Source organism: Yersinia sp. 2545 StPb PI (assembly GCF_052217125.1).
GTDB lineage: Bacteria > Pseudomonadota > Gammaproteobacteria > Enterobacterales > Enterobacteriaceae > Yersinia > Yersinia enterocolitica_E.
This window is the reverse complement of the sequence record NZ_JAZGPY010000001.1, coordinates 3,857,081-3,914,751: the sequence shown is the minus strand read 5'-3', so window position 1 is coordinate 3,914,751 and position 57,671 is coordinate 3,857,081. Positions and strand designations below refer to the sequence as shown.

Sequence of the window (57,671 nt, the reverse complement as noted above, 5' to 3'; positions counted from 1 at the left end):
GGCGAACATGCAACTAACCGGGTGCGTGGCAGATGCTCCAACGCTTCCAGGGCGGTTTTAACCTGTTGCAGTGGCATAGCCTGATTGCTGCCTAACGCGATATAGACCCGGATCATGATGCGAATTATGCCCCTTCTTTACGTGGTGCTGGCTTACGTGGGCGGCGGGGACGAGAGCGTCGTGGTGCCGGATCAGCCCCTAACGTATTCAGCATGGTTTTCTGCTGTAGCGGTGTGGCTTCCTGGAACTCCCCCCACCATTGTGTCAAACGCTGCAACTCATGGTTATTTTCCACTTCAGCCCGCAGCGCTAACAGATCATAAGCAGCACGGAATTTCGGATGTTCCATCAACTTGTGCGCACGTTTACCCTGACGGCGAGACAGGCGCAGTTGCAGCAGCCAGATATCTCGTACCAGTGAGGTAATACGTTTTGGAACGGCCAGCGAACGGCACTCTTCATCCAGCACATCATTCATTGCCAGGGCAAAGGCATCGTAATACGCCAAACCGCTTTCCTGCGTCAGTTTTTGCGCATGTTCAATCAACGGATACCAAAGCATAGCCGCAAATAAGAACGCTGGGTTGACGCGTTGATCATTATGCAAACGATGGTCAGTATTTTTTAGTACCTGAACCAGAATGCGCTCCATCGGAGAGTCATGCTGCTCAGTGAAATTGCGTGCAATCAGTGGAAATAATGGTTGGAACAACTGATATTCACACAGTTTTAAATAGGTTTTATAACCATAACCCGATTGCAACAGTTTGAGTGATTCTTCAAACAGGCGCGCTGGCGGGATCTCGTGCAGTAATGAGGCCAGACGTGGGATCGGCTCAGCGGTTTCCGGGCTGATCGTCATATCCAATTTGGCGGCAAAACGCACTGCACGCAGCATGCGCACGGGATCTTCACGGTAACGAGTTTCAGGATCACCAATCAGCCGGATAATGCCTTCTTTCAGATCACGCAAGCCACCGGTGTAATCACGCAGGGCAAAATCAGAAATACCGTAGTAGAGGCTGTTAATGGTGAAATCACGGCGCTGAGCATCATCTTCGATGGTGCCAAAAATATTGTCACGCAGCAGCATGCCATTTTGCGCTTGCTGGGAAGAGTTCTTGTCGCTATCTTCCGCCGGTTGTTGCTCATGGTGGCCACGGAAAGTGGCAACTTCAATGATCTCAGGGCCAAACATGACATGGGCCAGGCGAAAACGGCGGCCAACCAGACGACAGTTACGGAATAATTTCCGCACTTGTTCTGGTGTCGCGCTGGTGGTGATATCAAAATCTTTCGGTTTTTTGCCCAGTAACAGGTCGCGGACGCCGCCGCCAACCAGATAGGCTTCATAGCCTGATTTATTCAGGCGATAGAGAACCTTCAGCGCATTATCGCTGATTTCTCTACGGGAAATATTGTGCTGATCTCGCGGAATAATCGTCATCGCACTCTGTTGTGAAGCAGGCACCGCATGATTCTTGCGGCCAGTATTTGTTCTGGCAGGCCTTTTCTCTTTGCGGGCCACGCTATCTTCACCGGGCACTTTATCTTTACGGGCACTACCATCACGGGCCGTATCATCACGGACAGCTTTGTTATCGCGTTCTGATTTATCATCGCGAATCAGTACCTTACGGCAGAAATTGGCTACTCGGGTAAAAATGGTACACCTCGATAGTGGCTAATAAATAACAGAACTACAGAAAAACAGCGGCTAATCATAGCTCACCGTGCTTACTTTGAGAATGCCGTTGTGTTTTCAGTGACTGCTATTGTCCCGTGAAGCGGAATTGCTGCCAACGTCCAATTTTCGACTGCAAAACGTAATAATAACGGTAAATCAAGATCTTGCCAGCATTCTGGCAGCGGTTGATGTAAAAACTTCAATGCATCAACCAAAATCGGGCGCGGATCGCCATCCGGTAGCGGTGTTGCATGGTTTTGCTTGGATAACTTATTACCGTCATGATTCAGTGCCAATGGCAAGTGCAAATAGCTCGGAACGGGCTGTTGTAACTGTTGGTAGAGGGCTATTTGGCGCACGGTAGGTTCAATCAAATCAGCCCCACGCACAATTTCTGTCACGCCTTGAAAAGCATCATCAACCACCACAGCTAAATTATAAGCAAACAAGCCATCTCTGCGGCGGATAATAAAATCCTCTTGTGCCAGCGCAGATTCAACATGCAACTCACCCAGTAATTTATCATAAAAGGCATAAATCGGCTGTGTCTGTCGCAAACGAATGGCGGCACTATCAGCAGGTAAATGGCGGTCACGGCAATAACCGTCGTAGAATCCCCCTAGCTGTTGAATGCGGCTGCGTGTACACGTGCAGTAATAACTCAGGCCCTGCTGTTTCAACCAGTCTAATGTGGTGCGATAGGCTTCATGACGCTGGGACTGATAGATAACCTGACTGTCCCAATGGAGGCCATAGTGATCTAATACCGCCAGGATACGGGAAGCAGCTCCGGGAATTTCTCGAGGGGGGTCAATATCTTCAATGCGAACTAGCCAGTTCCCGCGTTGAGCACGGGCTTGCAGGTAACTTCCGAGTGCGGCAATCAGTGAACCAAAATGTAAATCACCAGACGGGGATGGGGCAAAACGGCCCACGTACTTATGTTGCTGAACATAATGTTGCAGCACACTGGGCTGTTGAGTACTGATATCTTCGGACATAAAAAGGGAAGGGAATTCCGCGTAATAGATACGGTGCCGGAGGTGACTCTGGCACCGTGTTATACCCTTCATATTTGGAGTTGTAGGGTTGTTAGCTACGCCTCTCGCCCGAATTACTTACGTTTGTTAGCGCATCGGGATTCGTTCGCTTGCTGCCTATCTACAACGCCAATTTCATTGGGTATGCAGTTAGCCTGCCATCTGCTTTTCGCGGATTTCGGCCAGGGTTTTACAGTCAATGCACAAATCTGCAGTTGGCCGTGCTTCCAGACGACGGATACCAATTTCTACGCCACAAGACTCGCAGAAACCGAAATCGTCATCCTCGACTTTTTTCAGCGTTTTTTCGATCTTTTTAATCAGTTTACGCTCGCGGTCGCGGTTACGAAGTTCAAGACTAAACTCTTCTTCCTGCGCAGCACGGTCTACCGGATCAGGGAAATTAGCGGCTTCGTCTTGCATGTGCGATACAGTACGATCCACTTCATCCCTGAGCTGGTTGCGCCATGCTTCAAGAATCAGCTTGAAATGCGACAGCTGGGCGGCATTCATATACTCTTCGCCTGGCTTCTCTTGGTACGGTTCTACCCCAGCGATGGCGAGAATGCTCAAGGACGAGGTTTTACGTTTTTGCCCTTCTTGCATGATGCTTCTCCTACATTCATACGCACTATCGAAATCCCCAATACGGGGAAAAATCAGGCCGCTATAAATACCAGAAGGAAGGTAGGTTAGCAATTATTCCTGTCGCCTGCTTGACAATGGTGTGAAGGAAGGCGTATTTGGCGAACAACTTTCTCCAATAATCGCTTCTTTATTCAGCGCTTGTTGGTGAGAGCGTTTCAGCCAGTAATAACGGTATGCGGGCGTCCAGCGCAATACCGTCAGGCGATAGTTGAAAACCGTAGCAAATAACCTCCACTCCTGCTTGCTGAGCCTGGGCCAGCAATTCTGCATAGCGATTGTCAATGTGTCGGGCCGCAGCGACTTGCCTGATGCCCGTATGCAATACGGCAAAAAAAAGTACCGCCCGGTGACCGTCGGCAACCATGCTTTGTAACTCCCTGAGATGCTTCTGACCCCGTAGGGTGACGGCATCCGGGAAATACCCACACTGTTGCTGTAATAAGGTAACCGACTTGACTTCAATATAGCAGTTAGACCTATTTTCTGCCTGCAATAACAAGTCTATACGGCTGTTCTCGTCTCCATATTTAATCTCTCTTTTGACAGAAGTGTAACCAGATAATTCAACAATATGGTTTTTATCTATCGCAGAGCTGACTAACTCATTGGCCCGTAAGGTATTTACGCAAATCCAATCACCACTTTGGGTGTGCGTTAACTCCCAACTGTGGGGATACTTACGTTTCGGGTTATCTGAGGTCGAATACCAAACTGTATCACCGGGCGTCGCGCAACCCGTCATTGCCCCAGTATTAGCGCAATGAATGGTTAATGATTCTCCAGCGGGTGTCACAATATCAGCTAAAAAGCGTTTATACCGCAGGATAAGTGTGGCGGGCTGTAACCGTGGGTTAAAAGATAACAATTGAGGGTTAGACGTCATCAAATTTCCTTTCGCCGCCAGCCAGCGGCCAGCTTTGTATCAGGGTATAGCGGGTGCGACCGCGCACCAATACTGACTCATACAGTGAGAAGTGGTCTACGCACAAGCGTTGATTATTGGTTTTGGCCGGTATAGCTACCGGGCGGGTAGCGCCACGCAACAAGGTCACATGGGGGTGGAATGGCAGTGATGTTTGGGCGCAACCACTGCGCGCAGCCTGAGATCGCAGCAACTGCGCCAACTGCAACAGGCCCCGGGGCGGATTTTTACAGCCAAGCCATATCACGCCCGAACCAGGCCAATGGCCGACATCATCTAAGGTTACGCTGAAGCCAGTCTGGCTGATACGCCCGGCTTGCTGCTGCAATACCTGTGCTTTAGCGGCACTTATATCGCCAAGAAATGCCAGTGTCAGGTGCATATTAGCGGCTTCGATAGGGCGACCGGCCTCGGGTGGGAAGCTCGCCGCCCGCCATTGCACAATATCCTGCTGCATGGTTTCAGGCAGTGTCAGGGCAAAGAACATGCGACGGAAACTTGTTTTAGTTTTATCAATGGTATTTATCATCTGGTTGGCATAATCACTCGGCTAAATACGCTCTACGGCCATGATGTTACAATGACTGATGATGAAAGTAGAGCATGGAGACAAATGTGGTGGTGAACCAGAAAGAGCGTGATGCGACAGTGATTGCTTTACCGGTAAGTGAAGTGCTCAGCGAGATACTCTCTGCGTTGCAAACCTCATCGCAAGTCTTACTCCATGCCCCGACCGGCGCGGGAAAATCGACCTGGTTACCGCTGCAAATCCTGCAATACAGTGGGTTGCCAGGGCGGATTATCATGCTGGAACCACGGCGGCTGGCGGCGAAAAATGTGGCTTACCGCCTGGCGCAACAACTGGGGGAACAACCCGGCCAGACGGTAGGCTATCGGATGCGTGCTGAAAGCAAAAGCGGGCCAGATACGCGTTTGGAAGTAGTAACCGAAGGCATTTTGACGCGCATGCTCCAGCAGGATGCTGAGCTAACGGGCGTCTCGCTGGTGATCCTCGATGAATTCCATGAACGCAGTTTGCAAGCTGATTTAGCGCTGGCGCTATTGCTGGATGTACAGCAGGGGCTGCGCGATGACCTAAAACTGTTAATCATGTCCGCGACTCTGGACAACCAGCGTCTTTCCTCGCTACTTCCTTGCGCGCCAGCCATTGTCTCGGCTGGGCGCAGCTTTCCCGTCGATCGTTGCTATCAGCCGCTATCAAGCCATGAGCGGCTTGAAGATGGGGCTGCCAGTCGGGTTAAGCGTTTATTAAATGAGCAAACCGGTTCTTTATTGCTATTTTTACCCGGTGTCGGTGAAATCCATCGCGTGATGGAGCGCTTGCACGGTGCCGTAGCCAACGACACAGATCTTTGCCCGCTGTATGGTGCGCTGCCGCTCAGTGAACAGCAGAAAGCGATTCAACCGGCTCTCGCCGGACGGCGCAAAGTGGTGCTGGCGACTAATATTGCCGAAACCAGTTTGACCATTGAAGGTATTCGGCTGGTGGTGGACAGTGGCCTGGAGCGGGTAGCGTGTTTTGATGTGAAAAATGGCCTGACCCGATTAGTCACCCAGCGTATCAGTCAGGCCTCAATGATTCAGCGTGCCGGGCGTGCCGGGCGGCTGGAACCGGGTATCTGCTGGCATTTGTTTGCTAAAGAGCAAGCCGATCGAGCAGCGGAATACAGTGAGCCGGAAATCCTCAACAGCGATCTATGCAGCTTATGGTTGGAACTGCTGAATTGGGGCTGTCAGGATGTGGCACAACTGAGCTGGCTGGATCAACCGCCGCAGGCGGCACTCATTGTCGCGCGCGAATTATTGATGCGACTCGGGGCCATCAACACCCATGGCCACCTTAGTGCTACGGGGCGCAGTATGGCGAGTTTAGGTTGTGAACCGCGTTTGGCGGCCATGTTGTGCTTTGCCGCTGAACAAAGCCCCGATGCGTTGGCAACGGCGGCATTGCTGGCCGCCATTTTGGAAGAACCACCCCGTTCTGGTCAGATTGATTTACACGATTGGCTTAGTCGGCCGCAACCTCACTGGCAGCGCCGGGCACGGCAATTGACGCAAAGAGTCAACCGCCGTTCAGGCAACGTGGACAGTAATCTCGCCGGCCAATTGCTGGCACTGGCTTACCCTGATCGCATCGCGCAGCAGAGAGGGCTGGATGGTCGCTACCTGTTGGCTAACGGTATGGGGGCTGCAATGGCTCAGGATGAGGCGCTGTCACGTACCCCCTGGCTAGTGGCCGCCAACTTATTACAAAGCAACAGCGGGCCGGATGCGCGTATTTTGCTGGCATTGCCGATTGATGTTGAACAACTGGTAAAACAATTACCCCGGTTAGTCGACGAGCAGACGGTGGTGGAATGGGATGAAGAAAAGGGTACGCTGCGGGCCTGGCGACGCTGGCAAATCGGGCGTTTGACCTTACGGGCGCAACCGTTAGCCAAGCCGAGCGATGAGGCATTGCAATCGGCATTACTTAACTGGATACGCGAGCAAGGGTTGCAGGTACTCAATTGGGATGAGCATGCCGAGCAGTTACGCGTTCGATTACAATGTGCTGCCCGCTGGCTACCTGAGGAGCCTTGGCCTGCGATGGATGATGACAGTTTGCTGAGCAAACTTGAGCTGTGGTTACAGCCGTCGCTGTCCGGCGTGCGGGCTTTCCGCGGATTGCGGCAAGTGAATATTAGCGAGGCATTAACCCGCTTGTTGAGCTGGCAGTTACGTCAACGGCTGGATACTGAGCTGCCAACTCATTACACTGTGCCCACGGGGAGCCGCCTGCCAATCCGTTATTATGTCGAGCGGCCACCGGTACTGGCGGTGCGTTTGCAGGAGGTCTTTGGCGAACAACACAGCCCGATGCTGGCCTGCGGGCGGGTGGCGGTGGTGTTAGAACTGCTCTCCCCGGCACATCGGCCATTACAGATTACGGGTGATCTAGCCGCTTTCTGGCAAGGCGCATATCGGGAGGTACAAAAAGAGATGAAAGGGCGTTATCCCAAACATGTCTGGCCGGATGACCCTGCCAATACCCGGCCAACCCGCAGGACCAAGAAGTATCAGAGCCAATAATTTCAGATGTTTCCCCTTTCTATTCGATAAATTGGGGAACACATTAAGCCGCAATAATCGCCAATGCGCGTGGAGATAAATACATGTCTGGGGATGACCGCGAGCCAATAGGGCGCAAGGGCAAGAAAGCCCTACCCAAAGTCGCATCGAAACGGCCACTGCGCCGGCGGCGTGATGAAGATGAGTTCGAAGAAGAAGACTATTTAGATGACGAAGAGCACGACGATGATGACTACGATGACGAGGAAGAGCCGATGCCAAGAAAGGTAGCATCACGTCCGCCCCGTAAAAAACGCCGCTGGCTCGGCTTATTTATCAAACTGTTTTTAGTCGGTGCCGTGGTGCTGGCTATTTATGGGGTTTACCTCGATTCGCAAATTCGCAGCCGCATCGATGGCAAAGTTTGGCAACTGCCAGCCGCTGTGTATGGCCGCATGGTTAACCTTGAACCGGGGATGTCCTACAGCAAAAAAGAGATGGTCGATTTGCTGGAAGGGATGCAATACCGGCAGGTTACCCGTATGACCCGTCCAGGTGAATTCACGGTTCAGGGCGATAGTATTGATATCTTGCGCCGCCCATTTGATTTCCCTGATGCGAAAGAGGGCCAGATCCGCGCGCGTTTGGTGTTTAAAAACGATCGTCTGGCCCAGATCCAAAATCTGGATAATCAGCGTGATTTCGGTTTCCTGCGCCTTGATCCTAAGTTGATTACCATGCTGCAATCACCTAACGGTGAACAGCGTCTGTTTGTGCCGCGTGCCGGTTTCCCTGATTTGTTAGTCGATACTTTGCTGGCAACCGAAGACCGCCATTTCTATGAGCACGATGGCATCAGCCCGTACTCCATTGGCCGCGCAGTAGTCGCTAACCTGACTGCCGGTAAAGCGGTGCAGGGCGGCAGTACCCTGACGCAGCAATTGGTGAAAAACCTGTTCCTGACCAACGAGCGTTCACTGTGGCGCAAACTTAACGAAGCCTATATGGCTCTGTTGGTGGATTACCGTTACAGCAAAGATCGGATTCTGGAACTGTATCTGAACGAAGTGTATCTCGGTCAAAGTGGTAGCGATCAGATTCGTGGTTTCCCGCTGGCAAGCCTGTATTACTTTGGTCGCCCGGTAAATGAACTGAGCCTTGATCAGCAAGCGATGCTGGTGGGTATGGTGAAGGGGGCGTCGCTGTATAACCCATGGCGTAACCCAACGCTGGCACTTGAACGTCGCAATCTGGTGTTGCGCCTGTTACAGAATCAAGGTGTGATTGACGCAGAGCTTTACACCATGCTTAGTGCCCGCCCGCTGGGGGTACAGCCAAAAGGCGGTGTTATTACTCCCCAGCCAGCCTTTATGCAGATGGTGCGTCAGGAACTGCAACAGAAACTGGGTGACAAGATTAACGATCTATCTGGTGTGAAGATCTTCACCACACTGGATCCAGTTTCACAAGATGCAGCAGAAAAAGCCATTGAAGACGGCATTCCGGCGCTGAAAGCCGCTCGTCATTTGGATGATCTGGAAGCGGCGATGGTGATTGTTGACCGCTTCAGTGGCGAAGTTCGTGCCATGGTGGGCGGCGCACAGCCGCAGTATGCAGGCTTTAACCGTGCAATGCAGGCTCGTCGTTTAGTCGGTTCTCTTGCCAAGCCACCCACTTATCTGACGGCATTGAGTGAGCCAGATAAATACCGCCTTAACACTTGGTTATCTGATCAACCGTTGTCGATCAAATTACCAAACGGTTCATCATGGCAGCCAAAAAACTATGATCGCCAGTTCCGTGGTCAGGTGATGTTGGTTGATGGGCTGGCTAACTCGCTGAACGTGCCGACGGTGAATCTGGGAATGTCGGTTGGGTTGGATCAAATCAGTGCGATGTTGCAGCGATTAGGGATCCCGAAAGCCGCTATTACTCCAGTTCCGGCCATGTTACTGGGGGCGATTGACCTGACTCCGGTTGAAGTGGCACAGGAGTATCAGACTATCGCCAGTGGCGGTAACCGTGCACCGTTATCGGCGGTGCGTTCGGTTATTGCCGAAGATGGCACCGTGCTGTATCAGAGCTTCCCACAGGCGGAACGTATGGTACCTGCTCAGGCGGCCTATTTGACACTTTATGCGATGCAACAAGGGGTGGCCCGTGGTACCTCTCGTTCGCTGTCAGTGAAATTCTCCAAATACACACTGGCGGCCAAAACCGGTACTACCAACGACCTGCGTGATAGCTGGTTTGCCGGTATTGATGGTAAGGAAGTGGCGATTGCCTGGGTTGGTCGTGACAATAACGGCCCGGCAAAACTGACCGGAGCTAATGGTGCGCTAACCTTGTATCGCCGCTATCTGGAGAACCAGACTCCACTGCCGTTGGTGTTGCAACCACCGGAAGGGATTAGCGAGATGAGCATTGATTCGGCGGGTAACTTTGTCTGTGGTGAGGCTGGTGGTATGCGCACCATTCCTGTCTGGACTGAAAACCCACAGGGGTTGTGTAAGGCGGCTCAGCCCGCTTCGCAACCACAAGCCGAAGGCGACGGTGTTGCCGGCTGGATAAAAGATATGTTCGGCCAGTAACAGTTAACCCACTGGCACGGTTATCGCGACCGTGCCAGTCTATTCATGCTCCACAGCTCCACTGTTTTGCCTCCGCACCTTATCCCCTCATTTCTTACTACTCAATCGGCTGGCTTAGCGCTTGCAGTTCGTCGCAGGTTACGCATAAACTACCTGCTTTGATAATTATTTCACTTTGATAATTATTATCGTTTCGATTCACTTTCTCGCTATTTTTCGATAACGTTCGGGTCGCAATAATTGTTAAACCCGTTAACTTTTAATCGCAGGGCACCATCTTGGACCAACAGGCAAGCCAATCCAGCACCTTTATCCTCCGTGAGCTGAGTTTTTCGGTTCCCGGCCGAACCTTATTACAGCCACTGTCACTGACATTCCCACAAGGCAAAGTCTGCGGACTTATCGGCCATAATGGTTCCGGTAAATCAACACTATTAAAAATGCTGGGTCGCCATCAGCCACCATCAAGTGGCGAAGCCTTACTCAATGATGTGCCATTAGCACTGTGGGACAGCAAAGCGTTTGCCCGTGAAGTTGCTTATTTGCCACAACAGTTACCGGCGGCTGAAGGGATGACGGTACGTGAATTGGTGGCGATTGGCCGCTATCCGTGGCATGGCGCGTTAGGCCGTTTTCGTCAGGAAGACCGCCAACAAGTGGAAGAGGCAATTGCACTTGTCAATTTAAAACCCTTGGCTAGCCGGTTGGTTGACAGTTTATCCGGTGGTGAACGGCAGCGTGCCTGGTTGGCCATGCTGGTGGCACAAAATAGCCGCTGCCTATTGCTCGATGAACCGACTTCGGCACTGGATATTGCGCACCAGGTAGAGGTATTAGGGTTAATTCAACATCTCAGTCGTGAACGCGGATTGACGGTCATTGCTGTGTTGCATGATATCAATATGGCCGCCCGTTATTGCGACCACTTAGTGGCATTGCGTGGCGGGGAGATGATTGCACAAGGGCCGGCTGACAGCCTGATGCAGGGAGAGGTATTGGAGCAAATCTACGGTATCCCAATGGGGATATTACCGCATCCGGCCGGTGGTGCGCCGGTAAGCTTCGTGTACTAATGACAACACATTTATCCATGGTTGAATCTCATTGCGCGATGCCAGATCACTCTCGGCGCAGACTGCTTACCGCATTAGCACTATCGCCGTTACTGCTGTCATTGCCCAGTTGGGCGCAGAATAGCGGCAAGATTGATGCTAATCGAGTTGTCACGTTAGAGTGGTTACCCACTGAGTTACTGTTGGCATTGGGGGTTACACCTTATGGTGTGGCTGACACCCATAATTACCGACTATGGGTTGAAGGTCCTGAATTGCCTGCCAGTGTTATTGATGTGGGGCAGCGTACTGAACCTAACCTGGAACTGCTACAGCAAATGGCACCGTCGCTAATCCTGATGTCGCAAGGCTTTGGCCCTTCGCCGGAAAAACTCGCTCCTATCGCTCCCTCGATGAGTTTTGCCTTTAATGAAGAGGGCAGTTCACCGCTGGCAGTTGGCCGGAACTCATTGCGCACGCTGGGCCAACGGCTAGGGCTAGAAACGGTTGCGGAGCAGCATATTGCTGACTTTACCCACTTTATGCAGGTAGCTCGTCAACGTCTTTATCACACCAGCCAGGCACCACTACTGATGTTTACTCTGTTGGACACTCGCCATGCGCTGGTTATCGGCAAAGGCAGCCTATTCCAAGATGTATTGGACCAATTGAAGATTGAAAATGCCTGGCAGGGAGAAACCAATCTCTGGGGTAGCTCGGTTGTGGGTATTGAACGTTTAGCGACCATAAAACAGGGGCGCGCCATCTGCTTCGATCATGGTAATCGTGAAATGTTACAACAGGTTGCTGGCACTCCGTTGTGGCAATCTATGTCGTTTGTGCGTCAAAACCAATTACGAATATTGCCGCCGGTGTGGTTCTACGGCTCAACGTTGTCTGCCATGCGTTTTGTGCGTCTTTTGGAGCAGGCATGGGGTAATGCATCATGATGGCAACCCATCCACGCAAGAGCGGGTTACTGCCCATTGGATTACTTGGGCTGTTATTGATAATTGCCGTGGCACTGACTCTATATAATCTGCGCCAATTATTGCCCGTTTCATTATGGGCTGAAGCGTTATGGCGGCCAGACAACAATGATGTGCGCCAGATGTTATTCCATTACAGCCAGTTACCTAGGTTGGTCGTCGCACTGCTCACCGGTGCTGGGTTAGGGTTAGTCGGTGTTTTATTCCAGCAAGTGCTGCGTAACCCATTGGCCGAACCCGCCACACTCGGTGTCGCGGCGGGTGCCCAACTTGGGCTGACAGTCGCTACCCTATGGATGTTACCCGGTGGCGAATTGACCCGCCAACTGGCAGCAATGGCTGGTGGTATGGTCATCGGTGCGTTGGTATTTGGTGTCGCCTGGGGAAAACGACTCTCGCCTGTCACTCTGATTCTGGCTGGCCTGGTTCTTGGTTTGTACTGTGGTGCAGTTAATGGTCTGTTGGCACTATTTAACTATGACCAGTTGCAGGGGCTGTTCTTATGGAGCAGTGGCGCACTGAATCAGCAGGATTGGAGTACGGTGCAATTTATTCTGCCACGCTTAGTGATTACCTGCATATTGGCAGCTTTACTGATACGCCCATTAACCCTATTGGGGCTAGATGATGGCATTGCTCGTAATCTAGGACTGGGGTTATCACTGGCGCGGTTGAGTGCGCTGGGCGTGGCAATTATTTTCAGTGCGATGTTAGTTAATGCAGTCGGAGTCATTGGGTTTATCGGTCTATTTGCGCCACTGTTGGCGAAAATTTTTGGTGCGCGGCGGTTATCTCAGCGCTTGATCCTGGCACCGGTAGTCGGGGCGTTACTGCTCTGGGTTACCGATCAGAGCATCATCTGGCTGACGCAAGTCTGGCGGGAGATCCCTACCGGTGCGGCGACCGCCTTGATTGGTGCACCACTACTGTTGTGGCTACTACCACGTTTACACAGTGCGACCGCACCCAATATGGATTTTGGCGATAATGTTCCTGCTGAACGACAGCATTTAGGATTATGGATAAGTGTTGGTTTGCTGTTACTGCTGGCTGGGTTGACGGTAGCGCTTATGCTCGGCCGCGACAATCAGGGCTGGAGTTGGATTACCGGTGATGAACTTCAGGCAGTGTTACATTGGCGCTGGCCACGTGTGCTCGCGGCATTATCGGCCGGTATGATGCTGGCGGTGGCGGGGACCTTAATCCAAAAACTGACGGGTAACCCAATGGCTAGCCCCGAAGTTCTGGGTATCAGCTCTGGTGCTTCTTTCGGGGTGGTGGTCATGATGTTTATCGTGCCAGGTAATGCGTTGCTATGGTTGCTACCCGCCGGGAGCTTAGGGGCTGCGGCCACGTTATTGTTGATTCTGGTGGTTGCTGGTCGTGGCGGGTTCTCTCCAGGCAGAATGCTATTAGCAGGGATTGCACTGAGCACCGCCTTTACCACGGTAATCACTATGTTACTGGCCAGTGGCGACCCACGTATGCGCGGCTTGCTGGCGTGGATTTCTGGCTCTACCTACTCGGTTAATGGAACACAGGCAGTAACAACCGGTTTAGTTGCTTTGGTGCTGATTGCATTAGCGCCACTGTGCCGCAGATGGTTAATGATTTTGCCATTGGGCAGTGTCACCGCCAGAGCACTGGGTATGGCGCTTGCACCTAGCCGGTTAGCCATTTTGTTATTGGCTGCCATCTTAACTGCCGCGGCTACCCTGACAGTTGGGCCTTTAAGTTTTGTCGGGCTGATGGCACCACATATGGCGCGTATGATGGGCTTTCGCCGAGCCATTCCACAACTGTTTATCGCGGCTATTTTAGGTGGACTGCTGATGGTATTTGCCGACTGGTGTGGCCGCATGCTGTTGTTCCCGAACCAAATCCCCGCAGGGTTGTTGGCAACATTTATTGGTGCTCCTTACTTTGTTTATTTATTGCGTAAACAAGGGCGGTAAGCGTTTATTATGTCAATAATCTGCTTCGTTTGAATATGGATTCTGAACTGTAGTTAGATTTTTTATCAAATATATCATCGAGCTATTAATTATGAGTCGATGATATGGAGAATATTGGGTTAATTTATAGTAATATTATTTAATGATTGTTGTATTTAAAATTATTATAAATAAAAATACTACATGCATTGTTAATTATATTTAAACTCAGTTAAATTTAATAAGTAATAAAGTATTGTTCATGAGTTTTTATATGATAGTGTGAAAGAATCAGGCAGAAAATCCATCGCGTTACTTAGACGCTAATTGTGATTGTCAATTTGATAGTTACCTGTATGTTATCAAGCTAAATAATGCAATGTAAATTATTTTTAAGTTATTGGTTTGTCTGATTATTCTACTCATTATTTAGTGGTAATTAAATTGGAGAGAAATAAGATGACTGAATTAATTCATGAAAAAAGTAAGTTTTTTCTGCATGGGGTTAATGACAAGGTGTTGATTAATATCTTGTTAATATATGGTCTGATAGTGACAGGCTTTGGTGTGTTACTCATTTCCGATGTATTAACTTTTTCTCTGACGACGCACATTGATACTGTTCAACCAGTAACCCGTAATATAATAGATTATCACCCAGTTGAAGTTAACATGCCTACACTTCCTATGGGGCCAAGTTGGAATGGTAGTAGTGGTGGTGATATTCCACAGTATGTAGAAATATCAGAATTACTTTATACCGTTAATCGGCATTAAATTAATTAAGCGCATTAAACCTCTGGGCTTTAATTTATAACCACCTCCAGCGTTTTGGCGGTGGTTATAGTATCTATAGATATTAAAGTTTGGCAAAGCACCGGCGGGCAGCATCGACGGTTCTCTGGATATCCTCTTTGCTATGTGCGACGGACATAAAACCGGCTTCAAACGCAGAAGGGGCCAGATAGACGCCTTCTGCCAGCATCAAATGGAAGAAACGTTTAAAGCGTTCAACATCACAATTCATGACATCCTGATAGCAGGTGACCGTTGGTGAATTGCTAAAGAAGATACCAAACATGCCACCAACGTGGTTAACCACCAGCGGGATGTTCTCTGCTTGTGCTGCATCGAGCAGGCCAGTTGCCAGTAAATCGGTTAACTCGGTCAGGGTTTCATGAATACCTACCTGTGCCACTTCAGTTAAACAGGCATAACCCGCCGCCATAGCGATAGGGTTCCCGGAGAGAGTACCCGCCTGATAAACTGGTCCAGTCGGCGCCAGTGCCTCCATGACATCACGGCGACCACCGAAAGCACCCACCGGCATACCACCACCGATAATTTTCCCCAGACAGGTTAAGTCAGGAATGACATGGTAGTAATCCTGCGCCCCGGCTAATGCCACCCGGAAACCCGTCATGACCTCATCAATAATCAGCAATGCACCAAATTCATCACATAGATCACGCAGCCCCGGCAGGAATTCTGGCTGCGGTAGTATGCAGTTCATATTGCCAGCGACAGGTTCAACAATGATACAGGCGATTTCTTGTGGGTATTGCTCAAAGGCTTCACGTACAGAGGCGAGATCGTTATAAATACAGGTCAGAGTGTGCTTAGCGAAATCAGCCGGTACCCCCGGAGAGTTTGGCTGACCGAGGGTCAATGCGCCAGAGCCTGCTTTTACTAATAGGCAGTCGGCGTGGCCGTGATAGCAGCCTTCAAACTTGATGATTTTATCGCGCGCAGTGAAACCTCGGGCTAGACGAATGGCGCTCATGGTGGCTTCGGTACCGGAGTTAACCATCCGTACCATATCCATGGTTGGCACTAATTCTGTCACCAACTCAGCCATTTTGACTTCCATCGCTGTCGGTGCGCCAAAGCTTAGGCCGCGCTCGACTGCTTCAATTACGGCCTGACGAATGGCGGGATGATTGTGACCAAGCACCATCGGACCCCAGGAGCCGACATAATCGATGTAAGCTTTACCATCGACATCAAATAGATAAGCGCCGTCAGCACGTTCAATAAACAATGGAACGCCACCGACACCGGTGAATGCACGCACCGGAGAGTTAACCCCGCCTGGGATCACCTGCTGTGCCTGGGCATACAGACTTTCGGACTTACTCATAAACTGGCTCCTGAATTGGGCTTGATGACATTGGCTGAGATGATATTATATTAAATAACAGTGAGTTATATAAAATTAATGTTGTTAACATCAGCTATGACCATAGACAATGGTGCCTATTCTAAAGAACTGGCCGCGGTTATCAAATGATTGGGCATAATTAACTGCTAGCTTGCGCGACGTGCCGCATATTCGAAACTTTCATCGCTAAACTTACATTCTAAGCCAGAGTGTTTCATCGACGTTTAAGCAGGCACATCATGATGATGTAGTCTAAACTCAGACTACTGTTCATTTGTATTACTTATTATTCAATTGATAAATAGACTAATCATGACTGATTCAACGCAACCAATGCCTGCTGAAGGCGTTACTGAACTCAAACGGGGTCGTTTTATCCGAGCATTGGTTAATCGTGATAAAACGCCGTTGGTTATTCTTATTATGGCTGGTGTGGTCGGGGTTGTTACCGGTTTGCTGGCTGTGGCTTTTGATCGCGGCGTCGATTGGATCCAACAACAAAGGTTGGCAACGCTGGCCAAAGTCGCGGATTACGCAATTTTGGTATGGCCGTTGGCTTTCGTTATGTCGGCGTTGCTGGCGATGGTAGGTTATTTTTTGGTGCGTCGTTTTGCTCCTGAGGCTGGTGGTTCAGGTATTCCTGAAATCGAAGGGGCAATGGAGGAGATGCGGCCAGTGCGCTGGTGGCGGGTTATTCCGGTTAAATTTATTGGCGGCCTTGGAACATTAGGGGCGGGCATGGTGTTAGGCCGGGAAGGGCCGATGGTACAGATGGGGGGTAATAGCGGGCGGATGATTGTCGATATCTTTCGTCTGCACAGCCCTGAAGCACGTCACTCATTGCTGGCAACAGGTGCAGCTGCCGGGTTGTCTGCGGCCTTCAATGCCCCGCTGGCGGGGATTTTGTTCGTTATTGAAGAGATGCGCTCTCAGTTCCGCTACAGTCTGGTGTCAATCAAAGCCGTATTTGTCGGGGTGATAACATCTACTATCGTCTACCGCTATTTTAACGGTGAACATGCGGTTATTGATGTCGGTAAAATGAGCGAAGTGCCACTGGACACATTATGGCTTTACCTTGTGCTGGGGATTATTTTCGGTGCCATCGGTGTGATGTTCAATGCGTTAATATTCCGCACGCAGGATATGTTCATGCGTTTCCACGGTGGTGATTGGCGCAAGTTAGTTTTGCTTGGCGGCCTGCTGGGAGGAATGTGTGGTTTATTGGCATTGTTTCATGGCGAGGCTGTGGGGGGTGGTTTTGCATTAATTCCTATTGCGACAGCCGGTAACTTCAGTATCGGCATGTTGCTATTCATTTTTATTGCTCGAGTTATTACGACACTATTGTGCTTTGGTTCTGGTGCACCTGGCGGGATATTTGCCCCAATGTTGGCTTTAGGAACTATTTTGGGTACTGCTTTCGGTTTGTCCTGCGCGTATTTTTTCCCCGAATACGGCATTGAGGCCGGGACTTTTGCTATTGCCGGGATGGGGGCGCTGTTTGCTGCATCGGTACGTGCACCACTGACTGGGATAGTTTTGGTGTTGGAGATGACCGATAATTATCAGCTTATTTTACCAATGATAGTGACCTGCTTGGGCGCCACATTAATAGCACAATTTATGGGGGGTAAGCCCTTGTATTCAGCTATTTTAGCCCGCACATTACAAAGACAAGAGCAGGCTGCATCTGCGAGTGAACAACAACAACCGGTGGTTGAAAATGATACTCAAACAGGTAGATAATATATAACATTAGCCAGCAATACTTGAATGAATTACTCAGGTATTAGATAATTGATGATTAGATCAGGCTGCCATTGTAGTAACCTGCAACTCGAACACCGGTTGGGAGTGATGAGTATGAGCGATGAAACAGTACTGCCCCTACAGTTTACTGAGGCAGCAGCTAAGAAAGTTAAACTGCTGATTTCTGATGAGGAAAATCCGAATCTGAAGCTGCGGGTTTATATTACCGGTGGCGGATGCAGCGGGTTCCAGTATGGTTTTACTTTCGATGATCAAATCAACGATGGGGATATGACCATCGAAAAGCAAGGCGTGGAATTGGTTGTTGATCCGATGAGCCTGCAATATCTGGTCGGCGGTGCGGTGGATTATACCGAAGGGTTGGAAGGCTCACGCTTTATTGTGACGAACCCGAATGCGAAAAGTACCTGTGGTTGCGGTTCTTCTTTCAGCATTTAATTTATCCTGTGTCCTTGATGCTACAACGACGTTAGCTGTATTCACTTAACCGAACCACTGAATTGCAGCTCATCGGGATTAGTGAGCCTCATTTTGAAGGCACACTCTACGGGCTAGCATCAATGCTGTTCAAATCGCTTCTGACTGATTTGTCGTTCGTTTACTGCCCTGCTGTAACACCAATGACTTTGGGTATAATTAGTCCACTCAATTTCCGATAAAAAACCGCAACTTTAATAGTTGCGGTTTTTTTCATCTGAATATTACCATTCTACAGTGATCAACTGTGTCATCTGGCTGTTACTGGTTTGGCTGAGTAATGAGCCATCTGTCGCAATAAAAGAATGGCTGATTTTAGGTTCGCTAACCAAGCCACCTCCTCGTTGGCAGTGTATTTGTGGATAATTTACTTTTGCATCGTTAGCTATGTGTTCATTTTGATTCGGTGATTGCACCTGACAAGATGGCACGATAGTTAAGCTTAATTCTATTGTGCCGCTTAGCCCCTGAGCCAGCGACGGACTGGCAATAAATGCCAGCCAAAACGTAAACAAAAAATATTTCATGATTTATGACTGCATTTTTATCTGTCGGTGTCCCATTCAGCCAGCTAAATGGGGATATCCTGCTTATTGACGCCGCAGCGTTGTTAGCTATCAGGGCCAATTATTTTGGATAGATATATCGGCTAATTATTTAAAAACTTGAAGATTTAGATCATACAAATTAGACCAATCACTCTATTAGTGCTCTATTTCAAATGTGGGTAGTTTTAAACGCCAGCGGATAGCTGCAAGCCGGATACCGAGCGTAATCACCATGCCCAGCATCATTGCTTGTTGTAAGGGCATACCAAAAGTATAGAACGCGGTAGCATGAACGATACCACCAATAATGCAGGCGGTAGCATAAATTTCAGTGCGCAGGATCATTGGGATCTCGCGGGCTAATACATCGCGGATAATCCCACCGCCGACTCCGGTTATAACACCCATACAGATAGCCACTAACGGGCTGGCACCAGCCGCAAAGGCTTTATTGACGCCGATACCGACGAATACTGCCAGACCAATAGCATCAAGCACCGGCAGGATCCATTTAGGTGTTCGACGAGGTTGACGCACCAACAAAATGGTTGCCAGACAGGTCACCATTGCAACCACTAAGTCAGTAGGATCTTTCACCCAAAAAACCGGGCCATTGGCCAAGGCCATATCGCGGATTGTTCCCCCACCGACAGCCGTCACCACCCCTAAAACCAGCACACCAAACGGGTCCATACGCAACTTCCCCGCTAGCAATACACCAGAGATAGCAAATACCGCAGTACCTAAAATATCCAGCCAATAAACCAGCATTAATGTGACTCCGCCACGGGGGATTGAAAGCTGGCCATTTGTTGGCACAACTGTTCAGCGGCCAGCAGGATACGCGGACCCGAACGATTAAACCAGTCCTCATTCAGCGTTATAACAGGAATTGCAAGCTGAGGTTGCCAGAAGGCTCTGACATTATCAGCTTGTGGCTGGTCACCGCTGACTACGATCACCTGTGGTTGGCGTGTCATGACTTGTTCCCGACTGACTTGAGGCCAAGGAACACGACTGCCAGCAAAAATATTTTCTCCACCACACAGGGAAATAACCTCACTTTGTAACGTATGCCCAGAGCTGGTAAACAGCGGCTGAGTACCAAACTGTAAAAAGGTACGCAAGGGCGTGTTACGGGCATTGTGGCGACGTAATTCAGTAACCTTCTGACGGAGTTGAGCTGCGGCTTGGTGGGCCTGTTCAGGATGCTGGCTGTATTGCGCCAATTTATCCAGATCACCAGCAATTTGATCAATATTTACCGGATCAGAATAGAAGATTGGAATACCAAAGGCGGCGAGTTGATCAAGCGGGCGTTGTGGATTACCGCCACGCCACGCGAGGATCAAGTCTGGCTTTAATGCCAAAATACGTTCGACATTCACGCCTTGCCAGGATGCAACTTGCTCAAGCTTTTTAGCCGCTTCCGGGTAATCAGAGTAAGCACTTACTGCAACCAGTTTATCGCCTAATCCCGCGGCATAAGCCAGTTCAGTGGTGCTGGGGGATAAGCTGATAATCCGCTCTACTGCCACTGCGTATGGTGCAAACAGGGCAAACGAAAACAGGCCGAGCAACAACGTTATTGCTGCTCGTGATAGGGAGAAAATACGGGAACGGACCATTAATTGCGATTAGCCAGTGTGGTTAACATGGCTTCGATCATAAGCGTCGACTGCTGAGCGGCGACCACTAAGAACTCTTCAAAGCTCAGATGAGACTCCTGATCAGCCACATCAGAAATCGCACGAACCACAACGAAAGGTGTCTTGAACAGATGACAAACATGGCCGATAGCGGCGGCTTCCATCTCGACTGCTGCCACCGACGGGAAGGCCGCGCGGATACGGGCCAGGGGGGCTGAACCATTAATAAAGGCATCGCCGCTGCAAATCAGGCCGCGTACTGCATGTAAGTTCAATTGATTAATGCAGCTTTCTGCCAGTGCAATCAACTCAGCATCAGCAATGAAAGCGGGAGGGCAACCGGCCATTTGGCCTGCTTCATAGCCGAATGCGGTCACATCAGCATCGTGATAGCGAACTTCGTTAGAAACAACGATATCACCCACTTTCAAACTGGAGGCTAAACCACCCGCAGAGCCGGTATTGATTACCACGTCTGGCTGGCAATGCTCTAACAGCAATGTTGTTCCCATGGCCGCAGAGACTTTACCAATGCCGGATTTTAGTAATGCGACATCAACGCCATTGAGTTTACCGGTGTAAATTTCGCAACCTGCTCGTGTCAAGGTTTGGCGATTTTCAATTTTATCACGCAGCAACGTAACTTCTTGCTCCATCGCACCAATAATGCCTACTTTCATATGGATACCCGCTGATTTTAAAGAGTGGATTAGGTTGTAATTATCAACGCACAGTTTATCAGTTAAGTGAGATATCCGGGTAGCTCAGCAAAGATAATGCGTAATGTGCCGCAGTTCATGCGTAATCAATTGCATCTGTTGGCGGGAGTCGGTATCACTGTTTATATTAAATGATCAGGGGGATAACATGTCCGGGATCGACTTTAAGCAGAAAATCAGTTTTCAGCGGCCGTTTGGTAAATCCAGTTCGGCGGAAGATGAATATGAGATTACCCGAGTATTTGAAAGTGATCGGGGTCGGATTGTGAATTCTGCCGCCATTCGGCGTTTGCAGCAAAAAACACAGGTCTTCCCACTGGAACGTAATGCCGCTGTTCGTAGCCGTTTAACCCACTCGTTGGAAGTGCAACAAGTGGGGCGTTATATTGCCAAAGAGATCCTTAATCGGTTTAAGCAGGATAAAAAAATCACAGCTTATGGGCTGGATAAGCTGCTTGATCCCTTTGAAAGCATAGTGGAAATGGCTTGCCTGATGCATGACATCGGTAATCCTCCCTTTGGCCATTTTGGTGAATCAGCTATCAATAACTGGTTTACAAAACAGATGGACCCTAACGGCGGTGGTGCGGAACCTCGTGGTAAGGATCATTGTCAGGTTAATGCATTAAGGCTGCGGGAAGGGGAAACAGAACTTAATATCCTGCGCAGTAAAATCCGCCATGACCTAAGCCAGTTTGAAGGTAACGCACAAGCCATTCGGTTGGTTTACAGTTTATTAAAACTGAATCTGACTTATGCTCAGGTAGGATGCATTCTTAAATATACCAAACCGGCGTATTGGTCAGGCGATATTCCTGCTTCTCATCACTATTTGATGAAGAAACCAGGGTTTTATCTGGCTGAAGAAGACTATGTTAAAGATTTACGTCGTGAACTCAATATGGGAGAGTTCAATCGTTTCCCTCTGACATATATTATGGAAGCTGCGGATGATATTTCTTATTGTATTGCTGACTTAGAAGATGCAGTAGAAAAAAGTATTTTCAGCGTTGAACAACTTTATGATCATATGATGCAAGAGTGGGGCGAAGTTACCCATGGCGACTTGTTTGATAAAGTTGTTGGTGGCGCATTCCGGCAATTAGGTCGCGGGCAAGGCCGGCGCAGTTCGGAAGATCAATTCTTTATGTATTTACGGGTAAATACTGTCGGGAAGTTAGTTCCCCATGCAGCACAACGGTTTATTGAAAATTTACCCACGGTATTTTCTGGCTCGTTCAATCAGGCATTATTAGAAGACTCCAGCCCCGCGTGTAAATTACTGCAAATTTTTAAAAAGGTGGCAGTAAAACATGTGTTTAATCATCCTGAAGTAGAACAGCTTGAATTACAAGGATATAGAGTTATTAGTGGGCTACTTGATATTTACAGCCCATTATTATCTATGCCGCAAACGGCCTTTACACAGTTAGTGGCAGAAGACAGCCACCGCCAGTATCCTATTGAGACGCGGTTGTTCCATAAATTGTCTACTAAGCATCGCTTGGCTTATGCGGAATCGACAGAGCGGTTACGTAATTTATCGTCAGAACAACATGAGATCTATGAATATTATTATCGTGCTCGTTTAATTCAGGATTATATCAGTGGGATGACGGATCTTTATGCTTATGATGAATATCGGCGATTGATGGCTGCGGAATAGTATCCAAGCAAAGTGAGTTGTCCGTTTAATTAACTGTAGTTTTGTAAAGACGGACAATATTTTTTACTATTCCGATTATTGGTTCTATGAACTTCATCCCCCATATTTAATCTTACTATGCAAGACGGCTATATCCTTCTCTTGGCGTTGCCGCGTAGTGAGTGGCTTTCGTTACTCGACCCATCCCTATCGTTGAGCTTTAGTTCGCTCATTAGGATTCGCGCGATTGCTCACTGACTGCTACGTCAATTATTTTGGATATAAGTCAGTTATACCCTTTGTCTCTGAAGCTGCTAGGTTGTTAGCCGCAACTTCAATTTCTTTGGGTATATATACCATTTATTGACCCCTTATTAATTGTACAGCGAGAACCAGAATACATGAAAAAAACAACTTTAGTGTTAAGTGCACTGGCATTGAGCATCGGTTTAGCCATGGGGCCGGTTTCTTCTGCTATTTCGGCAGAGACGGCCTCTTCTAGCAGCCAGCAGCTCCCTAGCCTGGCGCCAATGCTAGAGAAAGTGATGCCTTCTGTTGTGAGCATCAACGTGGAGGGTAGCACCCAGGTTAGCAACTCCGGTGCTGGTGGCGTGCCACCACAGTTCCAGCAGTTCTTTGGTGATGACTCGCCGTTCTGTCAAGACGGTTCACCGTTCCAAGGCTCCCCGATGTGTCAGGGCGGGCAGGGTGGCAAAGGGGGATCACCTAGCAAGCAGGATTTCCGAGCGCTCGGTTCAGGTGTCATTATTGACGCTGCCAAAGGTTATGTCGTTACCAATAACCACGTGGTAGATAATGCGACTAAAATCAGCGTTAAACTGAGCGATGGCCGTAGCTATGAAGCAAAAGTGATCGGTAAAGATCCGCGAACTGATATCGCGTTATTGCAGTTAAAAGATTTTAAAAATCTGACTGCAATTAAAATCGCAGATTCTGATCAATTGCGTGTGGGTGATTATACCGTTGCTATCGGTAACCCATATGGTCTGGGTGAAACGGTAACATCCGGTATCGTGTCTGCTTTGGGGCGCAGTGGTCTGAACGTGGAAAACTACGAAAACTTTATCCAGACTGATGCCGCGATTAACCGTGGTAACTCCGGTGGCGCATTGATCAACCTGAACGGTGAGCTGATTGGTATCAACACTGCGATCCTGGCACCAGATGGCGGTAACATCGGTATTGGTTTCGCTATCCCAAGTAACATGGTGAAAAACCTGACATCTCAAATGGTTGAATTTGGTCAGGTGAAACGTGGTGAATTGGGCATTATGGGCACCGAACTGAACTCTGAGCTGGCCAAAGCCATGAATGTTGATGCACAGAAAGGTGCCTTTATCAGTCAGGTCTTGCCAAAATCTGCGGCGGCCAAAGCCGGGATCAAAGCTGGTGACGTGATTGTCAGCATGAATGGTAAAGCAATCAATAGCTTCGCAGGTTTCCGTGCTGAGATTGGTACTCTGCCAGTGGGCAGTAAAATGACCTTAGGTCTGCTACGTGACGGTAAACCTGTCAATGTGGAAGTGACCTTAGAGCAGAGCAGCCAAACTCAGGTTGATTCCGGTAATCTCTATACTGGAATTGAAGGTGCGGAGCTGAGCAACTCTGATGTTAATGGTAAAAAAGGTGTGAAAGTTGATAGCGTGAAAGCCGGCACTGCCGCTGCACGTATTGGCCTGAAAAAAGGCGATATCATCATGGGGATTAACCAGCAGTCAGTTCAAAATCTGGGTGAGCTGCGGAAGATTCTCGATACCAAACCATCAGTGCTGGCGCTGAATATTCAGCGTGGTGACACTTCACTCTATTTATTAATGCAGTAATCGGCATTAATAACGCCAAAAGGGCGCAGTTCATTATGACTGTGCCCTTTTTTTATGTTGAAGCGGGGGTGTGCTAAGCAGTACCTAAATAGCTTTTGGCAGCATAGCGAACATTCTCTATCTCATCTAATAATTCAAGCCATTCAGGTTGCAAGCCTTGTAAATCTGTTTGCTGGCGCAATTGCTGCTCAATTGTCATGCACAATTGCTTCAGTCGCGGCACACCGCTACATGCACAACTGCCATGGAACTTATGAATTAGGTTCAGAATATCGTTGTCATGACTACCTGCCAATATAGCCTGCACGCGACCTATCACTTGCGGCATAAATTCTAATAACATAGTTAACAGGTCTCTGGCGAGAGCCTCTTTATTGGCTGCTTGCCTGACTGCCAGTGGCCAATCTATCGCCCCGTCACATTCAGATTGAAGTACCGGCAAGTGAGCAGCCTGCACCAGAAGGGGGGCTGAACTATCATGCTGAAAGCGGGAAAGTGCCTGAATTAATCGAGCTTCATCAATCGGTTTTGCCAGATAGTCAGCCATCCCCAGTTTTAACAACTGTTCTTGCTGGCCTCTTACGGCGTGGGCGGTGACTGCAATAATGGGGGTATCCAGATGATGGGACATCTGATGAATGACTTCGCTGGCACGGATACCATCAATTTCAGGCATTTGAATATCCATTAAGATGATATCCAGCGTGTTTTCTCGGGCATAGGCAATGGCTTTTGCGCCACTGTCACACAACACGGTCTCTTCGACCTGTTCTTCAAGCAGGGTGCCAATGAGTTTTAGGTTAGCTGGATTGTCGTCAACTGCCATTACCTTAAACGGTAATTTAGCCAACTTGTCCGCTTGCTCCACTACGGGTAATTCACTGTGAGGTTCTTCAGATAACAGCAATGGAATCAATCTATTCGATGACAAAGGTTTGACCAGACATGCTTTGGCACCGAGCTGTTTAAGTTGCTCAGCCTCCACCTGTGACTGGCTTGGTAGAGCCAGAATTACGCGCTCGGAAATTTTCAGCGCCGCTACCAGTTTATCTTGATGAACCGCCATATTATTACGGAACGGAATGGGTACCCCCACCAGCAGGAAATCATAATGTTGGCGCGGTAATTGCGCTAACGTCGGGCTATGAGTGACCTGCAAGGGCGTGACACTCAGAATATCTAGCGTGGCCCTTGCTGCACAAGTATTGCGCTCAACATAGGCGAGTGTTTTCCCCTCTAAGTACGACATATCAGGATGGCGATAAGAGAGGGTTTCGTTAAGATCCAGTGTGAGATGGAACCTAAAGGTTGAGCCGCGATCTACTTGGCTGTGAAAGCTAATATCGCCCCCCATCTCTTTGACCAATCTTTCGGTAATGACCAATCCAAGGCCGGTCCCTCCGTGTCGACGCGAGATACTGGCATCCGCCTGACGAAAAGCCTGGAATAGCTGAGCCTGTTGGGATTCAGAAATACCAATGCCCGTATCGTGAATCTCTACTACCAGAGTGACTTGTTGTGCTGTCTTCGCCTGCACAGCAACCAGAATATCGATATTGCCCTGTTCGGTGAATTTAATCGCATTACCGAGCAAGTTCGTGACAATTTGCTGCAAACGCATCGCATCCCCGACTACCTGCTCGGGGACATCATTATTAACATGCAGTGTCAGCTCCAGCCCTTTCTCATGTGCGGTGTGTGCCAGTAAGATAATGACTTCATCCAGTGCACCACGTAGTGGGAAGGGAATGTGTTCAAGAATGAGTTTTTCGGCCTCCAGTTTGGAGAAGTCGAGAACATCATTAATGATGCATAACAGGTTGTTGGCTGAACGTTGGATAGTCTGCAAATAGTCAGTTTGTGTGGGGGTTAGCGAAGTTTTCAACGTTTGGCGCGTAAAACCAATGACACCATTTAGCGGAGTTCGTAGCTCGTGAGACATGTTAGCCAGAAACTCCGACTTAATGCGTGCCGCTTCCTGTGCCCGCTTTTTTGCCAGCCCCAGCTCAACATTTTGTATCTCCATCTGTTCCAGTGTTTCGCGTAAATCAGATGTCGCTTGATCGATATTTTGCTGCATCTCTTCGTGATAGGCCGCCAACGACATCGCCATCGAATTGATACCATTTTTCAGAATATTCAGCTCGCCGAGCATATGTCCTTCGACCCGGCTATCCAATTGCCCTCGACGAATACGGTCAACAGCATTCACCATGTTACGGATTGGGCCGGTAACATCGCGCATCAAACGATAAGCAAACAAAATCGCTACACACATGCAAAACAGCAACAGCAGGGTTGAAATAAAGATCTCTTTGTATTGCTGCAAACGCACCGATTGTAAATCCAAATCTATGGCGATATAGCCTAGTGGCTGATGGGTTATATCCGAATCCGAGACTCTGTCACTGGATAAGTTGGATTCCGAGACAATAGGCATTCGCATAATCAGCGAGTCGCCGCGATAAGAGAGCATCAGCGACTCAGGGATAGAATCACCTTTAGGTAACCTTAATTGTGAGGAATTGTAATTATAGTTAGATGTGACAAAAAGATTGTTATCTGCGTCGAAAACGGATATTGACCGAACAATATTCGAGTGACGGCGATGAAGCAGGTTAATCAACTGACGGACAGTATCGCGGTTGCGAAAGGTCATGCCATATTCACTGGCAACCGCCAACGGTTCGATAATATTAGTGCCTGCATTAACTATTTGTTTTTGAAGCTCATTATAACGATTTACCATAAAGGAAGTACTGAGTAACAGCCCAAGAAGCAGCGTGGGGGCCAGGATTAAAATCATCATGCGCGCGCGAAGACTGTATTTGGTCATGGTATTCCAATGTGGGAGAATCGGCAGCTTACAAAACCAGTGCTTGATCAATCAATATGGCGCAATTCTACTCTCCAAACCGACGTGTGACGACCCGACAAACGATAACTGTGACAGTAAATTCTCTTGATCCCTTTGGTCAGGGGGTTGCACGCGATAAAGGCAAAGCTATTTTTATCCCCGGGGTTCTACCGGGAGAGCAAGCTGAAATTGAGCTGATCGAGCAAAAACGCCAGTATGGTCGCGGTAAACTTAAACGTTTGTTGAACCAATGTAGCGAAAGAGTGGCTCCTCCTTGCCCTCACTTTGGAATTTGTGGAGGCTGTCAGCAGCAGCACGCTTGTAGCCAATTGCAACAAGATAGCAAAGTAGATTCGCTCAGGCGACTGCTGGTGCAGGCAACGGGGGGCTGCCCTGCATTAGACTCGGTTATCTGTGGGCCAGAGTATGGTTATCGGCGGCGGGCGAGGTTGGGGTTGCTCTATCAGCCAAAACAGCAGCGATTACAAATGGGCTTCCATCAAACTGAATCTCACGACTTGGTTAGCATAAAACATTGTCCCGTCCTGCGGCCTGAATTGGAGCGCCTGCTACATCCGCTCTATCAATGTTTATCTGCCTTACAGGCTGTGCGCCGGTTAGGGCATGTGGAACTAGTACTGGCTGATAATGGGCCGTTGCTGGTTTTACGCCACCTTGATACCCTTAATGAGGTAGATCGTGCAGCGCTTACAGATTTTGCTCTGCGGGAGGGGGTTGCCGTTTATCTGGCTGCCGACAGCGAGAATCTGGAAAAACTCTTTGGTGAGGACCCCTATTACCAGATAGACGGTCTACGCTTAGCATTTCATCCACGGGATTTTATTCAGGTCAATGATACGGTCAACCAACAAATGGTGGCTCAGGCTCTGGCATGGCTTGATGTACAACCTGACGAGCGGGTACTGGATCTCTTCTGCGGTATGGGTAATTTTACATTGCCGCTAGCAAAGCGTGCGCGTGAAGTTGTCGGGGTGGAAGGAGTTGCGGAGCTGGTGGCGAATGGGCAGTATAATGCGCAGAACAATGCATTAGCCAACGTGTCATTTTTTCATGAAAATCTGGAATCCGATATCAGTCGTCAGCCGTGGGCGATACAAGGATTCGATAAAGTATTATTAGACCCCGCTCGCGCAGGTGCTGCCGGGGTGATGTCACATATAGTCAAACTGGCGCCAAAGCGGGTGGTGTATGTTTCGTGTAATCCCACTACGCTGGCACGGGATAGTCAGGTGTTGTTAGCCGCCGGTTACCGTCTTGCTCAGGTGCGAATGTTGGATATGTTTCCCCACACCGGGCATCTTGAATCTATGGCGCTGTTCATGCAGGAGCCAGGGGTCGCAAAGTAGGGAGAAGTTATGGTTGCGGTACGAAGTGCACATTTGAATCCGGCGGGTGAGTTTGCTCTCGACGACTGGATCGCCAGCTTGGGGCTTCCTAATCCGCAGTCAGGTGAGCGATTGGCCGAAACCTGGCGTTACTGTGAGCAACAGACGCAAAACCATCCTGATGCCTCGTTATTGTTGTGGCGCGGTCTTGAAATGGTTGAGATTCTTTCCACTCTGAGCATGGATAACGACAGTATGCGCGCGGCGCTACTGTTCCCGCTGGTGGATGCCAATGTGGTGGATGAAACCACCCTGACTGAGCAATTTGGCAAGGGTATCACCTATCTGGTGCATGGCGTGCGTGACATGGACGCTATCCGCCAATTAAAAGCGACTCACAACGACTCCATGAGCTCTGAGCAAGTGGATAACGTGCGCCGTATGCTGCTGGCGATGGTGGAAGATTTTCGCTGCGTGGTCATCAAACTGGCTGAGCGTATTGCTCATTTGCGTGAAGTGAAAGATGCACCGGAAGACGAACGCGTGCTGGCGGCCAAAGAGTGTTCCAATATTTATGCCCCGCTGGCTAACCGCTTGGGTATTGGCCAGATTAAGTGGGAGTTGGAAGACTTCTGCTTCCGCTATCTGCATCCCGATGAATATAAACAAATTGCTAAATTGCTTCATGAGCGTCGTATTGATCGTGAACAATTCATTGATGATTTTGTCGCTTCATTGCACAAAGCAATGGCGGATGAAGGTATCAAAGCTGATATTTATGGCCGACCAAAGCATATCTACAGTATTTGGCGCAAGATGCAGAAAAAGTCGTTGGCCTTCGATGAGTTATTCGATGTGCGCGCTGTGCGAGTGGTCGTCGAGCGTTTGCAGGACTGCTATGCCGCATTGGGGATTGTGCATACTCATTTCCGTCATTTGCCTGATGAGTTTGATGATTACGTCGCTAACCCTAAACCCAATGGCTATCAGTCAATTCATACTGTAGTCCTCGGGCCGCGTGGGAAAACGCTGGAGATTCAGATTCGTACCCGCCAGATGCATGAAGATGCTGAATTGGGGGTTGCCGCCCACTGGAAGTACAAAGAAGGTGCTGTGGCGGCGGGGCGTTCTGGCTATGAAGGGCGCATTGCCTGGTTACGTAAGCTGATTGCCTGGCAGGAAGAGATGGCAGATTCTGGCGAGATGCTGGATGAAGTGCGCAGTCAGGTATTTGACGACCGAGTCTATGTGTTTACCCCGAAAGGCGATGTTATTGATTTACCTGCCGGTTCTACCCCACTCGACTTTGCTTATCATATTCACAGTGATGTGGGGCACCGCTGCATAGGTGCTAAAATCAGTGGCCGAATTGTGCCGTTTACCTATCAGTTACAGATGGGTGATCAGATTGAAATTATCACCCAGAAGCAACCCAACCCAAGCCGTGACTGGCTGAATCCTAACCTCGGTTATGTCACTACTAGTCGTGGGCGATCCAAGATCCATAACTGGTTTAGAAAACAAGATAGAGACAAGAATATTCTTGCTGGCCGGCAGATGCTGGACAACGAATTGGAACATATGGATATCAGCCTAAAAGAGGCTGAGAAGCTGCTAGTTCCGCGCTATAACATGAATTCGATGGATGAAGTGTTGGCGGCCATTGGCGGTGGTGATATTCGTCTGAATCAGATGGTCAACTTCCTGCAAGGCAAGCTGAACAAGCCAACAGCGGAAGAGGCTGATTTAGAGGCATTGCGCCATCTGAATAATAAGCATCAGCCACCACCACGCAACGCCAGCAAAGACAGCGGGCGCATTGTGGTCGAAGGTGTTGGCAATCTGATGCACCATATTGCCCGTTGCTGCCAACCGATTCCCGGTGATGAGATTATTGGTTTTATTACCCAGGGGCGGGGGATATCCATTCATCGTGCTGATTGTGAACAACTGGCTGAATTGCAGTCTCATGCACCAGAGCGGATTGTTGATGCGGTTTGGGGTGAAAGCTACTCCAGTGGCTATTCATTAGTAGTGCGGGTGACCGCCAATGATCGCAGTGGCTTGTTACGTGATATCACCACCATACTGGCGAACGAAAAGGTCAATGTATTAGGGGTTGCCAGCCGCAGCGATACTAAAAAGATGCTCGCTACCATCGATATGGATATCGAGATTTACAACTTGCAGGTGCTGGGCAGGGTGTTAGCCAAGCTGAATCAGTTGCCGGATGTGATAGATGCCCGTCGGCTCCACGGCAATTAAGTTTTTGATCTGGACGGCTACTGCGCTTTGGCATATTGATATTGGGCAGTGCTCGCCCTCCTCACGTACTGCGTGTACGCTCCGGGGGCTGTGCGCTGGCCGCAATCAATCTGCCTGCGCTCGCTACGCCTCGAATTTTAAACAGCAAAAAAGTGAATAAATTGAGATGACCCAGCCAGTAACTACCCCTGATATCACCGCCTTAGCTCTGCAACGTTTGTTGGATATTATGCGTACCTTGCGTGACCCGGAGCACGGCTGTCCGTGGGATCGTAAACAGACGTTTGACACCATCGCTCCCTATACATTAGAAGAAACCTATGAGGTGCTTGACGCGATTCAGCGCAAGGATTTTGATGATTTACGTGATGAACTGGGCGATTTGCTGTTTCAGGTGGTGTTTTATGCCCAAATGGGGCAGGAACAGGGGTTGTTTGCGTTTGATGATGTTTGTCATGCCATCAGCGACAAACTGGAGCGTCGTCACCCGCATGTATTCCCTAATGCTGCGCTAAACGCCACTGACGTAGCGATTGGCAGTGAAGCGGCGCTGGCGGGTTGGGAATCGCGTAAAGCCGAGGAAAGAGCGGAGAAAGCCCTGTATTCGGCACTGGATGATATTCCCGATGCACTACCAGCATTGATGAAAGCCCATAAAATCCAAAAGCGCTGCGCAGTGGTTGGTTTTGATTGGGACACACTTGGTCCGGTTTTGGACAAAGTCTATGAAGAGATCGATGAAGTGATGTTCGAAGCTCGCCAAGCGGTGGTGGATGAAGAAAAACTGGGGGAAGAAATTGGCGATTTGCTGTTTGCTACGGTTAACTTATCTCGTCATTTAGGCCATAAAGCTGAAAATGCCTTACAGGCAGCTAACCGCAAGTTTGAACGTCGTTTTCGTCAGGTAGAACAAATAGTTATGGCATCAGGGAAGAGCATGGAGAGCGCGACGCTGGAAGAAATGGAAGCCGCCTGGCAGCAAGTTAAAAAGCAAGAAACTGAAATTTAAGGTGTTTTAATTCATTTGGCGGATGGTTGTTGGATTTTAATTACGTTAATATATTGAATTATAACGGATAGCAAGACGATGTTCCGTGCGGTTTTGGTAGCGAAAATGGCCACTGGCGCGGAGATAGTTTGTAGCGAAACCAAGGTTCGAGTATACTACTTTCCCGTCTTGGTTCTTCCATCGTCTTTAAACCTAAACTCTCAGGTTAAGCATGACAACTAATTATATTTTTGTGACCGGCGGGGTCGTATCCTCTCTGGGTAAAGGCATTGCCGCAGCCTCTCTGGCGGCTATACTTGAAGCCCGTGGCCTCAACGTTACCATCATGAAACTGGACCCGTACATCAACGTGGATCCGGGCACCATGAGCCCGACTCAACACGGGGAAGTTTTCGTCACCGAAGATGGTGCTGAAACCGATCTGGATTTAGGGCATTACGAGCGTTTCATTCGCACCAAAATGACCCGTCGTAACAACTTCACCACTGGCCGTATCTATTCTGAAGTTCTGCGTAAAGAACGCCGTGGCGACTATCTGGGTGCGACTATCCAGGTTATCCCTCATATTACCAATGCTATCAAAGAGCGCATCATCGAAGGCGGCGAAGGCCACGATGTGGTTTTGGTTGAAATTGGTGGCACCGTGGGCGATATCGAATCCTTGCCATTCCTGGAAGCTATTCGCCAGATGGCAGTTGATGTTGGCCGCGAGCACACGCTTTATATGCATCTGACGTTGGTTCCTTACCTGGCAGCTGCCGGTGAAGTGAAAACTAAGCCAACGCAACATTCGGTAAAAGAGCTACTTTCCATAGGTATTCAGCCAGATGTGCTGATATGCCGTTCTGATCGCGCAGTTCCTGCTAATGAACGGGCCAAAATTGCCTTGTTCTGTAATGTGCCAGAAAAAGCGGTTATCTCCCTAAAAGATGTTGATTCCATTTATAAAATCCCAGGGCTATTGAAATCACAGGGCCTTGACGATTATATTTGTAAACGATTCAGCTTAACTTGTCCTGAAGCAAATCTTGCTGAATGGGAACAGGTATTATACGAAGAGTCGAATCCAGGTGGCGAAGTGACCATCGGGATGATCGGTAAATACGTAGAATTGCCGGATGCTTATAAATCTGTGATTGAAGCACTCAAACACGGTGGGCTGAAAAATCGCCTGACTGTGAACATCAAGCTGATTGATTCGCAAGATGTTGAGACACGCGGCGAAGAGATGCTGAAAGGACTGGATGCTATTCTGATCCCAGGTGGCTTTGGTTACCGTGGTGTGGAAGGCAAGGTTCTGGCAGCGCGTTATGCCCGTGAACACAATATTCCTTATCTGGGTATTTGCCTGGGTATGCAAGTTGCACTGATGGAGTTTGCCCGCAACGTAGCGGGGATGGAAAACGCAAACTCCACCGAATTTGTGCCAGACTGTAAGTATCCGGTGGTTGCATTAATCACCGAATGGCGTGATGAAGACGGCAACGTTGAAGTACGCACGGAAGAGAGCGATTTGGGCGGTACCATGCGGGTGGGTGGGCAACAATGTCACCTGACCGAAGGTAGCCTGGTACGTCAGATGTATGGCGAACCTACCATCGTTGAGCGCCATCGTCATCGCTATGAAGTAAACAACATGTTGTTGAAGCAGATTGAATCCGCCGGGTTACGTGTAGCAGGGCGTTCTGCGGATAACAAACTGGTGGAAATTATTGAGTTACCAAACCACCCGTGGTTTGTAGCTTGTCAGTTCCATCCAGAATTTACTTCGACGCCACGTGATGGTCACCCGTTGTTCGCCGGCTTTGTTAAAGCGGCTGGTGATTATCAGAAGCGCCAGGTGAAATAAAATATTTGGTAGAAGGGGCGGCAGTGATGTCGCCCCCTCTGTCTGGAGTTTTAGTTTAACTTGTACTGAGGAAAATCTAATGTCCAAAATCGTTAAAGTCATCGGTCGCGAAATCATCGACTCCCGTGGTAACCCAACTGTAGAAGCTGAAGTTCATCTGGAAGGCGGTTTTGTTGGTTTGGCTGCGGCACCATCAGGTGCTTCTACCGGTTCCCGTGAAGCACTGGAACTGCGTGACGGTGACAAATCCCGTTTCCTGGGCAAAGGCGTTCTGAAAGCCGTTGCAGCAGTAAATGGCCCAATTGCTCAGGCAGTTATGGGTAAAGATGCTAAAGACCAGGCTAACATCGATAAAATCATGATCGATCTGGATGGTACTGAGAACAAATCCCAGTTTGGTGCTAACGCCATCCTGGCTGTTTCTCTGGCAGCAGCGAAAGCAGCAGCAGCGTCTAAAGGCATGCCTTTGTACGAGCACATTGCTGAACTGAACGGCACCCCAGGCAAATTCTCTATGCCACTGCCTATGATGAACATCATCAACGGCGGCGAACATGCTGATAACAACGTTGATATTCAAGAGTTTATGATTCAGCCAGTAGGCGCGAAAACTCTGAAAGAAGCGGTTCGCATCGGTTCAGAAGTGTTCCATACTTTGGCTAAAGTTCTGAAGTCTAAAGGCATGAGCACTGCGGTAGGCGACGAAGGCGGTTATGCACCAAATCTGGGTTCTAACGCCGAAGCACTGGCTGTTATCGCTGAAGCGGTAAAACAAGCAGGCTACGTGTTGGGCAAAGACGTTACTCTGGCTATGGACTGTGCGGCATCTGAGTTCTACAAAGATGGCAAATATGTTCTGGCTGGCGAAGGCAACAAAGCGTTCACTTCTGAAGAGTTCACTCACTTCCTGGAAGACCTGACCAAACAGTACCCAATCGTCTCCATCGAAGATGGCTTGGACGAATCTGACTGGGCTGGCTTCAAATACCAGACCGAAGTTCTGGGCGACAAAATTCAGCTGGTTGGTGACGACCTGTTTGTAACCAACACCAAGATCCTGAAAGAAGGTATCGAGAAAGGTGTTGCTAACTCTATCTTGATCAAATTCAACCAGATCGGTTCTCTGACCGAAACTCTGGCTGCTATCAAGATGGCGAAAGATGCAGGTTACACCGCGGTTATCTCTCACCGTTCAGGCGAAACCGAAGATGCTACCATTGCCGACCTGGCAGTAGGTACCGCAGCAGGCCAAATCAAAACTGGTTCAATGAGCCGTTCTGACCGTGTTGCTAAATACAACCAGCTTATTCGGATTGAGGAAGCGCTGGGTGACCGCGCACCATTCAACGGTCTGAAAGAAGTGAAAGGCCAGTAATTACTGCGCGTTACCTTCAGTAAAACAGTTTGTTGATAAAGCCCGCCTTAATAGGCGGGCTTTTTTATGGGATATGGCGGGGCAAGCTTCGGTAATATGCTGGCCGTGAGCTGTCATTGTTACAAATTAGCCTGTTATTACCACTTACTTACCTCTGCGGGATTAATCTGAATCTCACCCACCCCACACATCGGCTTCACATCTCTTACACCGCTGCCGTGCAGATAATTCATCACCCGTTATCATTAATGTGTACCCGAATGATTCGACAATAATGCATAAAGGAAGATAACGGATGAAACTGAAATACTTAATGTTGCCAGCGATGCTTTTTACCAGCAGTGTGCTGGCTGCAGGCGTTACTGTGACCATGAACGAAGCACTCCCTGAAGGTAATGGTAAAGCTCTGGGCACGGTGACAGTGACTGAAACACCTTATGGTTTATTGTTCACGCCCAATTTGACCGGGCTGGTGGCGGGGATTCATGGATTCCATCTGCATGAAAACCCAAGTTGTGCACCAGGGCAGAAAGACGGCAAACCCGTGCCAGCCCTTGCTGCTGGCGGCCATTTTGATCCACAAAAAACTGCCGTACACCTTGGCCCTTATAATGACAAAGGGCATCTAGGGGATTTGCCGGGACTGGTTGTGAATGCTGATGGCAGCGCGACTTATCAGGTATTGGCTCCACGGCTGAAATCACTCTCTGAACTGAAGCAGCATGCCCTGATGATCCATGCCGGTGGCGACAACTATGCCGATCATCCAATGCCGTTAGGCGGTGGTGGTGCGCGCATGGCTTGTGGCGTGATTGAGTAATACTCTGATACAGACAAACTGGCAGCATAAGCGTTGCCAGTTTGGTCACAGTCAGAGAATCTGCGATAATCGCCGATTGGCTTGAATGAATATAGAGAAACTGATGCTGTACCCGATTAATGAGATGTTCCAAACCTTGCAAGGCGAGGGTTACTTCACCGGTGTACCGGCGATCTTTGTGCGTTTGCAGGGCTGCCCGGTAGGTTGTAGCTGGTGCGATACCAAACACACTTGGGAAAAGGAAGCCGATCGGGAAGTTGATATGCAGCGTATTATGGTGAAAACTGCCGAAAGTGATGCCTGGGGGGAAGCCAGCGCACAACAGCTATTAGATATTTTCTCTCAGCAGGGATATACCGCACGCCACGTTGTCATCACTGGTGGAGAACCCGCTATTTACGACTTGTTCCCCTTAACCTCATTGTTGGAGCAGGCTGGTTATAGCTGCCAGATTGAAACCAGCGGCACGCATGATGTGCGGTGTTCAGCGACGACCTGGGTGACGGTTTCGCCAAAAGTGAATATGCGCAGTGGCCTGAAAGTATTGCCTCAGGCATTGCAACGCGCCGATGAAATCAAACATCCGGTTGGCCGCATGCGTGATATCGAGGCATTAGAGGCACTGCTTGCCACGCTGGATGACGACAAAAAGCGGATTATTGCGCTACAACCCATCAGCCAGAAAGACGACGCCACTAAGCTCTGTATCGAAATTTGTATTGCCAAGAATTGGCGGTTGTCGATGCAGACGCATAAGTATTTAAATATCGCTTAATCCCCTTCGTCCTTGCCGCCGCAGCCGTGTTGCGGCGCTCATTCACCCAAATCACTTACTCATGTAAGCTCATTGGGATTCATTCACTTGCTGTCTTGCTGCAACATCAATGACTTTGGGGATCGATTTATTCGCCGCGATAAACGCAGCCCGCAGAACAGGTCTCTTTCACCATTACTGCGCTCAGTTCTGGTAGCTGCGGTTTAAGCTGTTGCCAAATCCAACTGGCCAGCACTTCACTGGTCGGGTTTTCCAAACCAGGAATATCATTCAGATAGTAGTGATCCAGTCGTTCCCAAATAGGTTTAAATGCTGCTTTCAGATCAGCAAAATCCATCACCCAGCCGGAGTGATCATCGACTTCACCGGTAACCTCGATACGGACCATAAATGAATGACCGTGCAAACGGCCACACTTATGACCTTCCGCAACATGGGGCAGTCGGTGAGCGGCTTCAAATTGAAAATCTTTAAATAGGGTGGTGCTCATAGTCCTGACCTTATTGACTCAAAAAACCGCCGCATAGTACCGGAAAGCACCTCTGCTGGCTATGAAAGCGCACAACGGGGAGCGCTTCTTGGCCCCTGCCAATCCAGTCTTTTACCCGTAGCTTACTGATTTATATGTAGACGTAGTAAATTAATAGCTTGATATGGGTTAGTGAAAATTTTCTTAATAAGTTGAACACTTTAACTCATATCCATTACCTGAAAAACCGCTTAGTCGTTTTGGTTATTTATTATTTCTATCGCTTCTTTAATTGTTATTATCGGGATGGTTAACCTTACAAACATTAAGAAATATGTGCTGAAAATAGATCGACTGACACTGGCTAAAGCTTAAGGGAATGCGTACTGCAATGACGACTCAGGTTCCTCCTACTTCTTTACTTCCGCTATCGCCGGAGCAGTTAGCCCGCTTACAGGCGGCGGTTGGTGAGTTTTCCCCAACCCAAATGGCATGGTTGTCCGGTTATTTCTGGGGCATGGTTAATCAACAGCCAGGTGTGGCTGCAACCCCAGCGGCAGTGGCTCCGCCAGCGCTGACGATTACCCTTATTTCTGCCTCTCAGACAGGTAATGCACGCCGCTTAGCGGAACAGCTACGTGATGACCTTCTGGCGGCTAAACTTAATGTCAATTTGGTCAATGCGGGTGATTATAAGTTTAAGCAAATTGCACAAGAACGCCTATTAATTATCGTTGCCTCCACTCAGGGCGAAGGTGAACCCGCGGAAGAAGCGGTTGCATTGCACAAATACTTATTCTCTAAAAAAGCGCCTAAGTTGCCGGAAACCGCCTTTGCTGTGTTTGGATTAGGGGACACCTCTTACGAGCACTTTTGCCAAGCAGGTAAAGATTTCGACAGCAAATTGGCGGAACTTGGTGCTCAGCGCTTATTGGATCGTGTCGATGCGGATGTGGAATATCAGGAATCGGCACAGCAGTGGCGTCAGCAGATCGTTGCAGTGTTACAGGCTCGGGTGCCGGCACAATCGGCAACTGCGGCGGCGGTAACTCAAAGTGGTGTCGTGGATGAAATAACGTCCAGCCCATACAGCAAAACGGCACCACTGACCGCGCAATTATCGGTACAGCAGAAAGTGACAGGCCGTAACTCCGAAAAAGATGTCCGCCACATTGAAATAGATTTAGCCGATTCAGGTCTGCGTTACCAACCCGGTGATGCACTGGGGGTCTGGTTTGATAATGACCCGGCCCTGGTAGACGAGCTACTCGCTCTGTTGTGGCTTAAAGGCGACGAACAGGTCAGTGTCGACGGGCAGAATCTGCCACTGGCACAGGCATTGCGCAGCCATTTTGAACTGACACAAAATACGACGCTGATCGTTGATAAGTATGCGGCACTTTCCCGTGATGAGAAGCTGATTGCGCTGCTGGCAGATAAACCGGCGCTGCAACAATATGCCAAAAATACCCCGATCGTTGATATGGTTAGACAAGCCCCGTCTGATCTCAATGCTGATCAGTTGATTGCGCTGTTACGGCCACTGACGCCGCGTTTGTACTCCATTGCTTCCTCACAGGCTGAGACTGAAAACGAAGTACATATCACTGTGGGTGTGGTGCGCTATGACATTGATGGGCGACCACGTACTGGAGGGGCGTCAGGGTATTTGGCTGATCGGCTGGAAGTGGAGGGTGATATTCGTGTCTTTATCGAACATAACGATAACTTCCGCCTGCCTGCTAACCCGGAAACGCCAGTTATCATGATTGGCCCCGGTACCGGTATTGCACCTTTCCGCGCCTTTATGCAACAGCGTGAGGCCGATGGTGCGAGTGGCAAGAATTGGTTGTTCTTTGGCAACCCTCATTTCACCGAGGATTTTCTCTATCAGGTTGAATGGCAGCGCTATGTTAAAGACGGCTTGCTGACCCGCATTGATCTGGCTTGGTCGCGCGATCAGGCCCATAAAATATACGTACAAGACAAACTGCGTGCACAGGGCGCAGAACTGTGGAACTGGATACAACAAGGTGCCCACATTTACGTCTGTGGCGATGCTAACCGCATGGTCAAAGACGTTGAGCAGGTTTTACTGGACGTGGTGGCTCTGCACGGTGCAATGGATACCGAGCAGGCTGATGAATATTTAAGTGAGCTGCGCCTGGCGCGCCGTTATCAGCGGGATGTGTACTGATGAATGAAAAACACCCAGGACCATTAGTCGTTACTGGAAAACTGTCTGATGGCGAACGTATGAAGTCGGAAAGCAATTTCCTGCGTGGGACCATTGCCAAAGACTTGAATGACGGTCTAACGGGTGGTTTCAATGGCGACAACTTCCTGTTAATCCGCTTCCACGGTATGTACCAGCAGGATGACCGTGATATCCGCGCCGAACGCGCCGAGCAGAAGCTGGAACCACGTCATGCCATGATGCTACGTTGCCGCTTGCCGGGGGGGATTATTACCCCACAGCAATGGTTGGGAATTGATAAGTTTGCGGCGGATAACACCTTATACGGCAGTATCCGTATCACCAATCGCCAGACATTCCAGTTCCATGGCATTCTGAAAGGTAATGTTAAACCGGCCCATCAGTTGCTTAATCAATTGGGGCTGGATGCGTTGGCGACGGCAAACGATGTAAACCGTAATGTACTGTGTACGTCGAACCCGGTGGAATCGGTGCTACATCAGGAAGCCTACGAATGGGCGAAAAAGATTTCTGAGCATTTGCTGCCGCGTACTCGCGCTTATGCCGAAATTTGGTTGGATGCGGAAAAAGTGGCGACCACCGATGAGGAGCCGATTCTCGGCGCGACCTATTTACCGCGTAAATTTAAAACCACAGTTGTTATTCCGCCGCAAAATGATGTGGATCTACACGCCAACGATCTCAACTTTGTGGCTGTCGCTGATAAAGGCAAACTGATTGGTTTTAACGTGTTAGTAGGCGGTGGGTTATCCATTGCTCATGGTGATAAGAATACCTATCCCCGTAAAGCGAGTGAATTTGGTTACATTCCGCTGCAACACACGCTGGCTATCGCTGAAGCGGTTGTTACCACGCAGCGGGATTGGGGCAATCGTACTGATCGCAAAAATGCTAAAACCAAATATACGTTGGAGCGAGTAGGGGTAGAAACGTTCAAAGCGGAAGTTGAAAAGCGCGCAGGCGTCAGTTTCGGGGCTATTAAACCTTATCAATTTACTGGTCGTGGCGATCGTATTGGCTGGGTCAAAGGGATCGATAAAAAATGGCATTTAACCCTGTTTATCGAAAATGGCCGTTTGCTAGATTATCCTGGCCGTAGCCTGAAAACCGGTGTGGCAGAAATTGCTAAAATCCATCAGGGTGATTTCCGCTTAACTGCGAATCAGAACCTGATTGTGGCAGGGGTGCCGGAAAAAGATAAAGCCCGTATTGAGGCGCTGGCCCGTGAGCATGGCTTGATGGATGACAGTGTCAGCCCGCAGCGTGAGAACTCCATGGCGTGTGTTTCATTCCCAACCTGCCCATTGGCTATGGCAGAAGCTGAACGCTTCCTGCCAGAGTTTGTTACCCGTATTGAAGGTATTTTGCAGCAACACGGTTTGCCCAATGAACATATTGTGATGCGAGTTACTGGCTGCCCGAACGGCTGTGGCCGTGCTTTATTGGCAGAAGTAGGGCTGGTGGGTAAAGCCGTTGGTCGTTATAACCTGCATCTGGGTGGCAACCGGGAAGGCACTCGGATACCGCGGATGTATCGTGAAAACATCACCGAAGATGAAATTCTGTCAATTACCGATCAGTTGGTTGGGCGCTGGGCAAAAGAGCGCCATGCTGATGAAGGTTTCGGTGACTTTGTGATTCGCGTTGGTGTGATTGCTCCAGTGATTGATTCAGCCCGTGATTTTTATGACGTACAGGAGGCGGTGTGAGCCAATTTAACTTGAGTGAACTTAATGCCCTGCCGAAAGCAGAACAAGCGGCGGCACTGGCACTGGTTAACGGTCAACTTGAGCATTTAACCGCGCAAGAGCGGGTGAGCTGGGCATTGGAAAATCTACCGGGCGAGTTTGTACTTTCTTCCAGCTTTGGTATTCAGGCCGCCGTTTGTTTGCATCTTGTTACGCGGCAACGTTCTGATATTCCAGTAATTCTTACTGATACCGGTTACCTATTCCCAGAAACTTATCAGTTTATTGATGACTTGACTGAGAAGCTTCAACTTAACTTACAGGTATTTCGTGCCCCTCATAGCTCGGCTTGGCAGGAAGCCCGTTACGGTAAATTGTGGGAGCAAGGAGTCGAGGGTATTGAACGTTACAATGACCTGAACAAAGTGGAACCCATGAATCGGGCGTTGGAAACGCTGGGGGCTCAAACGTGGTTTGCTGGTCTTCGCCGTGAACAATCAGGCAGCCGGGCGCAGCTACCGGTGTTAGCCATTCAGCGCGGTGTCTTCAAGTTGCTACCGATTATCGATTGGGACAATCGGCAGATTTACCAATATCTGACTCAAAATGGCCTGAGCTATCACCCTCTTTGGGAACAGGGTTACTTATCGGTTGGGGATACTCATACCACCCGTAAATGGGAACCGGGAATGAGCGAAGAGGAAACTCGCTTCTTTGGTTTGAAACGCGAATGCGGCCTGCATGAAGGCTGAGGCTAATATCAACGCTATTTATAGCCCTGTGAGTGTTACAGCTCAGTGAGTGAAAAGTAGACCGCCCCCGATGGGCGCTCCGGCGATTGATGCGTAACGGCTACACCCAACTGCACGTTCTCCCTTTATTTGAATTTGTCTGTGGTCTGAGGGCGCTGCCTGCGCCCTCATTTTCATTATCTATTAGCTGATGATTCTCTCACGTGCCAATTCAGCCAGAAATTGGCTACGGTTCTTATAACCCCGGTGTGTGGCGATAAACTTATCAATGGCGGTCAGCAGATTTTGCGACATAGTCAGATTGAATTTGACTGCCTTACTTTCATATTTGGCCGGATCAATCTCAACAAACCCCAAAATCCCCCCTTCTTCTTTTAACCGGGGATCCCCAATGTAACGTTGTGGATCTTTCGGGGGCGTGGGTAATGGAAAACCTTCATCCATCAGTGCTTCAATATGAACAGCAAAGGCTTCTTCGGCATTTTTACTGATATCGGCAAAGGTATTGCCAGCAAAGAAACAACCGTCAAAATCGGGAAAATATCCATCTAATCCTTCAGTGGTACTGAAAATAAAAATAGGGTAGATCATGGTTAACTCCCTAAGCGTTTATACCCGTCATCATTCAAACCGTATGTGTGGAGGCGGTTCCCAGTGGGTGATTTCACACCTTCCTGCAACTTGAATGATTTAGGGTATACGGCTTTGTTTAAATCAATTTAATCCCGGCAATCTGCTGAGCCTGCCGCAGAACACCTTTAGATGTATCCTTGCGCGGATGGGGTAGCGTAATGATCTTGCGTACACCCGGTTTGCACATCGTGACATGACTACCGCCATTGGTTTTTTTACAGCCCCTGATTTGCCAGCCCGTATCCTGCAATCGCTTTATTAATTCGCCACTCTCCATGTGACCTCCTGGTGAGTCGCTGGTGGGTATCATACCTACTAGCGAGATTGAGTCAATTAATTATGGGTGCCATACCCACCAAGAGTTATACGTGAAAAGCACGAAAAAGGGCGATCATAATGATCACCCTGACGTTGAATTTATTGGTTTTTATCGGTGTTTTGCGCGAAGTTACGCAAAGCCCATATTATTTTTTATCGGCAGCGAGCGCTTGTATCAGGGGCAACAATATTTTCACACTATCGTGTGAACGTTTACTAATACGACCCGGTAAGTACTTATCCAGATAATTTAAGTTATCTAGCTGGCTTTGATGACGGGTTATACCTTGAGGAAAGTGGCTACTGATGGCCCGTTGCTGACAACCCTCTTTGTTACCCAGGCTGTAGTTGCTTGCTTCGACAGACAACACCGGTAATCCGGCGCTATAGAAGATATTTTTATCCGCCCTACAGGGGGAGCTAATCTGGTTTTTAACTGTGGCGGCAGTAATGCCATACCGACGTGCCAACGCAAGTGCTTGATCCCTTGCAGCAATGGCTGTGGGCTGGTTACTGGCATTAAAATAGAGCCGGTCACCGGTTATCAGACTATCTAAGTTGATCACTAGCAGTGTGTTGGCTTTCTCCGTTTTACTCATTCGTTGCAGATAGTTCTCGGCACCTTGTGCACCTATCTCCTCGGCGCTGAGTGCCACAAAACGCAAATCATAGCGCAATGGTGTGTCTTTCAGATGTTCAGCCAGTTCCAGCATAACGCCGACCCCTGCGGCATTGTCATCGACCCCTTGTAGCGTCAGCCCACCCAGATTCTTATCTAAATCTTTATCACTTTGCGGTGTGTAGGTATCAAAGTGCGCCATGATAATTATCTGTTTCTGGTCATCCGCTTTGCCAGTCACCTGCTTTTTATCGAGAGTTGTCATGTTGCGAGCGGCAATCACCGAGGTGGCAGTCAGTGTGTGCCAGCTTGGTTTACCGTTTTTACTGGTATACAGATAACGGGTATTAAAACCCCGCAGGTTGCTTTGATAACCCATTTGCTGAAAACGGTGGTTGATATACTCAGCAGCCAGTAATTCTGCCGGGCTACCCGCCATACGGCCGGGAAAGTAGGTGCTGATATGGCGGATTTGTTGTTCAGCGATTCGACCAACGGCCTGAGTCGTAGCGGCATGCAACGGTAAGACGGTACTGAAACACAGGGTGAATAGTGCCCACTTTAGGCGACGGCGGGAAAACATACCGAAATATCCTTGTTATAGTCTGGGCCATGCCTCGCAGCATGGACAATACAGCTCTTTCCGGTGCTTAGTATGAAACTGTCTACACCAATAGACAATTTGTATACTTCCTAAAGTGTAGAAATTTTATGTCAGTAAGTAAGAAAATCGCCCTGAGTGCGAATTGGCTAACTTAGCTGCAAGCCATGCTGTTACGCCTATATATCATTATGGAACTTGTAATTACTTTTCGTCATTTCATAAGGCCATGCCCCCCCCCTATAGTCACCCTACGCTTTATCATGTAATTGAAGGACGTTGTGGACTATCTACCTCTATTTGCCGACTTGAAACAGCGCCCAGTATTGGTTGTTGGCGGCGGCGAAGTCGCTGCGCGAAAAATTGATTTACTCCACCGCGCGGGTGCACAGGTGAGGGTAGTGGCACAGACTCTTTCATCTGAACTGGAACAACAGCATCAGGATGGCCGCATTAACTGGCTGGCAAAGGTTTTCTTGCCGGAACAGTTGGATGATGTTTTTTTGGTGATTGCCGCCACGAACGATACCGTGCTGAATGCCGCTGTTTTTACTGCTGCGGATCAGCGACATCTTTTGGCTAACGTGGTTGATGACCAACCCCGCTGCTCGTTTATCTTCCCGTCGATTGTCGATCGCTCCCCTCTGGTGGTGGCTATCTCCTCTGCCGGTCAAGCTCCGGTGCTGGCGCGTTTACTACGTGAGAAGTTAGAGGCCCTGCTACCGGCCAGCCTGAGTGATATGGCCGCCGTTGCCGGGCGCTGGCGTGGTCGGGTTAAACAGCATATCGCCTCGATGGGAGAGCGCCGTCGCTTTTGGGAAAATGCGTTTAGTGGCCGCTTTGCGAGTCTGATTAGCCGTGGTCAGTTAGCCCAAGCCGAAGAGGAATTACAACGAGAGCTGGAGGGGCAGCGCAGCACTCAGGGTGAGGTTGCTTTGGTGGGGGCGGGGCCTGGTTGTGCAGGTTTGCTGACATTACGTGGTCTGCAAGTGATTCAGCAGGCTGATGTGGTGTTATATGACCATTTAGTCAGCCCGGAAGTGTTGGATCTGGTACGGCGTGACGCTGAACGTATCTGTGTCGGCAAACGGGCAGGAGCACACTCGGTAGCACAGGAAGAAACCAATCAATTACTTGTCTCGCTGGCGCAGCAGGGGAAACGGGTAGTGCGGCTGAAAGGCGGTGATCCGTTTATCTTTGGCCGTGGTGGTGAAGAGCTGCAAATGGTGGCGCGTGCGGGCATCGCGTTTCAGGTGGTGCCGGGAGTGACGGCGGCAAGTGGGGCGACAGCCTATGCGGGTATCCCCCTGACGCATCGTGACTATGCTCAGAGCGTAACCTTTATTACCGGGCATTGCCGCGCCGATGGCGATGATTTGGATTGGCAGGCACTGGCTCGAGGCCGCCAAACTTTGGCGATTTATATGGGAACAGTGAAAGCCGCCGAGATTAGCCGTCAGCTCATAGCCCATGGTCGGGCAAGCACCACCCCTGTAGCGGTAATTGGCCGGGGAACCCGTGCTGACCAACAAGTTCTGACGGGCACACTGGCCCAACTGGAATCATTAGCACATCAGGCACCGACCCCAGCACTGCTGGTTATCGGTGAAGTGGTGGATTTACATCACCAAATCGCCTGGTTTGGGCAACAACCACAGACTGAACAGGCTATCAGCCCGTCAGTCGTGAATTTGGCATAAAGGATCTGTTATGGACGAAAAACGACTCACTCATTTGCGGCAATTGGAGGCGGAGAGTATCCATATCATCCGTGAAGTGGCCGCTGAATTCGGTAATCCGGTGATGCTCTATTCTATCGGTAAGGATTCCTCTGTGATGCTGCATTTGGCGCGCAAGGCATTCTTCCCCGGTAATTTGCCATTCCCGTTATTGCATGTGGATACCGGTTGGAAATTTCGCGAGATGTATGAATTTCGCGACCGTACCGCTAAAGCATTTGGCTGCGAGCTACTGGTCCACCGCAACCCGGAAGGGGTAGCGATGGGCATTAACCCGTTTGTTCACGGCAGCGCCAAACACACTGATATCATGAAAACCGAAGGCTTGAAGCAAGCGCTGAACAAATACGGTTTTGATGCTGCATTTGGTGGCGCCCGGCGTGACGAAGAGAAATCCCGCGCCAAAGAGCGTATTTATTCGTTCCGTGACCGCTTCCATCGCTGGGATCCAAAAAATCAGCGCCCGGAACTGTGGCACAACTACAACGGCCAAATTAACAAAGGCGAAAGTATCCGCGTGTTCCCGCTGTCCAACTGGACTGAGCTGGATATTTGGCAATATATCTTCTTGGAAAAAATCGACATTGTTCCACTGTATCTGGCAAAGCCTCGTCCGGTGGTTGAGCGTGATGGCATGTTACTGATGGTGGATGACGACCGAATTGATTTACAACCGGGTGAAGTCATTACTCAGAAGATGGTGCGTTTTCGCACCTTGGGCTGTTGGCCATTGACTGGCGCGGTAGAGTCCGAGGCTGAAACTTTACCTGCCATCATCGAAGAGATGCTTATCTCTACTACCAGTGAACGCCAGGGTCGAATGATCGACCGTGACCAATCCGGCTCGATGGAGCTTAAAAAGCGTCAGGGATATTTCTGAGGAGCGCCCAATGAGCACGAAATTACAAGATCAGCCCGTTGTTGATGAGCTGCCAGTTTCAGAGAACAAATCGATGATTTTACAAAACACCTCTATCGCCCAGCAGATTGCCAACGAGGGGGGAGTAGAAGCTTACCTGCATGCCCAACAGCATAAAACGATGTTGCGTTTTCTGACCTGCGGCAGTGTGGATGACGGTAAGAGCACCCTGATTGGGCGTTTACTGCATGATACCCGCCAAATCTATGAAGATCAGTTATCAACGCTGCACACTGACAGTAAACGTATTGGCACTCAGGGTGAAAAATTGGATTTGGCGTTATTGGTTGATGGCTTGCAGGCCGAGCGTGAGCAGGGCATCACCATTGATGTGGCTTATCGCTATTTCTCAACCGAGAAACGCAAATTTATCATCGCAGATACGCCTGGGCATGAGCAATACACCCGCAATATGGCGACCGGGGCTTCTACCTGCGATCTGGCGATTTTGTTGATCGATGCCCGCAAAGGGGTGTTGGATCAAACTCGCCGTCACAGCTTTATCGCTACATTGCTGGGGATCCGCCATTTGGTAGTGGCGGTGAATAAGATGGATTTGGTGGAATATCAGGAAAGCGTCTTCGAACAATTTAAAGAAGATTACCTGAGTTTTGCCGAGCAATTACCCACGGATCTCGACATCAAGTTTGTCCCTCTATCTGCGCTGGATGGCGATAATGTGGCATCACCGAGCGAGAAAATGAATTGGTATTCCGGCCCGACACTACTGGAAGTGCTGGAAAGTGTTGATGTGGTCAATGCCAGCCGGCAGCAGCCGCTGCGCTTCCCGGTGCAGTATGTTAACCGGCCAAACCTGGATTTTCGTGGTTATTCTGGCACCTTGTCTGCCGGTGTGGTGCGCGTTGGGCAGAGAGTAAAAGTGCTGCCGTCCGGTGTGGAATCAAGTGTGGCGCGCATTGTTACTTTTGATGGTGACTTGGAGCAAGCCATCCCTGGCGAAGCCATAACCTTGGTGCTGACTGATGAAGTGGATATCAGCCGTGGCGATTTATTGGTTGATGCCAGTGAAACCTTAACAGCGGCGCAAAATGCGCTGGTGGATGTGGTGTGGATGGCGGAACAGCCGTTAGTGGCTGGACAAAGTTATGACATCAAAGTAGCGGGGAAAAAGACCCGTGCGCGGGTGGAAAATATTCAATATCAGGTGGAAATCAACTCATTGACCCAGCGGGTAGTTGACAGCCTGCCGCTTAATGGTATTGGTTTGGTTGAACTGGCATTTGATGAACCGCTGGTGCTCGACAGCTATCAACGCAACCGGGATACCGGTGGCATGATCTTTATTGATCGGCTGACTAATGTCACTGTTGGTGCGGGGTTAATCCGCGAAACGCTGGCGTCGGTTTATCAGGAAAATACTGAATTCAGTACGTTTGAGCTAGAACTGAATGCTTTGGTTCGCCGCCATTTCCCACACTGGGGCGCGCGTGATCTGTTAGGGGGTAAATAACTTGTACGCCGATCCGTTGAAAACGCATGATGTTAATGAATCGGGCGCTCTGCCAACTGATGAGAATATCATCTGGCATCCCCATGCGGTGACCCGAGAGGATCGGGAGCAACAGCATGGGCACCAAGGGGTGGTGCTGTGGTTTACCGGTTTATCTGGCTCAGGGAAATCTACCCTTGCCGGTGCGCTGGAACAGGCACTGTTTGCTCGCGGTGTTAGCACTTACTTACTGGATGGCGACAATGTGCGCCATGGTTTATGCCGTGATTTGGGTTTTTCTGATACTGACCGGCGCGAGAATATTCGTCGCGTCGGGGAGGTGGCCAAACTGATGGTAGATGCCGGGTTGGTGGTGCTGACGGCGTTTATCTCACCTCATCGGGCTGAGCGGGAAATGGTGCGCGATATGTTGGCATCAGGCCAGTTTATTGAGGTATTTGTCGATACACCGTTGGCTATTTGTGAGGCCCGTGACCCTAAAGGTTTGTACAAAAAAGCCCGTGCTGGCGAGCTGAAAAATTTTACTGGCATCGACTCTATTTATGAATCACCCGAACACGCTGATATTCATTTGCCGGGTGAACAATTAGTAACAAATTTGATTGAACAATTGTTAGACGTACTGCGTGGTCGAGCTATTATCAAATCCTAAATGATACCCTTTGTACTTGAAGCTACAGGGCCGTTAGCTGCACGCATTCACCCGAATCACTTGACTGTGTAAGCGCATCGGGATGTATTAGCTTGCTGCCTACCTGTAACGCTAATTACGCTGGGTATCTATACTAATGGCTATCGGCAAAACGCCCTTAGAGCGTGCTGGTAAACTGTGCCCACAGGATTGCTATGCAGAATATCACCCAAATTATTATCGACGAACAGCGGGAAAGGGAGGAGCCGTCATACTCCTTTCTCGGTGGCGTTACAGGCTTTGTTTTCTATTGGCTGGCGTTTGCGATACCTTTCTTTGTCTATGGTCCCAATACCGTCTTCTTCCTGCTGTACACTTGGCCGTTCTTTCTGGCCCTGATGCCGGTTTCAGTGTTGGTAGGTATTGCCTTGAGTGTGTTATCGCGCGGTAATCTCTTATTTACCATTGGTGGGAGTGGTATTGCAGTATTGTGTTTATTCTGGATGCTGTTTTCATTTCTTACTGGTTGGTGAGCAAATCGGCGGGCTATTCGGTTTCACCTGATAATAACCCGCTTCAATTTGTAACATCTTCAATGGGTAACCGTTTACCCTTGCGCTGAAAGCACCTTACTGAGAAATGCCTGAGTTCGCGGATTAGTAGGGGCGGTAAAGATTTTTTCCGGTTGCCCCTCTTCCTGTATCACCCCTTGATCAATAAACAGCACCCGGTCGGCCACATCTCGGGCAAAGCCCATTTCATGAGTCACTACCACCATGGTCATCCCTTCCAGTGCTAATGCTTTCATCACCGCTAGCACTTCACCGACTAACTCCGGGTCCAGTGCTGAAGTCGGTTCGTCAAACAACATGATTTTAGGTTCCATTGCCAAGGCTCGGGCAATGGCAACGCGTTGCTGTTGACCGCCAGAAAGACTGCTGGGATAGGCATCAATCTTATCGAGTAATCCCACCTTGCGTAACAACAATTCAGCCCGTTCTATGGCTTGTGCTCGTGGCAGCTTTTTAACATCCATAGGTGCCATGGTTAGGTTTTCCAACACCGTCATATGAGGGAAGAGATTAAAACGTTGGAACACCATGCCGACACTTTCGCGCATCCGGTTGAGATCGGTTTTCGGCTTATGGATCTCAAAACCATTAACGGTTATTTCTCCCCCGGATAACGTCTCCAACGCATTAATACAGCGCAAAAAGGTGCTTTTACCCGAACCGGATGGGCCAATGATGCAAACCACTTCTTTTGGCTGAATATCGCAAGAAATGCCACGCAACACATGGGTTTCGCCAAATTGTTTTTGTAGGTTATGTACGTGAATCACTTTTACCGAACCTCTTTTCCATATGCCGCACTAATAGCGAAAGTAAGAATGTGATAACCCAATAAACCAGTGAGATAGTCAGGTAGGGTTCCCAATAAGTCGCATAGGCACCAGAAACGGTGCGAGCAGCATAGGCTAAGTCAGCCAGGCCAATCGCAGAGGCCAGCGATGAATCTTTTACGATAGCGATGGCATTGTTACCCAGTGGCGGTAACATCCGGCGGAAAGCCTGAGGCAGAATAACCTTGCGCATCGTTTTGCCGTAGCTCATTCCCAATGAGCGCGAGGCTTCCATCTGGCCGCGATCAATTGACTGAATACCCGCGCGGAAAATCTCAGAAACATAAGCACCCGCGTTCAGCGTGATAGCCACGACACAGGATAAAAAAGCACCGTAATCTGAGCGCAGCATTCTGGCAAAATCAGAAGACATAATGCCATTGGTGACCAGAATGCCATCCCGTGGGTTAATAAACAGTGGCACCAGCGCGAAATGCACCACCATTATCTGCACAAATAAGGGGGTGCCGCGAATAGCACTAATATAGATGCGTACTGGCCATTGAACGAAATAGTACAATACTGGCTTCCAGATACCGTGAGGCGCTTGCGCCAGACGGCCCAGACCGAGGGTTAACCCCCAGGTTGTGCCCAAAATCACACAGATAATGGTGCACTTAATTGTCATCCAGGCACCGTCCATAAACAGTGGGGCGTATTCCTGAATGATTTCCCAACGAAATCCTGACATAGGGTGATCCGGTCAATCAAGCCACCGCGCATTCACGCAGCGGTGGCGTATATAAGAAAGGGTTATTTTGCTGGCTGGGTTGCGGCTGGCAGTGTTGGTACCTGTGCATCAAACCATTTTTCATAGATTTTGGCGTAAGTGCCGTCAGCAATGATTTTCTGCAAACCACTGTTGATTTTGGTGCGCAATTCTTCATTACCTTTCGCCACCGCAATACCGAAATATTGGCGCTCAAACTTGGTATCGGAAACCAGTTCAAATTCTTTTTCCGGGTGAGTTTTCAGGTAGAACTTGGCGACACCTACATCACCTACGGCGGCAGCGATGCCATCTTCGTAGAGTTCTTGCAGCATCAGTGGCGTGTTATCAAAGCGTTTGATCGCAGTGCTGTTTTTACCCAGAACATCGGATACCACGATGTCGCCGGTGCTTGAGTTCACCACGCCAACATTCAGATCTTTCAGTGCCGCAATGGAATCAACTTTAGAGCCTTTAGCCACGACGATAGTTTGTTCGGCAGGGAAATAAGGATCTGAAAAATCAACCATTTGTTTACGTTTATCGGTAATGGTGATACCCGAAATGATGATATCGCGATCACCGGAGCCTAATGTGGCAAAAATCCCTTCCCAAGGCGTATTCACCAATTTGACCTGAAAACCTTCAGCTTTACCGATAGCTTTGATGATATCTATATCAAAACCTTCCAGTTGTTTTTGGCTATTTTCATACTCAAATGGGCGGTAGGTACCACCGGAACCGACAACATAAGTCGGCTCGGCTGCAACAACGCTACCCGCAGACAATACGGCGGCCAGACAAGTTCCGACCAGCATTAAACGTTTAAACATGTGAATCTCCCGGTAAAAAGTAGCAACGAGTTAAGGTACATTTTTTATTTATGCAGTTTGAGTGCATAAAAATAAACTTTTATACATATAAACTCAACTGTAATGGGGTTTATTTGTTTTTGACGAGATTAAATATGCATTTTTAACTTGAGTGTTGGTATAAGCTAATGCCAAAAACAGTTTTTGCAGTGTTTATCTCTGCATGATTTGCAGGGGGGCAATAAGAGGTAGTGACAGCAGGACTTACCGTGCACTCAAAACCAGCAACTAATGACATTTTGTAGATTTGCATGGTATTTTTGCCGGAAATCATCCTTAATCTGAGCTTTATGACCTATTTCCTTCACAGAGTGGAGTCCGACGAAAAGTTGTGGGATGATTATACCCGTCATACTTCAAGTTGCATGTGTGTTGGCTGTCTTCGTTCACCCCAGTCACTTACTTGTGTAAGCTCCTGAGGACTCGCTCAGTTGCTGCCTTCCTGCAACTCGAATTATTTACGGTATAGGCAGTTTTTCAGGGGGCGGGAATGGGAAAACTTACACTACTATTGCTGATTTTACTTGGCTGGCTACAGTATTCACTGTGGTTGGGCAAGAATGGTGTTCATGATTTTGTTCGGGTTAAGGATGACGTGGCGCTGCAAGAGGCCAATAACGGCAAACTTAAAGCTCGGAACGATCAGCTATTTGCTGAAATTGATGATTTAAATGGTGGTCAAGAGGCTATCGAAGAACGCGCACGTAACGAACTGGGCATGATCAAGCCTGGCGAAAGTTTCTATCGTCTGGTTCCTGACCAATCCAGACGTAATGCGGGTATCCCTTCGTCGTCAAATAACGCGCAATAATAAATAATGAGTAATTTTGCAGTTTCCCTTCCTGATATCATTGCGGTATTACCGGCTGCAGGTATTGGCAGCCGTATGCAGGCTGATTGCCCTAAACAGTATTTAACTGTGGCTGGCAAGACAATCATTGAACATGCTATTTTTTCTTTGCTTCGGCATCCACGTGTCCAGCGGATTATTGTGGCAATACATCCTCAGGATACGCAGTTTTCAACGTTACCTATTGCGCAGGACCCGCGGATCACGCTTGTTCACGGTGGTGAGCAGCGGGCTGATTCGGTGATGGCTGGCTTACAATGTGCAGGGCAGACTGAGTGGGTGCTGGTTCATGATGCGGCTCGTCCTTGTTTGCATCTCGATGACCTTGAAAGGTTGTTGTCGATTATCGACCATAGCCATGTCGGGGGTATTCTGGCAGCACCAGTACGTGACACCATGAAGCGCAGTGAGGCCGTTGTCCAAATTGGCGATCATCCGGCCATTGCCCATACTGTAGATCGTCAAGCGCTGTGGCATGCCCTGACACCTCAACTTTTCCCGCTTGAGTTATTAAAAACATGCTTGGCCCGCGCCTTGCGCGAAGGGGCGGTGGTCACTGATGAAGCTTCTGCATTAGAACATTGCGGCTATCATCCGATATTAGTGTCTGGTCGTTCGGATAATATCAAAGTGACGCGCCCTGAAGATCTGGCCTTGGCCGAGTTTTATTTAACCCAACGTCAATAGCCCAATTAATGGGTGTTGCAGCCAGTAAATTCCAGCAGGCTTGGCCCAGTCATTGTGATTCTGGTGAGTAAGAGCGGCTAATGCTGCTGCAACCTCAAGTAATAAAGGCATTATAAGGAGTGCAATTAATGCGAATTGGTCATGGTTTCGATGTTCATAAATTTGGCGGAGCTGGCCCACTTATTATCGGCGGTGTGCGTATCCCATATGAGATGGGCCTATTGGCACATTCCGACGGTGATGTCGCATTACATGCAGCTACCGATGCAATATTGGGGGCGGCTGCGTTAGGTGATATCGGCAAATTATTCCCTGATACCGATCCGGCATTTAAAGGTGCTGATAGCCGTGCTTTGCTGCGTGAAGCTTATCGCCGTATTCTGGCGAAAGGCTACCGGCTGGGTAATCTGGACATTACCATTATTGCCCAGGCACCTAAAATGGCTCCCCATATCCCGCAAATGCGCGTGCATTTGGCGGAAGACCTACAATGTCATATGGATGATATCAACGTAAAAGCCACCACCACGGAACAACTTGGTTTTACTGGCCGTGGTGAAGGTATTGCATGTGAAGCAGTGGCGCTTTTGGTTAAAGCATAACAGGGTTAAGGCATAACGATGGACATGGAAAATCTAACCTGGCTGCACGGCAAACCCAAAGCGAGTGGCATTTTAAAAGCCAATCCCGAAGATTTTGTGGTGGTTGAGGACTTAGGCTTTGAACCTGATGGCGAAGGCGAACATTTGCTGATCCGTATTCGCAAAAATGGCTGTAATACGCAATTTGTTGCTGACTATCTGGCGCGTTTTGCCAAGCTTCATCCGCGTTTAGTGAGCTATGCGGGTTTGAAAGATCGCCACGCTGTCACAGAGCAGTGGTTCTGTTTGCACCTACCGGGCAAAGAAGCACCGGATCTCGCTACGTTCGAGCTGGAAGGGTGTGAAGTGCTGGAAGCTGTGCGGCAGAAACGTAAGCTGCGTATCGGTTCACTGAAAGGCAATGCTTTTACCCTGGTGTTGCGCCATATCACTGATCGTCAGGATGTAGAACAACGGTTGCAGCAAATTGCCGCACAGGGAGTGCCCAACTATTTTGGCAGCCAACGGTTTGGCCGTGGTGGTAATAATCTGGTGCAGGCTCGTCTGTGGGCGAATAATGAGATTCGGGTCAAAGAGCGCAGTAAACGCAGCTTTTACTTGTCCGCTAGCCGTAGTGCAATGTTCAACCTGATTAGCAGTTGCCGTCTGGCGCAACAGCAAGCAACCACGGTGCTGACAGGCGATGCTTTACAGTTAACTGGTCGTGGCAGTTGGTTTGTGGCCAGTGCTGATGAATTGGTGGCGTTACAGCAGCGTGTTGATGCGGGTGAATTGAATGTGACGGCCCCACTGCCAGGCGACGGCGAACTGGGTACGCAGGATGAAGCATTGGCTTTTGAGCAGTCATGTATAGCGGATCAAAGTGAATTACTGGCGTTGATTAAGCGTGAACGTGTTGAGGGTGCTCGCCGGGCTGTACTGCTAAAGCCACAGAATATGGTGTGGAGCTGGTGGGATGACGTAACCCTTGAACTCAGCTTCTGGCTACCCGCGGGCAGTTTTGCCACCAGTGTGGTAAGGGAAATAATGAATCAGGATAATGCCGATGCTGCGGATATTGCTGAGTAACGACGACGGTATTTCTGCGCCAGGGATACAAGCGCTCGCCGCTGCATTGCGCGAGTTTGCGCAGGTACAAATCGTCGCCCCAGATCGTAATCGCAGCGGTTCTTCCAATGCACTGACTTTGGACTGTGCATTACGCATTACCACATTATCCAATGGCGATATTGCCGTGCAGCAAGGTACTCCGACAGATTGTGTCTATCTCGGAGTAAATGCGTTAATGCGCCCCCGGCCCGACATTGTGGTTTCCGGTATCAACGCAGGCCCGAACCTGGGGGATGATGTTATCTATTCCGGCACGGTGGCCGCCGCAATGGAAGGGCGGCATTTAGGCTTTCCTGCTCTGGCCGTGTCACTCAACGGTCATCAGCATTATGCTACGGCAGCAGCAGTCACTTGCCGTTTATTGCGTGCTTTACAACAAAAGCCGTTGCGTACCGGTAAGATACTTAATATTAATGTACCTGACTTACCCTTATCTGAAATTAAAGGTATTCGAGTCACACGTTGTGGTAGTCGCCATCCAGCAGAGCAGGTATTTTGTCAGCAGGACCCACGGGGGCAAGATCTCTATTGGATTGGGCCGCCGGGGGAGAAATTTGATGTAGCACCGGACACTGATTTTGCTGCGATTGAACAAGGTTATGTTTCTATAACACCACTTCAAGTTGATTTAACCGCCTATGCGGCGCAAGACGTGGTTGAAAACTGGTTAGCCAACATTACTGGTTAAAACACCTAGGGTGACGAGGAATGGTAAATAAACGCATGCAGACATTGTTGATGCTGTTACGTCAGCAAGGTATTCACGACGAGCGCTTGTTACAGGCGATCGAAGCGGTGCCGCGCGAGCGTTTTGTTGATGAGGCGTTGTCCCATAAGGCATATGAGAATACAGCTCTACCTATAGGTTCAGGGCAAACTATTTCTCAGCCGTACATGGTGGCACGGATGACCGAATTGTTGCAATTGACACCGACTTCTCGGGTATTAGAGATAGGTACCGGTTCTGGCTATCAGACCGCAATTTTGGCGCATTTAGTCGAACATGTCTGTTCAGTTGAACGAATCAAAGGGTTACAGTGGCAGGCAAAGCGTCGCCTAAAGCAACTGGATCTGCATAATGTCTCCACCCGCCATGGTGATGGCTGGTTAGGTTGGGCATCACGCGGGCCATTTGATGCGATCATTGTCACAGCAGCTCCACCAGAAATTCCAAGTGCCTTACTTGAACAATTGGATGAAGGTGGGATATTAGTTCTTCCCGTTGGGGAGCAGGCTCAAACCTTGAAATGTGTGCAACGCCGTAACAATGAATTCCAAATTGAGACGGTAGAGGCCGTGCGTTTTGTTCCTTTGGTTAAAGGTGAATTGGCCTGAATAAATGCCTTTAGACCCATCATACTTCAAGCTGCATGTGCGTTGGCTGCGCTCAATTGCCGCCTTCCTGCAACTTGAATTATTTAGGGTGTATTTCAGTCTTAATCTTTAACTAAAGTCGAAGTGCAGTTTTTTTGTGCTAAAGATTGGCCGAAAATCAGTAATATAAATTTTATGGTATGGCAGGCGCGGTATTGATAGCATGCGCGCTTCTGTATCTTGTTTCTTCAGTGCGAGTCAGCATGTGTCTTGGCCTGCGCTGTGGAACCTTTTAATACTCGAAAATGAGTGGAATAGTCGTATTCGGCATGGCGTTTTAACAGTCGTTAACTGACCACTTTAACTACAGTGTAAAAGGTATTTTGGATATATCGCTTATTATTGCTGTCATGGGGGAAGCATGAGCACGGGAAGCCCAATGATTACATTACGCCGGGTAGCGGCATGTACGGTTATGAGTTTATGGTTGGTAGGTTGTAGTAATGACTCCTCAACATCTGCGCCAATCAGCAGTGTTGGCGGTGATCGTTCAGGGACCATGCTAAGTGGCTCGGATACGAATAGTTCCGGTAGCCGCATCGTTTATAACCGTAGTTACAACAGTATCCCCAAGGGAAGTTACAACGGTAATACCTATACCGTTAAGCGTGGTGACACGCTGTTTTATATTGCCTGGATAACCGGGAATGACTTCCGTGATCTGGCAGCAAAAAACAATATTGCTGAGCCATATAGCCTGAATGTTGGACAATCTATCCAGTTGGGTAATGGGTCGGGTGGTGGAATGTTAGCCGCGACCGATGCCACATCAGGTGGAATGACAAAACCGCCGGCAAATATTCAGAACACAACTACAACGGTTGATTCTCAATCAACTAGCGCGTATTCTGGAAACTCGGGTAAACAGAATGTTGGTAAAATGTTACCAGCGTCAGGGGCAGTTGTCGCATCGACCGCACCTGTTACCGCGCCAAGCAGTACCATCAGTGATCCAACCAG

Annotated in this window: 51 protein-coding genes (2 of these 51 running past the window's edge); 32 read left to right on the top strand and 19 right to left on the bottom strand. The window is 49.1% G+C overall.

Going from position 1 to position 57,671, the window contains the following annotated elements:
• The 6 genes from folK to thpR all read right to left on the bottom strand — a co-directional run.
• Positions 1-116 carry the 5' portion of a 2-amino-4-hydroxy-6-hydroxymethyldihydropteridine diphosphokinase gene (folK, locus tag V1955_RS18290; protein ID WP_083160458.1) on the bottom strand. 364 nt of this gene lie to the left of the window's left edge, so only the first 116 of its 480 coding nucleotides appear in the window; its start codon is at positions 114-116; its stop codon lies beyond the left edge, outside the window.
• Positions 117-124: 8 nt separating this feature from the next.
• Complete coding sequence (gene pcnB / locus V1955_RS18285) at positions 125-1,447, bottom strand: polynucleotide adenylyltransferase PcnB (protein WP_372559821.1); 1,323 nt, start codon at positions 1,445-1,447, stop codon at positions 125-127.
• Between the two features lie 290 nt (positions 1,448-1,737).
• The gene (gene gluQRS, locus V1955_RS18280; protein WP_442821254.1) at positions 1,738-2,688 is read right to left on the bottom strand and encodes a tRNA glutamyl-Q(34) synthetase GluQRS; all 951 of its coding nucleotides are present in this window, start codon (positions 2,686-2,688) and stop codon (positions 1,738-1,740) included.
• Between the two features lie 189 nt (positions 2,689-2,877).
• Positions 2,878-3,333: an RNA polymerase-binding protein DksA gene (dksA, locus tag V1955_RS18275; RefSeq protein ID WP_002209354.1), complete on the bottom strand. Its 456-nt coding sequence runs from the start codon at positions 3,331-3,333 to the stop codon at positions 2,878-2,880.
• A gap of 169 nt (positions 3,334-3,502) precedes the next feature.
• Positions 3,503-4,258 (bottom strand): DNA/RNA nuclease SfsA, encoded by a 756-nt coding sequence (gene sfsA, locus V1955_RS18270; protein ID WP_193784723.1) that lies wholly within the window; start codon positions 4,256-4,258, stop codon positions 3,503-3,505.
• The gene (gene thpR, locus V1955_RS18265) at positions 4,248-4,826 is read right to left on the bottom strand and encodes an RNA 2',3'-cyclic phosphodiesterase (protein WP_083160454.1); all 579 of its coding nucleotides are present in this window, start codon (positions 4,824-4,826) and stop codon (positions 4,248-4,250) included. Before thpR ends, sfsA begins: the two co-directional genes overlap by 11 nt.
• A gap of 74 nt (positions 4,827-4,900) precedes the next feature.
• On the opposite strand from thpR, the gene hrpB reads away from it, so the two are divergent.
• From hrpB to V1955_RS18235, 6 genes are all read left to right on the top strand, one after another.
• Positions 4,901-7,390: an ATP-dependent helicase HrpB gene (hrpB, locus tag V1955_RS18260; protein ID WP_442821253.1), complete on the top strand. Its 2,490-nt coding sequence runs from the start codon at positions 4,901-4,903 to the stop codon at positions 7,388-7,390.
• Between the two features lie 83 nt (positions 7,391-7,473).
• On the top strand, positions 7,474-9,960 hold the full coding sequence (mrcB, locus tag V1955_RS18255) for a bifunctional glycosyl transferase/transpeptidase (RefSeq protein ID WP_442821252.1): 2,487 nt from the start codon (positions 7,474-7,476) through the stop codon (positions 9,958-9,960).
• 278 nt (positions 9,961-10,238) lie between these two features.
• Entirely contained in the window at positions 10,239-11,033 is a 795-nt protein-coding gene (fhuC, locus tag V1955_RS18250) for a Fe3+-hydroxamate ABC transporter ATP-binding protein FhuC (protein WP_442821251.1), read from the top strand.
• Entirely contained in the window at positions 11,033-11,962 is a 930-nt protein-coding gene (gene fhuD / locus V1955_RS18245; protein ID WP_442821250.1) for a Fe(3+)-hydroxamate ABC transporter substrate-binding protein FhuD, read from the top strand. Before fhuC ends, fhuD begins: the two co-directional genes overlap by 1 nt.
• Positions 11,959-13,956 carry a Fe(3+)-hydroxamate ABC transporter permease FhuB gene (fhuB, locus tag V1955_RS18240; RefSeq protein WP_372558041.1) on the top strand — a complete coding sequence of 666 codons (1,998 nt, stop codon included), beginning with the start codon at positions 11,959-11,961 and terminating at the stop codon, positions 13,954-13,956. The genes fhuD and fhuB overlap by 4 nt, the downstream gene beginning before the upstream one ends.
• 438 nt (positions 13,957-14,394) lie before the next feature.
• Positions 14,395-14,712, top strand: coding sequence for an E492 group microcin (locus V1955_RS18235; RefSeq protein WP_372568691.1), 318 nt, complete (start codon positions 14,395-14,397; stop codon positions 14,710-14,712).
• Positions 14,713-14,794: 82 nt separating this feature from the next.
• Here the strand turns inward: V1955_RS18235 and hemL are convergent, their stop codons facing one another.
• Positions 14,795-16,075: a glutamate-1-semialdehyde 2,1-aminomutase gene (hemL, locus tag V1955_RS18230; protein WP_083160440.1), complete on the bottom strand. Its 1,281-nt coding sequence runs from the start codon at positions 16,073-16,075 to the stop codon at positions 14,795-14,797.
• Between the two features lie 333 nt (positions 16,076-16,408).
• Between hemL and clcA the strand changes: the two genes are divergently transcribed.
• Together clcA and erpA are read left to right on the top strand one after the other, a co-directional pair.
• Positions 16,409-17,845, top strand: a complete 1,437-nt coding sequence (clcA, locus tag V1955_RS18225) for a H(+)/Cl(-) exchange transporter ClcA (RefSeq protein WP_083160438.1) — start codon at positions 16,409-16,411, stop codon at positions 17,843-17,845.
• Between the two features lie 117 nt (positions 17,846-17,962).
• On the top strand, positions 17,963-18,307 hold the full coding sequence (gene erpA / locus V1955_RS18220; RefSeq protein ID WP_004706254.1) for an iron-sulfur cluster insertion protein ErpA: 345 nt from the start codon (positions 17,963-17,965) through the stop codon (positions 18,305-18,307).
• Positions 18,308-18,570: 263 nt separating this feature from the next.
• Here the strand turns inward: erpA and V1955_RS18215 are convergent, their stop codons facing one another.
• The 4 genes from V1955_RS18215 to mtnN form a co-directional block, all read right to left on the bottom strand.
• Entirely contained in the window at positions 18,571-18,873 is a 303-nt protein-coding gene (locus V1955_RS18215; protein ID WP_372568694.1) for a hypothetical protein, read from the bottom strand.
• A 177-nt stretch (positions 18,874-19,050) separates the two neighbouring features.
• Positions 19,051-19,665, bottom strand: coding sequence for a TRIC cation channel family protein (locus V1955_RS18210; RefSeq protein ID WP_019211026.1), 615 nt, complete (start codon positions 19,663-19,665; stop codon positions 19,051-19,053).
• On the bottom strand, positions 19,665-20,522 hold the full coding sequence (btuF, locus tag V1955_RS18205; protein WP_102970470.1) for a vitamin B12 ABC transporter substrate-binding protein BtuF: 858 nt from the start codon (positions 20,520-20,522) through the stop codon (positions 19,665-19,667). The genes V1955_RS18210 and btuF overlap by 1 nt, the downstream gene beginning before the upstream one ends.
• Positions 20,522-21,223: a 5'-methylthioadenosine/S-adenosylhomocysteine nucleosidase gene (gene mtnN / locus V1955_RS18200; RefSeq protein WP_083160436.1), complete on the bottom strand. Its 702-nt coding sequence runs from the start codon at positions 21,221-21,223 to the stop codon at positions 20,522-20,524. The genes btuF and mtnN overlap by 1 nt, the downstream gene beginning before the upstream one ends.
• Before the next feature lie 187 nt (positions 21,224-21,410).
• On the opposite strand from mtnN, the gene dgt reads away from it, so the two are divergent.
• Together dgt and degP are read left to right on the top strand one after the other, a co-directional pair.
• Complete coding sequence (gene dgt, locus V1955_RS18195; protein ID WP_083160434.1) at positions 21,411-22,928, top strand: dGTPase; 1,518 nt, start codon at positions 21,411-21,413, stop codon at positions 22,926-22,928.
• 380 nt (positions 22,929-23,308) lie between these two features.
• The gene (gene degP, locus V1955_RS18190; RefSeq protein ID WP_083160432.1) at positions 23,309-24,751 is read left to right on the top strand and encodes a serine endoprotease DegP; all 1,443 of its coding nucleotides are present in this window, start codon (positions 23,309-23,311) and stop codon (positions 24,749-24,751) included.
• 73 nt (positions 24,752-24,824) lie between these two features.
• Here degP and barA read toward each other — a convergent pair whose 3' ends face one another.
• The gene (gene barA, locus V1955_RS18185; protein WP_083160430.1) at positions 24,825-27,587 is read right to left on the bottom strand and encodes a two-component sensor histidine kinase BarA; all 2,763 of its coding nucleotides are present in this window, start codon (positions 27,585-27,587) and stop codon (positions 24,825-24,827) included.
• 56 nt (positions 27,588-27,643) lie between these two features.
• On the opposite strand from barA, the gene rlmD reads away from it, so the two are divergent.
• The 7 genes from rlmD to queE all read left to right on the top strand — a co-directional run bounded on the left by rlmD (position 27,644) and on the right by queE (position 37,047).
• Positions 27,644-28,975, top strand: coding sequence for a 23S rRNA (uracil(1939)-C(5))-methyltransferase RlmD (rlmD, locus tag V1955_RS18180; protein ID WP_420070876.1), 1,332 nt, complete (start codon positions 27,644-27,646; stop codon positions 28,973-28,975).
• Positions 28,976-28,984: 9 nt separating this feature from the next.
• The gene (relA, locus tag V1955_RS18175; protein WP_083160425.1) at positions 28,985-31,219 is read left to right on the top strand and encodes a GTP diphosphokinase; all 2,235 of its coding nucleotides are present in this window, start codon (positions 28,985-28,987) and stop codon (positions 31,217-31,219) included.
• A gap of 166 nt (positions 31,220-31,385) precedes the next feature.
• On the top strand, positions 31,386-32,228 hold the full coding sequence (mazG, locus tag V1955_RS18170; RefSeq protein ID WP_083160423.1) for a nucleoside triphosphate pyrophosphohydrolase: 843 nt from the start codon (positions 31,386-31,388) through the stop codon (positions 32,226-32,228).
• 211 nt (positions 32,229-32,439) lie between these two features.
• Positions 32,440-34,077, top strand: coding sequence for a glutamine hydrolyzing CTP synthase (gene pyrG / locus V1955_RS18165; RefSeq protein WP_083160421.1), 1,638 nt, complete (start codon positions 32,440-32,442; stop codon positions 34,075-34,077).
• A gap of 79 nt (positions 34,078-34,156) precedes the next feature.
• Positions 34,157-35,452 (top strand): phosphopyruvate hydratase, encoded by a 1,296-nt coding sequence (gene eno, locus V1955_RS18160; RefSeq protein ID WP_050086475.1) that lies wholly within the window; start codon positions 34,157-34,159, stop codon positions 35,450-35,452.
• Between the two features lie 295 nt (positions 35,453-35,747).
• On the top strand, positions 35,748-36,272 hold the full coding sequence (sodC, locus tag V1955_RS18155) for a superoxide dismutase family protein (RefSeq protein ID WP_083160419.1): 525 nt from the start codon (positions 35,748-35,750) through the stop codon (positions 36,270-36,272).
• A 103-nt stretch (positions 36,273-36,375) separates the two neighbouring features.
• Positions 36,376-37,047 carry a 7-carboxy-7-deazaguanine synthase QueE gene (gene queE, locus V1955_RS18150; RefSeq protein WP_083160417.1) on the top strand — a complete coding sequence of 224 codons (672 nt, stop codon included), beginning with the start codon at positions 36,376-36,378 and terminating at the stop codon, positions 37,045-37,047.
• Between the two features lie 127 nt (positions 37,048-37,174).
• Here the strand turns inward: queE and queD are convergent, their stop codons facing one another.
• On the bottom strand, positions 37,175-37,537 hold the full coding sequence (gene queD, locus V1955_RS18145; RefSeq protein WP_083160413.1) for a 6-carboxytetrahydropterin synthase QueD: 363 nt from the start codon (positions 37,535-37,537) through the stop codon (positions 37,175-37,177).
• A 370-nt stretch (positions 37,538-37,907) separates the two neighbouring features.
• Between queD and cysJ the strand changes: the two genes are divergently transcribed.
• Genes cysJ through V1955_RS18130 form a run of 3 tightly spaced genes read left to right on the top strand, consistent with a single transcriptional unit; the run spans position 37,908 to position 42,174 of the window.
• Positions 37,908-39,713, top strand: a complete 1,806-nt coding sequence (gene cysJ, locus V1955_RS18140; RefSeq protein WP_442821459.1) for an NADPH-dependent assimilatory sulfite reductase flavoprotein subunit — start codon at positions 37,908-37,910, stop codon at positions 39,711-39,713.
• Positions 39,713-41,443 carry an assimilatory sulfite reductase (NADPH) hemoprotein subunit gene (gene cysI, locus V1955_RS18135; RefSeq protein ID WP_372568701.1) on the top strand — a complete coding sequence of 577 codons (1,731 nt, stop codon included), beginning with the start codon at positions 39,713-39,715 and terminating at the stop codon, positions 41,441-41,443. Before cysJ ends, cysI begins: the two co-directional genes overlap by 1 nt.
• Positions 41,440-42,174, top strand: a complete 735-nt coding sequence (locus V1955_RS18130; protein ID WP_372568702.1) for a phosphoadenylyl-sulfate reductase — start codon at positions 41,440-41,442, stop codon at positions 42,172-42,174. The genes cysI and V1955_RS18130 overlap by 4 nt, the downstream gene beginning before the upstream one ends.
• A 183-nt stretch (positions 42,175-42,357) precedes the next feature.
• On the opposite strand, the gene V1955_RS18125 is transcribed toward V1955_RS18130, so the two are convergent.
• From V1955_RS18125 to V1955_RS18115, 3 genes are all read right to left on the bottom strand, one after another.
• A complete protein-coding gene (locus V1955_RS18125) occupies positions 42,358-42,765 on the bottom strand; it encodes a type II toxin-antitoxin system HicB family antitoxin (RefSeq protein ID WP_442821249.1) in 408 nt (135 codons plus the stop codon).
• Positions 42,766-42,883: 118 nt separating this feature from the next.
• On the bottom strand, positions 42,884-43,084 hold the full coding sequence (locus V1955_RS18120; RefSeq protein ID WP_005181624.1) for a type II toxin-antitoxin system HicA family toxin: 201 nt from the start codon (positions 43,082-43,084) through the stop codon (positions 42,884-42,886).
• A gap of 187 nt (positions 43,085-43,271) precedes the next feature.
• Positions 43,272-44,327 carry an aminopeptidase gene (locus tag V1955_RS18115; protein ID WP_372568703.1) on the bottom strand — a complete coding sequence of 352 codons (1,056 nt, stop codon included), beginning with the start codon at positions 44,325-44,327 and terminating at the stop codon, positions 43,272-43,274.
• A gap of 299 nt (positions 44,328-44,626) precedes the next feature.
• Between V1955_RS18115 and cysG the strand changes: the two genes are divergently transcribed.
• From cysG to V1955_RS18090, 5 genes are all read left to right on the top strand, one after another.
• The gene (gene cysG / locus V1955_RS18110; protein WP_442821248.1) at positions 44,627-46,045 is read left to right on the top strand and encodes a siroheme synthase CysG; all 1,419 of its coding nucleotides are present in this window, start codon (positions 44,627-44,629) and stop codon (positions 46,043-46,045) included.
• Positions 46,046-46,055: 10 nt separating this feature from the next.
• On the top strand, positions 46,056-46,964 hold the full coding sequence (gene cysD / locus V1955_RS18105) for a sulfate adenylyltransferase subunit CysD (protein WP_004706274.1): 909 nt from the start codon (positions 46,056-46,058) through the stop codon (positions 46,962-46,964).
• Positions 46,965-46,974: 10 nt separating this feature from the next.
• Positions 46,975-48,474 carry a sulfate adenylyltransferase subunit CysN gene (gene cysN, locus V1955_RS18100; RefSeq protein ID WP_193784722.1) on the top strand — a complete coding sequence of 500 codons (1,500 nt, stop codon included), beginning with the start codon at positions 46,975-46,977 and terminating at the stop codon, positions 48,472-48,474.
• Between the two features lies 1 nt (position 48,475).
• Positions 48,476-49,126 carry an adenylyl-sulfate kinase gene (cysC, locus tag V1955_RS18095; protein ID WP_442821247.1) on the top strand — a complete coding sequence of 217 codons (651 nt, stop codon included), beginning with the start codon at positions 48,476-48,478 and terminating at the stop codon, positions 49,124-49,126.
• A 194-nt stretch (positions 49,127-49,320) separates the two neighbouring features.
• Entirely contained in the window at positions 49,321-49,638 is a 318-nt protein-coding gene (locus V1955_RS18090; protein ID WP_083160403.1) for a DUF3561 family protein, read from the top strand.
• Between the two features lie 74 nt (positions 49,639-49,712).
• On the opposite strand, the gene V1955_RS18085 is transcribed toward V1955_RS18090, so the two are convergent.
• The 3 genes from V1955_RS18085 to V1955_RS18075 all read right to left on the bottom strand — a co-directional run bounded on the left by V1955_RS18085 (position 49,713) and on the right by V1955_RS18075 (position 52,049).
• Positions 49,713-50,447 carry an amino acid ABC transporter ATP-binding protein gene (locus V1955_RS18085; protein WP_083160401.1) on the bottom strand — a complete coding sequence of 245 codons (735 nt, stop codon included), beginning with the start codon at positions 50,445-50,447 and terminating at the stop codon, positions 49,713-49,715.
• On the bottom strand, positions 50,431-51,198 hold the full coding sequence (locus tag V1955_RS18080; RefSeq protein WP_005181636.1) for an amino acid ABC transporter permease: 768 nt from the start codon (positions 51,196-51,198) through the stop codon (positions 50,431-50,433). Before V1955_RS18080 ends, V1955_RS18085 begins: the two co-directional genes overlap by 17 nt.
• A gap of 62 nt (positions 51,199-51,260) precedes the next feature.
• Entirely contained in the window at positions 51,261-52,049 is a 789-nt protein-coding gene (locus V1955_RS18075) for a basic amino acid ABC transporter substrate-binding protein (protein WP_083160399.1), read from the bottom strand.
• A gap of 529 nt (positions 52,050-52,578) precedes the next feature.
• Between V1955_RS18075 and ftsB the strand changes: the two genes are divergently transcribed.
• From ftsB to nlpD, 7 genes are all read left to right on the top strand, one after another.
• Positions 52,579-52,899 carry a cell division protein FtsB gene (gene ftsB, locus V1955_RS18070; RefSeq protein WP_083160397.1) on the top strand — a complete coding sequence of 107 codons (321 nt, stop codon included), beginning with the start codon at positions 52,579-52,581 and terminating at the stop codon, positions 52,897-52,899.
• A 6-nt stretch (positions 52,900-52,905) separates the two neighbouring features.
• Entirely contained in the window at positions 52,906-53,625 is a 720-nt protein-coding gene (ispD, locus tag V1955_RS18065; protein ID WP_372568706.1) for a 2-C-methyl-D-erythritol 4-phosphate cytidylyltransferase, read from the top strand.
• 128 nt (positions 53,626-53,753) lie between these two features.
• Positions 53,754-54,227, top strand: a complete 474-nt coding sequence (ispF, locus tag V1955_RS18060) for a 2-C-methyl-D-erythritol 2,4-cyclodiphosphate synthase (protein ID WP_083160395.1) — start codon at positions 53,754-53,756, stop codon at positions 54,225-54,227.
• 18 nt (positions 54,228-54,245) lie between these two features.
• Positions 54,246-55,295: a tRNA pseudouridine(13) synthase TruD gene (truD, locus tag V1955_RS18055; protein ID WP_083160393.1), complete on the top strand. Its 1,050-nt coding sequence runs from the start codon at positions 54,246-54,248 to the stop codon at positions 55,293-55,295.
• Positions 55,273-56,025 (top strand): 5'/3'-nucleotidase SurE, encoded by a 753-nt coding sequence (surE, locus tag V1955_RS18050; protein ID WP_083160391.1) that lies wholly within the window; start codon positions 55,273-55,275, stop codon positions 56,023-56,025. Before truD ends, surE begins: the two co-directional genes overlap by 23 nt.
• A gap of 20 nt (positions 56,026-56,045) precedes the next feature.
• Entirely contained in the window at positions 56,046-56,672 is a 627-nt protein-coding gene (locus tag V1955_RS18045) for a protein-L-isoaspartate(D-aspartate) O-methyltransferase (protein WP_050086457.1), read from the top strand.
• Between the two features lie 418 nt (positions 56,673-57,090).
• Positions 57,091-57,671: the 5' portion of a murein hydrolase activator NlpD gene (gene nlpD / locus V1955_RS18040; RefSeq protein ID WP_193784841.1), read on the top strand. The gene runs 385 nt beyond the window's last position; 581 of the gene's 966 nt are visible here — the first part of the coding sequence; it begins with the start codon at positions 57,091-57,093; its stop codon lies beyond the right edge, outside the window.

Bases quoted from the DNA above. Each gene is read 5' to 3' on its own strand.
- erpA (WP_004706254.1), top strand. From the start codon at position 17,963: ATGAGCGATGAAACAGTACTGCCCCTACAGTTTACTGAGGCAGCAGCT.
- mrcB (WP_442821252.1), top strand. From the start codon at position 7,474: ATGTCTGGGGATGACCGCGAGCCAATAGGGCGCAAGGGCAAGAAAGCC.
- ispF (WP_083160395.1), top strand. From the start codon at position 53,754: ATGCGAATTGGTCATGGTTTCGATGTTCATAAATTTGGCGGAGCTGGC.
- sfsA (WP_193784723.1), bottom strand. From the start codon at position 4,258: ATGACGTCTAACCCTCAATTGTTATCTTTTAACCCACGGTTACAGCCC.
- V1955_RS18215 (WP_372568694.1), bottom strand. From the start codon at position 18,873: ATGAAATATTTTTTGTTTACGTTTTGGCTGGCATTTATTGCCAGTCCG.
- clcA (WP_083160438.1), top strand. From the start codon at position 16,409: ATGACTGATTCAACGCAACCAATGCCTGCTGAAGGCGTTACTGAACTC.
- V1955_RS18210 (WP_019211026.1), bottom strand. From the start codon at position 19,665: ATGCTGGTTTATTGGCTGGATATTTTAGGTACTGCGGTATTTGCTATC.
- rlmD (WP_420070876.1), top strand. From the start codon at position 27,644: ATGGCGCAATTCTACTCTCCAAACCGACGTGTGACGACCCGACAAACG.
- queE (WP_083160417.1), top strand. From the start codon at position 36,376: ATGCTGTACCCGATTAATGAGATGTTCCAAACCTTGCAAGGCGAGGGT.
- V1955_RS18120 (WP_005181624.1), bottom strand. From the start codon at position 43,084: ATGGAGAGTGGCGAATTAATAAAGCGATTGCAGGATACGGGCTGGCAA.
- barA (WP_083160430.1), bottom strand. From the start codon at position 27,587: ATGACCAAATACAGTCTTCGCGCGCGCATGATGATTTTAATCCTGGCC.
- V1955_RS18045 (WP_050086457.1), top strand. From the start codon at position 56,046: ATGGTAAATAAACGCATGCAGACATTGTTGATGCTGTTACGTCAGCAA.
- V1955_RS18075 (WP_083160399.1), bottom strand. From the start codon at position 52,049: ATGTTTAAACGTTTAATGCTGGTCGGAACTTGTCTGGCCGCCGTATTG.
- cysD (WP_004706274.1), top strand. From the start codon at position 46,056: ATGGACGAAAAACGACTCACTCATTTGCGGCAATTGGAGGCGGAGAGT.
- mtnN (WP_083160436.1), bottom strand. From the start codon at position 21,223: ATGAAAGTAGGCATTATTGGTGCGATGGAGCAAGAAGTTACGTTGCTG.
- fhuD (WP_442821250.1), top strand. From the start codon at position 11,033: ATGACAACACATTTATCCATGGTTGAATCTCATTGCGCGATGCCAGAT.
- V1955_RS18090 (WP_083160403.1), top strand. From the start codon at position 49,321: ATGCAGAATATCACCCAAATTATTATCGACGAACAGCGGGAAAGGGAG.
- gluQRS (WP_442821254.1), bottom strand. From the start codon at position 2,688: ATGTCCGAAGATATCAGTACTCAACAGCCCAGTGTGCTGCAACATTAT.
- pcnB (WP_372559821.1), bottom strand. From the start codon at position 1,447: ATGACGATTATTCCGCGAGATCAGCACAATATTTCCCGTAGAGAAATC.
- V1955_RS18080 (WP_005181636.1), bottom strand. From the start codon at position 51,198: ATGTCAGGATTTCGTTGGGAAATCATTCAGGAATACGCCCCACTGTTT.
- V1955_RS18235 (WP_372568691.1), top strand. From the start codon at position 14,395: ATGACTGAATTAATTCATGAAAAAAGTAAGTTTTTTCTGCATGGGGTT.
- hrpB (WP_442821253.1), top strand. From the start codon at position 4,901: ATGGAGACAAATGTGGTGGTGAACCAGAAAGAGCGTGATGCGACAGTG.
- ftsB (WP_083160397.1), top strand. From the start codon at position 52,579: ATGGGAAAACTTACACTACTATTGCTGATTTTACTTGGCTGGCTACAG.
- mazG (WP_083160423.1), top strand. From the start codon at position 31,386: ATGACCCAGCCAGTAACTACCCCTGATATCACCGCCTTAGCTCTGCAA.
- truD (WP_083160393.1), top strand. From the start codon at position 54,246: ATGGACATGGAAAATCTAACCTGGCTGCACGGCAAACCCAAAGCGAGT.
- V1955_RS18115 (WP_372568703.1), bottom strand. From the start codon at position 44,327: ATGTTTTCCCGCCGTCGCCTAAAGTGGGCACTATTCACCCTGTGTTTC.
- cysI (WP_372568701.1), top strand. From the start codon at position 39,713: ATGAATGAAAAACACCCAGGACCATTAGTCGTTACTGGAAAACTGTCT.
- cysN (WP_193784722.1), top strand. From the start codon at position 46,975: ATGAGCACGAAATTACAAGATCAGCCCGTTGTTGATGAGCTGCCAGTT.
- surE (WP_083160391.1), top strand. From the start codon at position 55,273: ATGCTGCGGATATTGCTGAGTAACGACGACGGTATTTCTGCGCCAGGG.
- thpR (WP_083160454.1), bottom strand. From the start codon at position 4,826: ATGATAAATACCATTGATAAAACTAAAACAAGTTTCCGTCGCATGTTC.
- fhuB (WP_372558041.1), top strand. From the start codon at position 11,959: ATGATGGCAACCCATCCACGCAAGAGCGGGTTACTGCCCATTGGATTA.
- btuF (WP_102970470.1), bottom strand. From the start codon at position 20,522: ATGGTCCGTTCCCGTATTTTCTCCCTATCACGAGCAGCAATAACGTTG.
- ispD (WP_372568706.1), top strand. From the start codon at position 52,906: ATGAGTAATTTTGCAGTTTCCCTTCCTGATATCATTGCGGTATTACCG.
- pyrG (WP_083160421.1), top strand. From the start codon at position 32,440: ATGACAACTAATTATATTTTTGTGACCGGCGGGGTCGTATCCTCTCTG.
- cysJ (WP_442821459.1), top strand. From the start codon at position 37,908: ATGACGACTCAGGTTCCTCCTACTTCTTTACTTCCGCTATCGCCGGAG.
- relA (WP_083160425.1), top strand. From the start codon at position 28,985: ATGGTTGCGGTACGAAGTGCACATTTGAATCCGGCGGGTGAGTTTGCT.
- sodC (WP_083160419.1), top strand. From the start codon at position 35,748: ATGAAACTGAAATACTTAATGTTGCCAGCGATGCTTTTTACCAGCAGT.
- V1955_RS18125 (WP_442821249.1), bottom strand. From the start codon at position 42,765: ATGATCTACCCTATTTTTATTTTCAGTACCACTGAAGGATTAGATGGA.
- dksA (WP_002209354.1), bottom strand. From the start codon at position 3,333: ATGCAAGAAGGGCAAAAACGTAAAACCTCGTCCTTGAGCATTCTCGCC.
- hemL (WP_083160440.1), bottom strand. From the start codon at position 16,075: ATGAGTAAGTCCGAAAGTCTGTATGCCCAGGCACAGCAGGTGATCCCA.
- degP (WP_083160432.1), top strand. From the start codon at position 23,309: ATGAAAAAAACAACTTTAGTGTTAAGTGCACTGGCATTGAGCATCGGT.
- dgt (WP_083160434.1), top strand. From the start codon at position 21,411: ATGTCCGGGATCGACTTTAAGCAGAAAATCAGTTTTCAGCGGCCGTTT.
- queD (WP_083160413.1), bottom strand. From the start codon at position 37,537: ATGAGCACCACCCTATTTAAAGATTTTCAATTTGAAGCCGCTCACCGA.
- eno (WP_050086475.1), top strand. From the start codon at position 34,157: ATGTCCAAAATCGTTAAAGTCATCGGTCGCGAAATCATCGACTCCCGT.